Annotated in this window: 57 protein-coding genes and 1 tRNA gene (2 of these 58 cut by a window edge); 36 read left to right on the forward strand and 22 right to left on the reverse strand. The window is 52.0% G+C overall.

The genetic code is table 11. The annotated features are described in order from the left end of the window. Positions 1-382: the 3' portion of a TetR/AcrR family transcriptional regulator gene (locus RAHAQ2_RS09465; RefSeq protein ID WP_015697012.1), read on the forward strand. Its footprint begins 188 nt before the window's first position; 382 of the gene's 570 nt are visible here — the last part of the coding sequence; its start codon lies off the left edge, out of view; it ends in the stop codon at positions 380-382. Between the two features lie 16 nt (positions 383-398). Beyond that, the gene (locus RAHAQ2_RS09470) at positions 399-737 is read left to right on the forward strand and encodes a carboxymuconolactone decarboxylase family protein (protein WP_015697013.1); all 339 of its coding nucleotides are present in this window, start codon (positions 399-401) and stop codon (positions 735-737) included. Between the two features lie 30 nt (positions 738-767). On the opposite strand, the gene RAHAQ2_RS09475 is transcribed toward RAHAQ2_RS09470, so the two are convergent. Then, positions 768-1,097 carry a thioredoxin family protein gene (locus RAHAQ2_RS09475; RefSeq protein WP_015697014.1) on the reverse strand — a complete coding sequence of 110 codons (330 nt, stop codon included), beginning with the start codon at positions 1,095-1,097 and terminating at the stop codon, positions 768-770. A gap of 288 nt (positions 1,098-1,385) precedes the next feature. Between RAHAQ2_RS09475 and RAHAQ2_RS09480 the strand changes: the two genes are divergently transcribed. Next, entirely contained in the window at positions 1,386-2,231 is an 846-nt protein-coding gene (locus RAHAQ2_RS09480; protein WP_049796126.1) for a helix-turn-helix transcriptional regulator, read from the forward strand. Here the strand turns inward: RAHAQ2_RS09480 and RAHAQ2_RS09485 are convergent. Next, the gene (locus RAHAQ2_RS09485; RefSeq protein ID WP_015697016.1) at positions 2,215-2,778 is read right to left on the reverse strand and encodes a YbhB/YbcL family Raf kinase inhibitor-like protein; all 564 of its coding nucleotides are present in this window, start codon (positions 2,776-2,778) and stop codon (positions 2,215-2,217) included. The two genes, RAHAQ2_RS09480 and RAHAQ2_RS09485, sit on opposite strands and share 17 nt — an antisense overlap. Positions 2,779-3,146: 368 nt before the next feature. On the opposite strand from RAHAQ2_RS09485, the gene RAHAQ2_RS09490 reads away from it, so the two are divergent. From RAHAQ2_RS09490 to RAHAQ2_RS09505, 4 genes are all read left to right on the forward strand, one after another. After that, positions 3,147-4,253 carry an alkene reductase gene (locus RAHAQ2_RS09490; RefSeq protein WP_015697017.1) on the forward strand — a complete coding sequence of 369 codons (1,107 nt, stop codon included), beginning with the start codon at positions 3,147-3,149 and terminating at the stop codon, positions 4,251-4,253. 81 nt (positions 4,254-4,334) lie between these two features. After that, positions 4,335-5,036 (forward strand): DsbA family oxidoreductase, encoded by a 702-nt coding sequence (locus tag RAHAQ2_RS09495; protein WP_015697018.1) that lies wholly within the window; start codon positions 4,335-4,337, stop codon positions 5,034-5,036. Between the two features lie 62 nt (positions 5,037-5,098). Further along, positions 5,099-5,872, forward strand: a complete 774-nt coding sequence (locus tag RAHAQ2_RS09500; RefSeq protein WP_015697019.1) for an SDR family NAD(P)-dependent oxidoreductase — start codon at positions 5,099-5,101, stop codon at positions 5,870-5,872. 87 nt (positions 5,873-5,959) lie between these two features. Continuing rightward, positions 5,960-6,712 (forward strand): alpha/beta hydrolase family protein, encoded by a 753-nt coding sequence (locus tag RAHAQ2_RS09505; protein WP_007374395.1) that lies wholly within the window; start codon positions 5,960-5,962, stop codon positions 6,710-6,712. Between the two features lie 244 nt (positions 6,713-6,956). On the opposite strand, the gene RAHAQ2_RS09510 is transcribed toward RAHAQ2_RS09505, so the two are convergent. After that, the gene (locus RAHAQ2_RS09510) at positions 6,957-7,451 is read right to left on the reverse strand and encodes a thioredoxin family protein (protein ID WP_015697020.1); all 495 of its coding nucleotides are present in this window, start codon (positions 7,449-7,451) and stop codon (positions 6,957-6,959) included. Positions 7,452-7,638: 187 nt separating this feature from the next. On the opposite strand from RAHAQ2_RS09510, the gene RAHAQ2_RS09515 reads away from it, so the two are divergent. The 11 genes from RAHAQ2_RS09515 to hxlB all read left to right on the forward strand — a co-directional run bounded on the left by RAHAQ2_RS09515 (position 7,639) and on the right by hxlB (position 16,933). Then, on the forward strand, positions 7,639-8,487 hold the full coding sequence (locus tag RAHAQ2_RS09515; RefSeq protein WP_015697021.1) for a DMT family transporter: 849 nt from the start codon (positions 7,639-7,641) through the stop codon (positions 8,485-8,487). A gap of 130 nt (positions 8,488-8,617) precedes the next feature. Beyond that, positions 8,618-9,841, forward strand: coding sequence for a MalY/PatB family protein (locus RAHAQ2_RS09520; protein ID WP_015697022.1), 1,224 nt, complete (start codon positions 8,618-8,620; stop codon positions 9,839-9,841). A gap of 61 nt (positions 9,842-9,902) precedes the next feature. Then, the gene (gene dsbG, locus RAHAQ2_RS09525) at positions 9,903-10,664 is read left to right on the forward strand and encodes a thiol:disulfide interchange protein DsbG (RefSeq protein WP_015697023.1); all 762 of its coding nucleotides are present in this window, start codon (positions 9,903-9,905) and stop codon (positions 10,662-10,664) included. A gap of 224 nt (positions 10,665-10,888) precedes the next feature. Next, the gene (locus RAHAQ2_RS09530) at positions 10,889-11,200 is read left to right on the forward strand and encodes a hypothetical protein (protein WP_015697024.1); all 312 of its coding nucleotides are present in this window, start codon (positions 10,889-10,891) and stop codon (positions 11,198-11,200) included. Positions 11,201-11,398: 198 nt separating this feature from the next. After that, complete coding sequence (locus tag RAHAQ2_RS09535) at positions 11,399-12,367, forward strand: sugar-binding transcriptional regulator (RefSeq protein ID WP_015697025.1); 969 nt, start codon at positions 11,399-11,401, stop codon at positions 12,365-12,367. Between the two features lie 419 nt (positions 12,368-12,786). Continuing rightward, entirely contained in the window at positions 12,787-13,236 is a 450-nt protein-coding gene (gatA, locus tag RAHAQ2_RS09540) for a PTS galactitol transporter subunit IIA (protein WP_015697026.1), read from the forward strand. A gap of 18 nt (positions 13,237-13,254) precedes the next feature. Then, positions 13,255-13,548 carry a PTS sugar transporter subunit IIB gene (locus RAHAQ2_RS09545; protein ID WP_015697027.1) on the forward strand — a complete coding sequence of 98 codons (294 nt, stop codon included), beginning with the start codon at positions 13,255-13,257 and terminating at the stop codon, positions 13,546-13,548. A 24-nt stretch (positions 13,549-13,572) separates the two neighbouring features. After that, a complete protein-coding gene (locus RAHAQ2_RS09550) occupies positions 13,573-14,826 on the forward strand; it encodes a PTS transporter subunit IIC (RefSeq protein WP_015697028.1) in 1,254 nt (417 codons plus the stop codon). 24 nt (positions 14,827-14,850) lie between these two features. Beyond that, on the forward strand, positions 14,851-15,495 hold the full coding sequence (gene rpe, locus RAHAQ2_RS09555) for a ribulose-phosphate 3-epimerase (RefSeq protein WP_015697029.1): 645 nt from the start codon (positions 14,851-14,853) through the stop codon (positions 15,493-15,495). A gap of 109 nt (positions 15,496-15,604) precedes the next feature. Next, complete coding sequence (locus RAHAQ2_RS09560) at positions 15,605-16,357, forward strand: SDR family NAD(P)-dependent oxidoreductase (protein WP_015697030.1); 753 nt, start codon at positions 15,605-15,607, stop codon at positions 16,355-16,357. 15 nt (positions 16,358-16,372) lie between these two features. Continuing rightward, a complete protein-coding gene (gene hxlB, locus RAHAQ2_RS09565; protein WP_015697031.1) occupies positions 16,373-16,933 on the forward strand; it encodes a 6-phospho-3-hexuloisomerase in 561 nt (186 codons plus the stop codon). Positions 16,934-17,155: 222 nt separating this feature from the next. Here hxlB and RAHAQ2_RS09570 read toward each other — a convergent pair whose 3' ends face one another. The 5 genes from RAHAQ2_RS09570 to RAHAQ2_RS09590 form a co-directional block, all read right to left on the reverse strand. Further along, positions 17,156-18,664, reverse strand: a complete 1,509-nt coding sequence (locus tag RAHAQ2_RS09570; RefSeq protein ID WP_015697032.1) for a sugar ABC transporter ATP-binding protein — start codon at positions 18,662-18,664, stop codon at positions 17,156-17,158. Positions 18,665-18,686: 22 nt separating this feature from the next. Then, a complete protein-coding gene (locus tag RAHAQ2_RS09575; RefSeq protein WP_015697033.1) occupies positions 18,687-19,667 on the reverse strand; it encodes a substrate-binding domain-containing protein in 981 nt (326 codons plus the stop codon). A 41-nt stretch (positions 19,668-19,708) separates the two neighbouring features. Further along, positions 19,709-20,734 carry an ABC transporter permease gene (locus tag RAHAQ2_RS09580; RefSeq protein WP_015697034.1) on the reverse strand — a complete coding sequence of 342 codons (1,026 nt, stop codon included), beginning with the start codon at positions 20,732-20,734 and terminating at the stop codon, positions 19,709-19,711. Then, a complete protein-coding gene (xylB, locus tag RAHAQ2_RS09585) occupies positions 20,731-22,179 on the reverse strand; it encodes a xylulokinase (protein WP_015697035.1) in 1,449 nt (482 codons plus the stop codon). Before xylB ends, RAHAQ2_RS09580 begins: the two co-directional genes overlap by 4 nt. Positions 22,180-22,780: 601 nt before the next feature. Then, positions 22,781-23,701, reverse strand: coding sequence for a LysR family transcriptional regulator (locus RAHAQ2_RS09590; RefSeq protein ID WP_015697036.1), 921 nt, complete (start codon positions 23,699-23,701; stop codon positions 22,781-22,783). 141 nt (positions 23,702-23,842) lie between these two features. Between RAHAQ2_RS09590 and RAHAQ2_RS09595 the strand changes: the two genes are divergently transcribed. Together RAHAQ2_RS09595 and RAHAQ2_RS09600 are read left to right on the forward strand one after the other, a co-directional pair. Then, a complete protein-coding gene (locus RAHAQ2_RS09595; protein ID WP_015697037.1) occupies positions 23,843-24,232 on the forward strand; it encodes a RidA family protein in 390 nt (129 codons plus the stop codon). A 149-nt stretch (positions 24,233-24,381) separates the two neighbouring features. Beyond that, positions 24,382-25,341, forward strand: coding sequence for a quinone oxidoreductase family protein (locus RAHAQ2_RS09600; RefSeq protein ID WP_015697038.1), 960 nt, complete (start codon positions 24,382-24,384; stop codon positions 25,339-25,341). 174 nt (positions 25,342-25,515) lie between these two features. Here RAHAQ2_RS09600 and RAHAQ2_RS09605 read toward each other — a convergent pair whose 3' ends face one another. Further along, positions 25,516-26,418, reverse strand: coding sequence for a LysR family transcriptional regulator (locus RAHAQ2_RS09605; RefSeq protein WP_037039047.1), 903 nt, complete (start codon positions 26,416-26,418; stop codon positions 25,516-25,518). 137 nt (positions 26,419-26,555) lie between these two features. On the opposite strand from RAHAQ2_RS09605, the gene RAHAQ2_RS09610 reads away from it, so the two are divergent. Together RAHAQ2_RS09610 and RAHAQ2_RS09615 are read left to right on the forward strand one after the other, a co-directional pair. Further along, on the forward strand, positions 26,556-27,302 hold the full coding sequence (locus RAHAQ2_RS09610; RefSeq protein ID WP_015697040.1) for an SDR family oxidoreductase: 747 nt from the start codon (positions 26,556-26,558) through the stop codon (positions 27,300-27,302). Between the two features lie 237 nt (positions 27,303-27,539). Then, positions 27,540-28,055 (forward strand): glutathione S-transferase family protein, encoded by a 516-nt coding sequence (locus RAHAQ2_RS09615; RefSeq protein ID WP_238532065.1) that lies wholly within the window; start codon positions 27,540-27,542, stop codon positions 28,053-28,055. A gap of 399 nt (positions 28,056-28,454) precedes the next feature. On the opposite strand, the gene RAHAQ2_RS09620 is transcribed toward RAHAQ2_RS09615, so the two are convergent. Next, a complete protein-coding gene (locus RAHAQ2_RS09620) occupies positions 28,455-29,372 on the reverse strand; it encodes an AraC family transcriptional regulator (protein WP_013199736.1) in 918 nt (305 codons plus the stop codon). 98 nt (positions 29,373-29,470) lie between these two features. Between RAHAQ2_RS09620 and RAHAQ2_RS09625 the strand changes: the two genes are divergently transcribed. Beyond that, positions 29,471-30,538, forward strand: a complete 1,068-nt coding sequence (locus RAHAQ2_RS09625) for an aldo/keto reductase (RefSeq protein WP_013578385.1) — start codon at positions 29,471-29,473, stop codon at positions 30,536-30,538. Positions 30,539-30,762: 224 nt separating this feature from the next. On the opposite strand, the gene RAHAQ2_RS09630 is transcribed toward RAHAQ2_RS09625, so the two are convergent. The 3 genes from RAHAQ2_RS09630 to RAHAQ2_RS09640 all read right to left on the reverse strand — a co-directional run bounded on the left by RAHAQ2_RS09630 (position 30,763) and on the right by RAHAQ2_RS09640 (position 33,587). Continuing rightward, entirely contained in the window at positions 30,763-31,614 is an 852-nt protein-coding gene (locus tag RAHAQ2_RS09630; RefSeq protein ID WP_015697042.1) for an SMP-30/gluconolactonase/LRE family protein, read from the reverse strand. Between the two features lie 87 nt (positions 31,615-31,701). After that, complete coding sequence (locus tag RAHAQ2_RS09635) at positions 31,702-32,175, reverse strand: DMT family transporter (protein WP_015697043.1); 474 nt, start codon at positions 32,173-32,175, stop codon at positions 31,702-31,704. 14 nt (positions 32,176-32,189) lie between these two features. After that, the gene (locus tag RAHAQ2_RS09640; RefSeq protein WP_015697044.1) at positions 32,190-33,587 is read right to left on the reverse strand and encodes an amidohydrolase family protein; all 1,398 of its coding nucleotides are present in this window, start codon (positions 33,585-33,587) and stop codon (positions 32,190-32,192) included. Positions 33,588-33,717: 130 nt separating this feature from the next. Here RAHAQ2_RS09640 and RAHAQ2_RS09645 point away from each other — a divergent pair, with 130 nt between their 5' ends. After that, positions 33,718-34,635 (forward strand): LysR family transcriptional regulator, encoded by a 918-nt coding sequence (locus RAHAQ2_RS09645; protein WP_015697045.1) that lies wholly within the window; start codon positions 33,718-33,720, stop codon positions 34,633-34,635. Positions 34,636-34,728: 93 nt separating this feature from the next. Here the strand turns inward: RAHAQ2_RS09645 and RAHAQ2_RS09650 are convergent, their stop codons facing one another. Beyond that, positions 34,729-35,919 (reverse strand): MFS transporter, encoded by a 1,191-nt coding sequence (locus RAHAQ2_RS09650; protein ID WP_015697046.1) that lies wholly within the window; start codon positions 35,917-35,919, stop codon positions 34,729-34,731. Between the two features lie 87 nt (positions 35,920-36,006). On the opposite strand from RAHAQ2_RS09650, the gene RAHAQ2_RS09655 reads away from it, so the two are divergent. Then, entirely contained in the window at positions 36,007-36,801 is a 795-nt protein-coding gene (locus tag RAHAQ2_RS09655; RefSeq protein ID WP_015697047.1) for an AraC family transcriptional regulator, read from the forward strand. Positions 36,802-37,030: 229 nt separating this feature from the next. Here the strand turns inward: RAHAQ2_RS09655 and RAHAQ2_RS09660 are convergent, their stop codons facing one another. Then, positions 37,031-38,128 carry an alkene reductase gene (locus RAHAQ2_RS09660; RefSeq protein WP_015697048.1) on the reverse strand — a complete coding sequence of 366 codons (1,098 nt, stop codon included), beginning with the start codon at positions 38,126-38,128 and terminating at the stop codon, positions 37,031-37,033. A gap of 119 nt (positions 38,129-38,247) precedes the next feature. Here RAHAQ2_RS09660 and RAHAQ2_RS09665 point away from each other — a divergent pair, with 119 nt between their 5' ends. Beyond that, on the forward strand, positions 38,248-39,177 hold the full coding sequence (locus RAHAQ2_RS09665) for a LysR family transcriptional regulator (protein ID WP_015697049.1): 930 nt from the start codon (positions 38,248-38,250) through the stop codon (positions 39,175-39,177). 367 nt (positions 39,178-39,544) lie between these two features. Here RAHAQ2_RS09665 and RAHAQ2_RS09670 read toward each other — a convergent pair whose 3' ends face one another. Then, entirely contained in the window at positions 39,545-40,474 is a 930-nt protein-coding gene (locus tag RAHAQ2_RS09670; protein WP_015697051.1) for an alpha/beta hydrolase, read from the reverse strand. A 121-nt stretch (positions 40,475-40,595) separates the two neighbouring features. Between RAHAQ2_RS09670 and RAHAQ2_RS09675 the strand changes: the two genes are divergently transcribed. Beyond that, positions 40,596-41,504, forward strand: coding sequence for a LysR family transcriptional regulator (locus RAHAQ2_RS09675; RefSeq protein WP_015697052.1), 909 nt, complete (start codon positions 40,596-40,598; stop codon positions 41,502-41,504). A 279-nt stretch (positions 41,505-41,783) separates the two neighbouring features. Further along, on the forward strand, positions 41,784-42,404 hold the full coding sequence (locus RAHAQ2_RS09680; protein ID WP_015697053.1) for a histidine phosphatase family protein: 621 nt from the start codon (positions 41,784-41,786) through the stop codon (positions 42,402-42,404). A 265-nt stretch (positions 42,405-42,669) separates the two neighbouring features. On the opposite strand, the gene RAHAQ2_RS09685 is transcribed toward RAHAQ2_RS09680, so the two are convergent. After that, positions 42,670-43,938 (reverse strand): tyrosine-type recombinase/integrase, encoded by a 1,269-nt coding sequence (locus tag RAHAQ2_RS09685; protein ID WP_015697054.1) that lies wholly within the window; start codon positions 43,936-43,938, stop codon positions 42,670-42,672. 196 nt (positions 43,939-44,134) lie between these two features. Beyond that, positions 44,135-44,210: transfer RNA gene (locus RAHAQ2_RS09690), tRNA-Asn, on the reverse strand. Between the two features lie 394 nt (positions 44,211-44,604). Here RAHAQ2_RS09690 and RAHAQ2_RS09695 point away from each other — a divergent pair. From RAHAQ2_RS09695 to RAHAQ2_RS09725, 7 genes are all read left to right on the forward strand, one after another. Beyond that, positions 44,605-45,477 carry a MurR/RpiR family transcriptional regulator gene (locus RAHAQ2_RS09695; protein ID WP_015697055.1) on the forward strand — a complete coding sequence of 291 codons (873 nt, stop codon included), beginning with the start codon at positions 44,605-44,607 and terminating at the stop codon, positions 45,475-45,477. A 36-nt stretch (positions 45,478-45,513) separates the two neighbouring features. After that, on the forward strand, positions 45,514-46,101 hold the full coding sequence (ddpX, locus tag RAHAQ2_RS09700) for a D-alanyl-D-alanine dipeptidase (RefSeq protein WP_015697056.1): 588 nt from the start codon (positions 45,514-45,516) through the stop codon (positions 46,099-46,101). Positions 46,102-46,148: 47 nt separating this feature from the next. Next, positions 46,149-47,729: an ABC transporter substrate-binding protein gene (locus tag RAHAQ2_RS09705; protein ID WP_015697057.1), complete on the forward strand. Its 1,581-nt coding sequence runs from the start codon at positions 46,149-46,151 to the stop codon at positions 47,727-47,729. Positions 47,730-47,790: 61 nt separating this feature from the next. After that, complete coding sequence (locus RAHAQ2_RS09710) at positions 47,791-48,807, forward strand: ABC transporter permease (RefSeq protein WP_015697058.1); 1,017 nt, start codon at positions 47,791-47,793, stop codon at positions 48,805-48,807. Between the two features lie 4 nt (positions 48,808-48,811). Then, positions 48,812-49,723, forward strand: coding sequence for a D,D-dipeptide ABC transporter permease (gene ddpC, locus RAHAQ2_RS09715; protein WP_015697059.1), 912 nt, complete (start codon positions 48,812-48,814; stop codon positions 49,721-49,723). A 1-nt stretch (position 49,724) separates the two neighbouring features. Further along, entirely contained in the window at positions 49,725-50,753 is a 1,029-nt protein-coding gene (locus RAHAQ2_RS09720) for an ABC transporter ATP-binding protein (RefSeq protein ID WP_015697060.1), read from the forward strand. Next, positions 50,753-51,706 (forward strand): oligopeptide/dipeptide ABC transporter ATP-binding protein, encoded by a 954-nt coding sequence (locus RAHAQ2_RS09725; RefSeq protein WP_015697061.1) that lies wholly within the window; start codon positions 50,753-50,755, stop codon positions 51,704-51,706. The genes RAHAQ2_RS09720 and RAHAQ2_RS09725 overlap by 1 nt, the downstream gene beginning before the upstream one ends. Before the next feature lie 27 nt (positions 51,707-51,733). Here the strand turns inward: RAHAQ2_RS09725 and dapF are convergent, their stop codons facing one another. After that, the gene (dapF, locus tag RAHAQ2_RS09730) at positions 51,734-52,573 is read right to left on the reverse strand and encodes a diaminopimelate epimerase (RefSeq protein ID WP_015697062.1); all 840 of its coding nucleotides are present in this window, start codon (positions 52,571-52,573) and stop codon (positions 51,734-51,736) included. A 100-nt stretch (positions 52,574-52,673) separates the two neighbouring features. Here dapF and RAHAQ2_RS09735 point away from each other — a divergent pair, with 100 nt between their 5' ends. Then, complete coding sequence (locus tag RAHAQ2_RS09735) at positions 52,674-53,243, forward strand: GNAT family N-acetyltransferase (RefSeq protein ID WP_015697063.1); 570 nt, start codon at positions 52,674-52,676, stop codon at positions 53,241-53,243. Between the two features lie 68 nt (positions 53,244-53,311). Here the strand turns inward: RAHAQ2_RS09735 and RAHAQ2_RS09740 are convergent, their stop codons facing one another. The 3 genes in view from RAHAQ2_RS09740 to RAHAQ2_RS09750 are tightly spaced (each overlapping or abutting the next) and all read right to left on the reverse strand, a layout consistent with a single transcriptional unit that may run on beyond the window. Further along, the gene (locus RAHAQ2_RS09740) at positions 53,312-54,241 is read right to left on the reverse strand and encodes an ROK family protein (protein ID WP_015697064.1); all 930 of its coding nucleotides are present in this window, start codon (positions 54,239-54,241) and stop codon (positions 53,312-53,314) included. Beyond that, the gene (locus RAHAQ2_RS09745; protein WP_015697065.1) at positions 54,238-55,104 is read right to left on the reverse strand and encodes an ABC transporter permease; all 867 of its coding nucleotides are present in this window, start codon (positions 55,102-55,104) and stop codon (positions 54,238-54,240) included. The genes RAHAQ2_RS09740 and RAHAQ2_RS09745 overlap by 4 nt, the downstream gene beginning before the upstream one ends. After that, on the reverse strand, positions 55,104-55,458 hold the end of the coding sequence (locus RAHAQ2_RS09750) for an ABC transporter permease (protein ID WP_015697066.1). 566 nt of this gene lie beyond the right edge of the window; the window shows 355 of its 921 coding nt (coding positions 567-921); the start codon falls outside the window, past its right edge — the gene reads right to left on this strand; it ends in the stop codon at positions 55,104-55,106. The genes RAHAQ2_RS09745 and RAHAQ2_RS09750 overlap by 1 nt, the downstream gene beginning before the upstream one ends.

Consider the following 55,458-nt stretch of genomic DNA (forward strand, 5'->3'; position numbering starts at 1 on the left):
CAAAAACCGATTTGAACAGATTGAAGCGACGGAGAATACGGTTGCGCAGATGCTTACCGCCTACGTAGAGCTTTTCATCGAAAGCTATCGCACGTCGCGTATGCCGCTGTGCTGTGCTTTGTCTTCGGAAATGGCCAATCTGCCACCGAATATCAGAGTACAGGCGACCGAATATTTCGATATGCAGATTGCCTGGCTGACCAAGATTGTCAGCCGTGGCGTTGATGCAGGGGAGCTGACTGCTGACTTGCCGCCATCAAAAATGGCGCTGCTTATTTTGAATTTATGCGAAGGCGCTAGCGTTGTTTCCCGGGCAATTAACAAGCCTGAGCTTTTCAACGATACGCTTGAACAGATCCTAATGATTGTTAAAAGAAAATAATTCTGGAGATAACCCCATGTTAGATTGGAATGAATACCGCTCAGAAGTGATGCAACGTGTTGGTGACCTGGGTAAATTGGCCCCGGATACGTTAAAAGGCGTTATGGCTCTGGGCAACGCCGGCAATAAGACCAACCTTCTTGGCGCGAAAGTGCGTGAACTGATTGCACTGGCTTGTGCGGTGACGACTCGCTGTGATGGTTGCATTGCCGTTCATGCCGAAGCTGCCGTTAAAGCTGGCGCCACAGAAGAAGAAATTGCTGAAGCCCTGGGTGTGGCAATCAACCTGAATGCAGGTGCTGCCGTGGTCTATTCCGCACGTACGCTGGATGCGATTAAGCAACTGAAAGCGTAATAGTTATCGCGTTGAAAATATAAAAGGGCATTACTGCCCTTTTTTCAGCTCTGACAATGCTTGCTGATAAAACCCTGCCGATTTAACACCCGGTATACGCTGGACCAACTGCCCATCCTTGAACATCAGTACGGACGGCAGTCCCCAAATTTCATATTTGGTGGTCAGTACCGGTGCCAGATCCACATTCACTTTGCCGACTTTGACGTCGCTTTCAATCTGCTCGGCAAAATGGTTAAAAATGTCCTCGCTCATCTGACAAGGTGGGCACCAGGGGGCAGAGAAGCGCACCACCGCAACCCCTTCATGCCTCTCGATTTCTCTAAAATTATCTTCATTGTAAAGGGTTAATTCACGCATCATTCACTCCAGCAGGATGTAACTTGATAGTAATTCTACCTACCAGTTGGTAGAATTAATTGACATAAAAAGCTATCATCAATAGAAAGGTACTTAAGCGAAGACAATGCCATTTTTTATCAATGGTTAAGCGTCACGTTATGTGAACGGGGTGCTGCGGATTATGATAATTCACTCCATCTCACTGAGAAAACTGACGTATCGTAAGGTCGGGATAGCTTGATAAAAAAGCGAGCCCATTTATAAGGGGTCAGCCTACAGGGCAACCCCACTCCTTTACGGAAGGCGATGATGGAAAGAACCCTGTCCAGTCGTATCAATGTGGGCAGTACAGCGCATGTGCTGCATACACAACCCCTGATGATGCGTCATATCACTGTTGATGAACCCACAATCATCCTGGTCCGCCATGGCAGGAAAATAATCCGCTGGGCGCAAGAGGAGATAACGCTGGAAGCGGGGGACGCGGTGGTCATCGGTGAGGGGCACTCTTTTGATATCATCAATACACCATCACCTTTAACGGGTACTTACGAAGCATCATGGCTGAGTTTTTGTGCCGATTTCGTCCAAAACTACTGCTTCATGCATGCCCCACGTATGAGCATGCACGAAGCAAATAAAATGGCGAAGCCAGGCAACAGTTTTCGCCAGGCCTTTTATCACACCGCAGAGGCCATTACCGATACTGAAAACATACCTGAAAGTATCGTGGCCAGGCGTATGGAAGAGATGCTGAGTTGGCTGGATGAATACCGCATTTTCTTCGCGCTGAAACAGCATTCCGGACTGGCGATAAAAATCCGCAAACTCGTTGCAGCAGACATATCACAAGACTGGAATACTGCGCAGGTAGCGGCTGAATTGGGTATGTCGGCCACCACCCTGAGACGCCATCTGCATGCCGAAAATACGTCATTCACCCATCTGGTGACTGACATTCGCATGTGCCGCGCCCTGACACTTTTGCAGGTGACCGATCTTTCAGTCACCCGCATATCCCTGGAAGTCGGCTATGAAAATCCGTCTAAGTTCGCCGCCAGATTTCGAACCCGCTTCGGATTCAGCCCCAGCCTGGTCCGGGTTTCCGGCCAGGCTATCGGCAACCTGGCTGCGGTTAGCGGCCCTGCGTAATCTGAAGATGCGCTTCGCCCAGTGAGTTCGCTTTTGCCATAAAGCCGACCAGGGCGGGCGTCGAGTCCGCCGTTATTCCCGGAAGTTTGTCGACACGAAGTGCCGTCAGCGTGATCTCATAACGGTGCGTTTCACCCTTCGGCGGGCAAGGGCCGCCATAACCCGGGATACCGAAATCAGTCCGGGTCTGAAGAGCCCCTTGCGGGAGATTTTTGTTATCCGCCGTTATCCCGGCCGGTAACGAGTGAAGGGATGAGGGAATATTCACCACCTGCCAGTGGATCCAACCCAGACCTGTCGGCGCATCCCTGTCATAAATTTTGAGAGCGAAGCTTTGGGTTCCTGCCGGCGCGCCGCTCCAGTTAAAAGAGGGGGCAAGGTTTCCACCGCTGCACCCAAATCCATAAGGTGAACTCAGGGTCTGAGCTGCGGGGAAATGGTTTTTTTCAAGCTCATGGCTTGTCAGCGTAAAACTGGCTGAAAAAGCGACCTGGCTCGACAACGCCAGGCATAATGTACTGATAACAGTAAGGTGAAGTTTGGACATTTACTCTTCTCCATCGGGGTGATTAATATCCCAATGATAAGGGGAGAGAACGACTCCTCGCCGCCCTGAACCGGCCAGTCTTAGCTCCATAACGCCCAATAATGATATTGGTAATTCCCTGATTTCACAGGATGACGACCCTCTCGCCGACGGTAGATCACCTTACACAGCATTCCCTGTGCCTGTCTCCGGTGACTAAAGGACAGCATGATTTGTTCTTTTACCTGTTGACCAATCAACTAGTAGGTAGGTATAGTGCAGCCATACGCTTAACCGGCATCAGGAAGCGATCGTCAGCTCCCCGGCCCGCTAAGTATTAACTCCGGCCCCGGCGGGGCTTTTCTCTCTTTCGCCTTGCGAGGTATACGATGAGTAAGTTGTTCACCCCCTACAATCTGTCAGGCATGCAGTTAAAAAACCGTGTGGTCATGGCCCCGATGACCCGCACCCGCACAATGAACGACGTGCCGGATGACGTCGTTGCACTTTACTACGCCCAGCGCGCCTCTGCGGGGCTGCTTATCACCGAAGGCATGCCTGTTTCTGAAGAAGGGCGCGGCTATCTGTATACCCCGGGGATCTACAACGCTGCGCACGTTCAGGGCTGGCGCAAAGTGACCGATGCGGTACATGCGAAGGGCGGCCGTATTTTTGCTCAGTTGTGGCATGTGGGCCGGATGTCTCATACCTCAATTCAGCCGGGCAACATCGCGCCCGTTTCCGCCGGTACCGTACAAGCGGTTAACACCACCGTCTTTGCACTGACAGAGTCTGGCGAACCGGGGCCTGTCGTTCCAGGCCAGCCGCGTGCGCTTGAAACCGCAGAAGTTCGACGCGTTACCGCTGACTTTGTCCATTCAGCGCGTCTGGCAATGGAGGCCGGGTTTGACGGCGTGGAAATCATGGCGGCGAACGGCTTCATTTTCGACCAGTTCCTCAGCAGTGAACTGAACCCTCGCACTGATGAATACGGTGGATCTGTGGAAAACCGTCAGCGGTTCCTGCTGGAAACGGTTGATGCCATCTCTGCGGCTATTGGTAGCAATAAGGTGGGCTTGCGCATTTCACCGTTCGGGCGGCTTTACGACCTGGCTCCTTATGAAGGTGAAGAAGAGATTTGGGCCAGTATCGCTGCGGCCCTCGGCCAACGTGAGCTGGCTTATGTGCACCTCTATTATCAACCTGTTTATACCCAGGCACCGGTACCTGCCGGTTTCAAAGCCGCGTTCCGTAAAACTCTGGGGGGCACCGTTATTGCCGCCGGCGGCTTCACCCGCGAGATTGCCGAAACCGCACTTGAGGCAGACGAACTGGATCTTGTTGCGTTTGGCGTGCCGTACATCGCCAACCCTGATCTGGTCGAAAGAATGCAGAACGGCTGGCCGCTGGCTGAAAGCGATCGCACGACGTATTACGGCGTGACGGGGGCGCTGGAAAAAGGCTACACCGATTATCCCGCCTGGGAAGCCAACTAACGCCACGTAGCTGGTGGTATTTGCGGTGCCCACATAAAGAGGCACCGCCAGACGACATTAATGAGGTATTCAGGAGCCAATATGCAAACCCTTAAGTCGATTATTACGATAGATATCTGGTCAGATCTGGTCTGCCCCTGGTGCTGGATAGCCAAAAAGCGTTTCGAACAGGGCCTTGCCGCCTTTGAACACAAAGAACAGGTCGTGGTCCGCCACCACAGTTTCCGTATTTCCGGCGACCGGCCTGCCGTGCCGTTCCGCAAAGCCCTTTACAAGAAGTTTGGCGGGGAACATGGGGCGGAACTGATGATGAATCAGGTGGGCACGGCCGGGAAGGCAGAAGGGCTCCAGTATAACTTTGACACCATGCTCTTTGGCGATACCGAAGATGCCCATACGCTGCTCGCGGCTGCACGTCACGCCAATATGGGCGACGCCATGGCAGAACGGTTTTATCGGGCCAGTGTGACTGAGGGCCGTTCCATTTTCGATCCGCAGGAGCTCATTGCGTTAGCTACAGAAGTGGGCATGTCCAGAGCCGACGCTGAAAGTGCCCTTGCCAATGAGGCCTTCCGTGCATCGGTGGCTGAAGATGAAGCCCATGCCCGGTCGATCGGGGTCAGCGGTGTCCCGCTGTTTCTGCTCAATGAAAAATATGCCATCAGCGGCGCGCAATCTGCGGACAACTTCCTGAACGCGCTGAAGCAAGTCTGGGAAGAAAAAGCGGCTGAACTGGCAAAAACCGACGGCCAGACCTGCGGCGCTGACGGTTGCAGCATCTGAAACCTGAACGAGCCGGCTGCATGACTGCCGGCAAATCTACCCTGCAAATAACGGAGTTCAAAATGAGCGATGACTTTAAAGGCAAAAAACTGCTTGTCGTGGGTGGCACCAGCGGCATGGGTCTGGAAACGGCGCGTATGGTGCTGAAAGCCGGTGGCAGCGTGGTACTGACGGGCAATAAAAAAGACAAGGCAGAAGCGGTTCAGAAAGAGCTGAGCCCACTGGGTTCCGTGTCCGTGATTGCGGCAAACCTGATGACCGAAGAGGGCATGAACGCCATTCGTCAGGAGATTAATGCTAATCATCGCGATATTAGCCTGATGGTCAATGCGGCCGGGATCTTCATGCCGAAAGGCTTTACCGAGCATTTGGAAGCCGATTACGACATGTACCTGATGTTGAACCGGGCAACCTTCTTCATCACGCAGGACGTGGTGAAGAACATGCTGGCCGACGGCCGTGAAGGGGCGATTGTGAACGTGGGCTCCATTGGCGCGCAAGCCGCACTCGGCGACTCACCGGCTTCCGCGTACTCCATGGCCAAAGCCGGTCTCCATGCCTTGACACGCAACCTGGCCATTGAGCTGGCCAGTGCGGGTATCCGCGTGAACGCGGTCTCGCCAGGGATCGTGCATACCCCGATTTATGAAGGCTTCATGGCGAAAGAAGACATTGCCGGCGCAATGCAATCGCTGAACGCTTTCCATCCGCTGGGGCGTGTCGGCACGCCGGAAGATGTGGCCAATACCATCTTCTTCCTGTTGTCCGACAAAGCCTCTTGGGTGACTGGCGCCATCTGGGATGTCGATGCCGGTATCATGGCCGTTCGCAGATAAGTTCGTCGTAACCTCGCAAAGCCGCCCCATGATGGGGCGGCTGATAGGCATCTTGCTTGTAATTCAACCATTCTGAAAGTTAACATAATGAAAAAATTGAAATTTACCTTCAAAAATGCAGAAGGTGAGGAACTTGCCGGGTTGCTTGAATTGCCAGAAAATCCAAAAGCCTTTGCCCTGTTGGCGCACTGCTTTACCTGCGGGAAGGATCTGAAAGGAGCTGCACGCATTGCCAGGAAACTGACAGAAAATTCAATTGCGGTGCTTCGCTTTGATTTCACCGGGTTAGGCAACAGCGAAGGCGATTTTTCCAATACTAATTTTTCCTCGAATATTTCTGACCTGCTGTGCGCGGTCGATTATCTTCGTCGGGAATACGAGGCTCCTTCGCTGCTGATTGGTCACAGCCTTGGCGGTTCGGCAATCCTCTCTATTGCAGCCAAAGTGCCTGAAGCCAGAGCGGTCGTAACCATCGGTTCGCCAGGCGAATTGACGCATGTACAGCGGTTGTTCAAAGACAATATCGAAGATATCAGGAACCATGGCGCTTTCCCGGTAGAGCTTGCAGGCCGGGTATTCACGCTCAAAAAGCAAATGCTGGATAACATTCAGGAGCATAAAATAGCGGAGAAGGTATTTACCATGAATAAGCCGCTGCTGATTTTTCATGCTCCCAATGATGATACCGTGCTGATTGAACAGGCAGAGAAAATTTTTAAAGCCGCCAGACACCCCAAAAGCTTTATCTCACTGGGTGAAGCAGATCATCTTCTGACGCATCCTCAGGATGCGGAATATGTTGCCGGGATTATCGTTGCCTGGAGTTCTGCTTACATTTAAAGGGCGTGTAAAGCTTCGTGAAGCTGCAGGTGCTATCGTTGGCCACTGAATAAACGGGCGTAGCATTTTGGTTGCACATACAAGACTGCGTAGCATGCTTTCTTTACGCGAAAAAAGCCCTGCTTAGATGCAGGGCTAAGGGCATTGTTGCTATGGTTTATTTTTATTATTTCCCTGGCATTGCTCAACTTCCAGGTTTATTACCTTCAAGTTGAGATTCAATTAATTTAACTTTAACGCTCTCTTATTTTCCTGGAAAAATTGAAGTCACTTCGCGGGCGGTATCGACCAGAAGCTCACCGTTTTTGTACCTCTCGCTCACTTCTCCATTCTTGCCGGTAGCATTTTCAGGTCGTTCAATAAACTGCCCCAGCGGAGTCGCGTTCTCATCCAGTACCACGGCAAACGGAATTTTGACTTTATCGACACCAAAGTGTGCCTTAAAGACGGCTTCAGCCTTGTCGCGGGTGATAATACCCAGACGTATTGCTGGCGCTGACGCGGCAATGGCATGGATTACAGGCAAGTTTTTATGGCAGTCGGGGCACCACATTTCAGCAGCTACCAGAATGCTGTACGAACCCGGAAGTTGCGAGAGCTTACTAATGACATCGTCAGGTAATGCCTCGTTGGCAAGCCCCTCAAAATGCCGCAATGCGTTGCGGTCTTCTTCTGCTCCGCTGCCAACAAATTCGTTATAATCTGATGCTGCTTCGAGCAGTACGTTGAAATCTTGCATATGTTCTCCTTTGTTAGTAGCGGGTCTACGGCTTCACATAAATCTGGCAATGATAAAGGTCAATGCTCCAGGCATGACCTGAAAAGGGGTACCATTTTAGTGTCTGGCTACCATAAGTAGATATTGCCATCCTACCTACTAATTGATAGATTATCACGTAATTTATTAATTTTGAGGCGTCACGCTGATGGGGCGGTCTGTTGGATTCAAGATAGTGATAGCAATGATGGCATTCGCAGCCAATTCTGTGCTCTGTCGGATTGCGTTGAAAGGCGAACATATTGACCCGGTGACGTTCAGTGACCTTCGCCTGATGAGCGGGGCGGTGGTCTTGTTACCACTGTTGTTGAGACGTGAGGGGAAAAAGCAGGGCGTCTGGAGCTTGAAAAGCGGGTTCTTTCTTATGGCCTACGCCCTGTGTTTCTCCCTTGCCTATATCCATTTGGATACAGGAACAGGTGCTTTGCTCTTGTTTGGCGTTGTGCAACTGGCGATGGTGGCTCATGGCCTTTTCCATGGGGAAAGGCTGTCTTTTTCCAGAGCAACGGGGCTTGGGCTGGCTGTAGCCGGCATGGCTGCTCTTCTCTTACCTGGTGCCAAAACGCCCCCCTTGGGCAGCGCTGTTCTGATGGCGCTTTCAGGCCTTGCCTGGGCGGCTTATACCCTTTGCGGAAAGCGCTCTCCCAATGCAGCGCAGGCCACTGCGGCAAATTTCATCCTTGCTGTACCTTTTGCCCTGGTGTTGTCGCCGTTCATTAGCCAGGGAGCGCACTTCGACGGTATCGGAATTCTCCTGGCAGTGCTCTCTGGTGCGGGTGCTTCTGCAGGAGCCTATGTGCTGTGGTATTCACTTTTACCTCGTCTTGAGTCTGTTGCAGCCAGTACGGTTCAGTTGAGTGTGCCCTGTCTGGCGATGCTGGGAGGCGTAACATTTTTGGGCGAGTCATTGAGCCTCAGAATGGCATTTTCAACGCTGGCAGTCCTTGCGGGCATTCTGTTGGTGATCAAGGCACCGGGTCAGAAAATACGGCAGTGATATCAACGTGCCAGTCATGACTTGATCACTCTGCAAATGGTTTTTTAGGTTTTAAAGCAATGGAATATCTAATCGTTAGCAAAATCAGTGACGCTGTGACCTCTTTGGATAAACTAATCGGGTAACCTCTATGAAATACGATTTTGATGAAGCAGTGGACAGGGCAGGGACAGACAGCTTAACCATCGACGGCTGGCGTGAATATATGTTTGGTGCCCATGAAGGCCCCGCGCCGGAAGTACCGGCCAATGGTTTTATAAACCTCTGGGTAGCAGACATGGCTTTTTCCACCCCCGAGCCGGTGCTTGAAGCCATACGTTCCCGGTTAGATAAAAAAATTCTTGGCTACACCCGCATTTATGACAGGGATTACTATGAGATTTTTGGGGCCTGGTGTGAAAGGAATTACGGATACCGGTTTCAGGAAGAAAGCATTGTTTTCTCCCCGGGTATTATCCCTGCGCTTAACCGATTGGTGCCGTTACTGACCCACGAAGAAGACAGCATCCTCATCCTGACCCCTTCTTACGCACCGTTTAAAAAAGCCGGAGACTATAGCGGTCGTCGCGTCGTCGATTGCCCGCTTAGAAATAACGAAGGCCACTGGGCGGTAGATTTTGAGGCAATGGAACAAGCCCTGAGCGATGACCAGCAGCGAATTAAAGCCTTCTTTCTCTGTAACCCGCATAATCCCACCGGGCGAGTTTGGCGACGTGATGAGTTGCAGAAAATGATAGCGTTATGCCTTAAACATGATGTGTGGGTTATTTCTGATGAAATCCACTGTGATTTATCCCGCTCGGGCGTCACGCATATCCCCGCCGCGTCAATTTTTCCTGAAAATCATAAAATTATCACCTGCATGTCGACCAGCAAAACGTTCAACCTGGCGGGTAACCTGCTTGCAAACATCATGATCCCTGATGCCTCAGTGAGAGCCGAATGGCTTCGCCTGCATGATGATTTTATCTCTCCGCTGAGCCTGGTGGCTAACAAGGCCGCCTGGTCCGAGTGCGATGAGTGGTTGACTCAGGTCAGGCACTACATTGACGAGAACTTCCGTTTTCTGCAGGACTACCTGGGGACATATCATCCGCTGGCCCGTTTTATCATTCCGGAAGGGACTTATCTTGCCTGGATTGATATCTCTCGTCTGGTAGATGTCAGTAATCAGGAAGAAGTAACCCTCTTTTTTGCCAGACATGCGGGTGTATTGCTTGAAGGGGGGCAAATGTTTGTCAGTAACGGCGACGGGCACATCCGCCTTAATCTGGCTTGTCCACGCGCTATGCTTGCTGAGGGGCTCAACCGCATAAGCAAGGCATTGAGTGCCAGTTCTGGCGATGCTACCTGAATTTTGAAAGCAGCAGTACCTACAACGGTTCGTAACAGGGCCGTATTATATGGAGATAAGAATGAACAAATACATCCTCGCGTTATCTGCTGCACTTATCGGCTCGCAGGTTCAGGCAGCAACGCCCGCAGCGCTTCCCGCACCGATCAAGCAGTTGGAAAAACAAGGTATAGAAATAATCAAACCTTTCACGGCTCCCGGCGGGGTCCAGGGCTGGTTGGGAAAATATCAGGGAACGGGGGTGACAATTTATCTGACCCCCGATAAAAAACATGCCATATCAGGTTATATGTACGATGAGAATGGAAGTAACCTCAGCGAACAGGTCATAAAAGAGGAGATTTACATCCCTGCTGGCCGCGAGATGTGGAAAACACTCTCCAAAGCTGCCGGTATCACGGAAGGCAGTAATAATGCAAATTGCCAGATTATCGTGTTTGCCGATCCTTTCTGTCCTTACTGTACAAAATTCAGACAGGAAGTGCAGCCCTATATTAAGGACAATAAAATCGCTATGAAAACGCAGTTAGTGGGTGTCATGCAGCCCGACAGTGGCCGTTACGCGGCTGCGATATTGTCTTCTGAAAACCCCGCGAAGGTCTGGCAGGATTTCGAGTTGTCGGGTGGCAAAAACAAGCCTGCACTTTTGGAGAAAACGCCGCAGCCGATTTTCTCGCAGATCCAATACAACCAGAAATTGATGGAAGATGTGGGGGCAAGCGGTACTCCAGCAATTTATTATCTTAACCACGCCAACATGCTTCAACAGATCGTCGGTCTGCCGGACCAGGAACAGATGGCCAATCTTATAGCGTGTAAATAGTTTCTTAGTCACTGGCTACGAAATGGGTAAATTCACACATGGATGTGGGAATTTCATAAGTGCATCCCTTAAAATTCTATGTTTTATCTTGCACCTAAGTGGCTATCAGATCTTTTCGCTATGTGTTTTGTACTGATTTAGAATGGCGCAGCGCAAAGTGAACGGATTGAAATATAAATCAGCTACCCTAACTAACGAAACCCGATGCAACCTGGAGAAAAGACATGAACAGAGCTCAATTGTTTTCTTATCTTTTTTTAACGGGATTTTCCGTTATAGCGTTTGCCTGTCAGGGAGGTGAAGGCGGGAAAGGCGGAACTGGAGGAAAAGGGGGATCCGTGGTAATCGGTAATCAAAACGGTGGGGCTGGTCTTAATGGAAAAAACGGAAAATCTGGGATGAATGGTTGTCCCGGTGGAACTCAGGCCGCACCCGATGGGCATTTTTATCTGCGAGGAACACATGAGCAATGTAACCCGTTTCACGCCAAAAAACAGAAATCACAGGCCTCAGCGTCACTGATTGAGAGCACATAATGTAAAGCCTTGCCACCGTCTAAAAAACTCTGGTCTCTTCACCCATTATCATCAGCTGTGTCAGCTATCACACCGCCAAAAGATAAGACTCATTTGCTCATGTCAAAAGAGCAGGTAAAAGTGTACTCTTATGAGTAAATTGCAGGGGTAACAGTTTAACTCAGCTGATATTGTCTTTGGATGAAGATGGAATGCTCTATGCCTAAACGTATAAAAAACAGCCGCTGGTCAGGTTACGATCCCCGCTATATCTACTCTCTCGTCGTCCGACGTTACTTTGTTGAGATGAAGACCAAAACTGAGATTGCTGAAGAACTCGAGATTTCGAGATTTAAAGCGGCGCGTCTTATCGATGAGGCAATAAAGGAAGAGTATGTGAAGTTTCTCTTTCCAAAGCAGCAACTGCTTGACGAAGAGATCGCACTTAATCTCTGCGGAAAGTATGGTCTGCAGAAGGCAATCGTGCTTTCCGTGTCAGAATCCTGGTCCAATCAGGAAGAACTGAATGAGAAGCTGGGTGGTATCACTGCAAGTTATCTCAACAATAATCTCGCTGAGGGAATGAAGGTTGGTATTGCCTGGGGACGCGTTTTATCCAGCACAGTGAGTCAACTCACCAGCTTGCCGGCATTAGATGTTGTTCAGCTATCTGGCGTTCATCCCGGCATTGAATTTAGCCAGGGCCCGATCGACCTTATCCACAGACTGTCGACTATCTCTCAGGGCAAGGCTCATCCTATGTATGTGCCGATGTGGGTGGATGATGAAAGCCTGGCCCAAAAACTGGCCAGTGATCCGGCTGTGGTGGATACCCAACAATATTATTCTCAGCTGGATGTTGTCATCACCGGTATTGGCGCCTGGAAAACGGGCTCATCCAGTTTGTGTGATATTTTTCCCGAGTCGTGGCAAAAAAATCTGTTTGAGAAAGATATCGCTGCGGATGTCTGCATTACTCTCGTTAACAGTAAAGGCGAGATCCTTGATAGCCCGATGAGCCGTCTTGGGTTTGGTATTTCAACCGAACAATTGCGTAACACGAAAACCGTGATTGGTGTGGCGGGGGGAGAACAGAAGTATGAAGGCATCGTCGCTTCCCTGAAGTCAGGCCTTTTAGATGTGTTAATCACTGACTTCGATACTGCGGTGAAGCTTGTCAATTCCTGATTGAAATAGATCCCGGAACATCAGCAACAGGGGCGTAGCCCGCGCCCTTGATCACCTTCCTCTCAGGCATGCATTAGGCACTTCTATCAGTCATTCAGTAAACCCTCATGACTTAGATCAGAGCATGGCCAAATCCTCTGACATAGGTCAGTTCGCATATATAAACCTTCAAAAAATCTATTATCCGTCTGATTTATAAGAAAAACTTTACTTCCCCTCTCCGGTTGACTTGATTGATCTAAAAGATGAATTACTCGATGTTGCTCATGTGAGCAATTATTTGCGTGCACTTATGCATTTATTTTGTGATCAGCTTATAACTTTTGCATGTTTTCTGTTTGCGCGGAAAATTGGCATGCTATAACTGCTCATGTGATCGATAACAATTGCTCTAATGAGCAAAAAGGCGAGGTGAAAAGGTGAGTACAGTCACTATTAATGTTGCAGATGGTGCAGCATTCAAAAATTACGATGAGGTGCTGCAGCACATCCATGAAAAGCTGTATTCAGAAGGGATAGTGAAAAAGACCTATCTGGCAGCACTGCGTGAACGCGAAGCCCTGTATCCAACCGGTATTTTGCTTGATGGTTATTCTGTGGCGATCCCACATTGCGACAGCAACCAGGCCAACAGCCCGTCGATTTATATTATTCGCTTACCTGAACCGGTTCAGGTTGATCAGGCTGATGGCGACGATAAATTGTGGGTCAAACTCATTATCAATTTGGTCGTTACCGATCCGGCTAATCAGCTGCAACTGCTGAAGGCCCTTTTTAGTCATCTTCAAATGGAAGACTTTTATCAAAATTTACTTGAGCTTCCTTCCGAGAAAGCGCAGGCACTTTTTATTTCCACCGTCATGCAATAAGAGTTCAGGAGCATAATGATGATTAATATCCTCGTAGCCTGCGGGAGCGGTGTCGCAACGTCAACTATCGCTGCTGATGAAGTGAAATCCGTGTGTACAGAATATGGCATTACTCAGTTCAAAATAAATAAATGCAGCATGTCAGAACTTCCTTCTGAATTACAGAATGCTGATGTTGTGTTAACCACGAATAACTACAAAGGTGATATCGGAAAACCGCATATGAGTGTGGCCGGGTTTATCACCGGGATTAATGAAGCTGTGTTACGAAAAAAACTAGGGGATTTATTAACAGAGCTGGCTAAAAACTAATAAGAAAACACAGGGGATGACAAGATGGACATGTTAAAAAACATAATGCTAACGATAACAAGCATGGGGGCAACGGCAATCCTACCACTTGTCATCTTCATTTTGGGTTTGGTTTTCCGCATGAAAGTCGGTGCTGCCATTAAGTCTGGTATCACCGTGGGTATCGGTTTTATTGGTTTAGGTTTGGTTGTTAATCTGTTGAGTACATCCCTGCAACCGGCAATTGCCTACTATTCAAAACTGGGAAGCGGATTCACTGTGGCTGATATCGGATGGCCTGCGGTGGGAGCGGCCGCATGGGTGGCACCCTTTGCCGCTTTAGTTGTTCCAGTGGGTATTATTCTTAATTTGCTACTTGTTCGTCTTAAATTAACCAAAACGCTGAACGTTGATATCTGGAATTATATGCACTTCCTGGTTCCCGGCGCGCTGGCCTATTTCGTGTTTGACAGCTTCTTTATCGGTTTTGGCGTGGCAGTCGCACTTAGCGTTATCGCTCTGTTTATTGGCGATTTAATTGCTCCCCGTTGGCAGAAATATTATGGCCTGGAAGGGACGACCTGTACCACCATGATCCATATAGGCTGGACATTACCTTTTGCACTGCTGGTCAATAAAATTATCGACCTGATCCCCGGCCTGAACAAGCTCGATGTTGATTTGGAGAGCGTACAGAAACGTCTGGGTGTGTTTGGTGAACCCGCTATCATCGGTGTCATTGTAGGTTGTCTGCTTGGACTGCTGACGAAACAGCCTGTGACCACTATTGTCCCGATGGCAATGGGGGTGGCTGCGGTAATGGTGCTCCTGCCTAAAGTGGTGGGTGTCCTGATGGAAGGACTGTCTCCAATTGGGAAAAGTGCCAAAGATATTATGCAAAAGCAGATGGGTAAAGACGCCGAACTGAACATCGGTATGGACTGTGCCCTGGCATTGGGCGACCCAGCGACCATCACCGTCACCGTTATCACCATTCCGTTGACCATGCTTTGCGCACTGATTTTACCGGGCATCATGATTTTCCCAATCGGCGTTCTGATGTCAATCATCTATATGACAACCATGACCGTAATGGCCAGCAACGGAAACGTCATCCGCTCAATTATTTCAACCTTACTGTTCAGTATTGTCGTGATGTATTTAGGCGGGTATGTGGCTCCGGGTGCAACCCAATTCCTGCATGGCGCAGGCGTCGGCTTGCAGGGGCAGGGTACTGACTTTGTACTGACTGGCCCGTGGGAAGTATTGACGTATTGGTTGAGCACTGTATTCCATTGATTTTAAAAATGAGGTTTGCTTACCATGGCACAGATTTTACCATCAATTTTTGGCGCGAATATCTTAAGTCTGCAAGATGAGCTCCGCTTTTTAGAAGAAGAGAATACTGAAATATTGCATGTTGATTTAATGGATGGAACCTTTGTAAATAATATTGCCTTTGGGCCGAATCAAATTGCTGCAATGAAAAAAGCCAGCAAAATGACTTTCGACGTACACATGATGCTGGCTAATCCTGAAAGACATATTGATGATGTTATCAATACCGGCGCAGAAATGATCTCAGTGCATTATGAATCAACGTCGCATGTGCATTTTATTTTACAGAAAATAAAAAAGGCCGGGCGAAAAGCCGGTGTGGTCATCAATCCGGGTACGCCTGAAAGTGTTCTGGAATATTTGTTGGACGATATTGATTACATCCTGATTATGACCATTAACCCGGGGCAACCTGGGCAGACTTTCATCGAGAAAAGCCTCGAGAAAATTAAGAAAACCAAAGAAATGATTGCTGGCCGGCACATTCAAATTGAAGTCGACGGTGGCGTTAATCTGGAAATAGCGGAAAAAGTACAGGAGGCGGGTGCTGATTTAATTGTTGTCGGTGGCGCATTATTTAATGACAACCCTAAAGCAAGCTATCAGGCCTTAAAGTCTGTCATGCATTAAGTATCCAACATACATTCACGCGCTCTTAATTGAGCGCGTAATCATTATGTAGACCGCAGACGTGGGGGATTTCTCTCACGTTAAGTACAAAGATTCAGGAGAACAACCGATGAGTCATTTTGAAGGTAAAGTTGCGCTAATTACCGGTGGTGCGCATGGGATTGGTAAAGGAATTGCAAAACAATTCGCCGAACGCGGTGCGCATACCGTCATTGTCGATTATAACGAGGCTAATGGCATCAAAACTGCGCAAGAACTGACCTTTGGCAATGTTAAATCGCTCTTTGTCAAAACGGACGTCTCTGATCCGCAGGCACTGGCTGAAGTGCGCAGAAAAGTTATCGAAACTTATGGCCGTATCGACATTCTGGTTTTGAACGCAGGTGTCGCTTTTGCCAATAAAGTCAAAGACATTACTTTCGAAGAGTGGAACAAAACACTCTCAATCAACCTGACGGGTTTATTCAATACGGTCAAAGCATTCTACGATGACTTCTTAACTAACCAGGGTTCAATCGTTTACATCTCCTCCGGTTCTGCGCTGTCAGGTACTGGCGGGGGGGTGAGCTATCCGGCCAGTAAAGCGGGGGGGGAAGGCCTTATTCGTGGTCTGGCAAAGGAGTTGGGTCCAAAAGGTGTTAACGTCAACGCTATCGCGCCGCGTCTTATCGACACCGGCGAAATGATGCGTGTTAATTACCCGACGCAGGCAGATTTAGACGCAGTACTGGAGAAAATTCCGGTCCGTCGTCTGGGTACAATCGATGATGTCGCAAACCTGGCCATCTTCCTTGCTGATAAGTCAAATTCTTACATCCAGGGACAGACGATCCTCATGGATGGTGGCCGTACAATTGCCTGACCGGAGGAAAAAAAAATGGGTGTTCAAGAAAATACTGTTAGTATTCTCAGGGAACTAGAACAAAACGCGCTCAATATCGACAATGATCAGGCACAGCATTTTATCGGGAAGATCCGTAATGCGAAGCATATTTTCCTGCAAGGTGCAGGGCGCAGCGGTATTGCCATCCGCGCGTTCGCTAACCGTTTATTGCATTTAGGCTTCTCGGTCAGCGTAGTCGGGGAAATTTCATCACCTCATACGAAAGCGGGTGATTTGTTAATTATTGGTTCAGGCAGTGGCGAAACAGGCAGTCTCAAGAGCCTGGCGCAGAAAGCCGTTGAGTGTGGTGTCGACGTGGCGCTGGTTACCATGAAGAAAGACTCTGCGATTGGTCAGTTGGCCAACTGCGTGCTGGTATTACCGGGAACGGTCAAAACTGAAAACGATCGCACACCGGGCCAGTTTTCGCAGCCAATGGGTTCCTCTTTCGAGCAACTCTGCTTTATCACCTATGATGCCATCGTGCTGGAACTCATGGAACAACTGCGTGAAACCAGTGAAACCATGTTCAAACGACACGCTGATTTTGAGTAATGACACTGAGCGCTTCGCCGGAAGCGCTCATTCGCTTATAACATCGCATCATTAAAATTAACGTGCTGAATGTGTTGCCCTGCATTGTCTCTGCGCATACCCGAGATGTAAAAGTCTGCCATTTTTTTGCCCTCTCGCCGCTGGCACGTTAATTAAACGCTGAAACAAAAACGGCCAGCTTAGCTGGCCGTTGGATGCGTTCTGTTCCGGGGATTGAGTGCCCTAAGCCTGGGCTTCAGCATGCTCCCATGCGGCTTTGCGAAGATCTGCGGGTTTAAGGTCGCGTGCAGGAATAATCACACCATCGCATTTACCCTGTCGGAACACCGTAATGGTATCTGCCACGTCCAGCAATTCCTCTTCCTCACTCGATACCACGATGACGCAGCAGCCTTTATCCGCCAGCTGATGGATGATGCGATAAATATCCGCTTTTGCCCCAATGTCGACGCCTTTGGTCGGCTCATCCAGCAATACCAGATTGGCGTTTTGCGCAATGACCCTGGCGAGCAGAACTTTTTGCTGATTGCCGCCGGAAAGCGATTTAATCGGTCCGCTCAGCGTTCCCAGCGTATTCATCTTGCTCAGCAACTCAGCGGCGGCCTGCCGCGCCGCGCTGTGACTGACAAATCCGCCAGAACGGAATTTTTTCAGAACCGGCAGCATGGCGTTGGCATAGCTCGACATCTGAGGAATGAAGCCATCTTTTTTACGTTCTTCTGTCAGGTAAGCAATCCCCTTATCAATGGCTTTTGCCGGTGAAGAAGGATGGTATTCTTTGTGACCCAGCCGGATGTCACCACCGGTAACGGTTTCCAACCCAAACAGCGTCTGGCACAAGCGCGTTCGCCCTGCGCCGGCCAGCCCGTATATACCCAAAATTTCCCCGCGATATGCCTCAAGGTTGATGCCTTTCAGGCGATCAGTCTGCAGGTTGGTGACCGAGAGCCAGGGGTTGCCCATCGCGCCGCGTATCAGACTACGGCTGTTAGACGGCGCCTGATAGGCATTTGCATCGCCCACAATAGCGTCAATGATGGCGCTTTTGCTCAGCGTCTTTTTGCCTTCGTTGTAAATCACCCGGCCGCCGCACATGACGGTCGCTTCATCACAAACACCCAACACTTCGTCTAATTTATGAGAGACCAGCACTACGCCAATCTGCTTTTCGCGTGCGATACGTTGTACTGCCTGCAGCAGTTCTTCTGCCTGCGCACCTTCCAGCGCGGTTGTCGGTTCATCGAGGAAAAGAAAACGGGCGTCACGATCAAGGTTAGAAACCACCTCCAGCATCTGCTTTTCAGGATGTGACAAATTTTTGACCAGCGCGGTAGCGCTGAAACTCAGATGGTAATCATTCAGTACTTTCTCGGTATGCGCGATCATACTTGCATCATCTATAAAGCCACTGCCTTTACGACATTCACGTCCGAGAAAAAGGTTTTGCCAGACGCTCATGCCGGGAATGAGACGGAGTTCCTGATACACACAAGCAATGCCTTTGTTGAGTGCATCCCGTGGCGAAGCAAGGTGCACCGGCGTTTCGCCGATCATCAGCTCTCCACTATCCTGCGTGTTAACGCCCGCCAGGATTTTCAGTAGCGTTGATTTACCCGCTCCATTATGGCCAAAGAGGCCGTGGATCTCGCCAGGCTTTACGCTGAAATCCACACCGTGGAGAACCTGCACACCCGAAAAACCGATTTTGACCTGCTTCGCCACATAATTCATCATTCTTCGCCTTTCACTTAAGTCAGTATGCTGAACCCATTACCGATGCTGCGTTGTCTTTGGTGACCAGCAGCGGTGGGTTGTTGATCATGGCTGGAACCTGTTCACCGTTCAGACTCTTCCTGGCATTTTCAACCAGCAACTGAGCCAGTTTAACCGGCTCCTGAATCGCACCGGCTTTCAATATGCTGTTGTTCTGAACGGCTTTGACGCCTTCTTTATCCACAAACGCATACAGCTTCACTTTGTCACTGACACCCAGTTGCTGGATTGCCGCCAGTGACCCGAGCGCGGAAGGTTCGGTGTCTGAGTACACGACGTTAATTTCTGGCCTGCCCTGCAGCATTTCAGTGGTGACTTTCAGGGAGGTTGTTTCTTCTACTTTGCCATTGACCAGCGCGACGAACTTAATGTTTTTGTTGGATGCCACGGCTTCCCTGAAGCCTTCATCACGTGCATTTGCGGCAATGGAGGTTGGTTCTCCCACGATACCCACTGTCGCCGTGCCATTTTCACCAATGTCTTTCAACAACTGCTGGCCAATGAGCTTGCCGCCTTCACGCTGATCGGTCTGAACACCTTGAACCAGCGTGACGTTTTGCTGCTTCATCCCCTCGGTATCCGGCAGGATGTTGATGGCAAACGCCGGAATTTTTGCCTGATTAAGCTGGTTTATGATCGACACGCACGGGCCTGAGGAGACGCAGTTCACTGCGACAGCATCCACCTTCTGTTCAATGAAGTTCTGCACCTGCGAAAGTTGCTTGGCGTCGTCATTATCAGCAATCGAAATTTTTACGTTCAGGCCCTGTGCCGCTGCATTGTCTTCAAAGCTTTTTTTCATGGCAACGTAATAAGGGTTGGTGAGGTTCGGCAGCGTAACGCCCAATGTTTTTTTGCCGGCACCCACGGTGCTTTCAGTACCCTCACGGTTACAGCCGGCGAGCATGCAGGACAGTGCGACTATCGCTGCACCTAAGGTGATTGTGGTACGGAGTTTCATGTTTATCTCCTGGATATACGTAGGTCAGGGTTTAAGAAGCGTTATTGTTGTGTTTTGCGTGACTTCCTGACTTTAAGCCAGGGGATCACGATTTTTTTCGAGGTACGTAAGGTATCGAAAGTGACGCCGAACAGGATGATCAGGCCGATGACCAGCGGCTGCCAGTAGGCACTGACGTTCAGCACGTTCATCAGATTCGATATTGAGGCAATAAGCATGGCGCCAATCATCGCGCCGATAAGGCTGCCGGTGCCGCCAAACAGACTGACGCCACCGACCACCGCACCCGCGATTGAGAAGAACAGTTCGTCACCACGGCCCGCCGTCGGATAGCCTGTCATCAGACGCGATCCATAAATCAGGCCGCCGCATGCCGCACAAAGTCCGGAAATTGCATACACCAACAGGGTGATGCGTGGAATGCTGATCCCCGATAAGCGTGCAGCATCTGCGTTACCGCCGACCGCATAGATGTGAGTCCCGGTGATGGTGCGGCGCAGGAAGATGACACCAATAACAATGGCCAGCAGCAGCGCTATGACGGGGAACGGAATACCCAGCGGTTTTGACTGACCGATGAGGCTGTAACCAATTTGCGTCACGCGTATCGATTCGGCGCCGGTGATAATTTGTGGTATGGATGCCGCAACCCCCATCATCGCAAAGGTGACAATGAATGGCGGCACGCCAGTGCGTTCGATTATCAGACCATTTACCAGCCCACTCAGCGCACCCACCGCCAACACGATGGGTACGGCAAGCTGCCACGGAATGCCAAATTTCTCCATCAGCAACGCCGCAACCACGCAGGTCATCGCCACGATGGAGCCGCAGGAGAGGTCGATACCCCCGGTCAGCAGGACAAAGGATTGTCCCAGGCAAAGGAAGCCGATGACCGCGCCGTTCAGAAGCAACACCATCATGTTCGAAACAGTCAGGAAGTTAGGCGTGGCGATAAACCCGCCCAGCATGACCAGTAAGAAAACCACGGCGATGCCCGCTTCTGCAGGGACTTTGAGCGGCTGCTTAGGCGGTTTGATTTTGGCAGGGGTAGTTATTGAAATCATTGCAGCTCTCCTGATAATGCATTGGCATAGGTAACGTAAGCGTCCAGGACATGGCGCGCATCTTGTTGTGGCCCGGCCACTTTCTCAAGCGGCACACTCCAGCGATCGGCCATTTCAATATTTGTGCATCCCAGCACGGCAGCGGCAGCCTGAATGGCTGCACCCGCGGCTGCCGTTTCACCCACCGGAGAAATCCATACGGGCTTGCCCGTCAGGTCAGCCAGAATCTGACGATAGGCTCGTGACTTTGCGCCGCCGCCGGTGACAATAATGCGACCGTCGTCAGTGAAACCGTGTTGTTTCAGTACCAGACCGCCCGCCAGCAGGCCGCACAACACGCCTTCCACGGTGGCGCGTGCCATATCCTGCATCGTTGTGGTGGTACGTAATCCACGCATGTGTCCCGTGGCGTCAGGAAGGTTGGGCGTGCGCTCGCCGTCCAGCCACGGAACAAGCTGAAGACCGTTGGCGCCGGGTGGGGAACTCAGCGCGAGCTCGTCGAATTCGTCAGGGGTAACGCGCAGCATTTTGCGAAATGTATCGGTGACTTTGGCGGCGTTCAGCGTAGTAATCATGGGGATAAAGCGATCGGCCGCATCGGCATAACCGTTGATGGTGCCGGTGCTGTCGGTAATACCTTTGTTGGTGATGCCATATAACGTACCGCTGGTCCCGATAGAGATACCGGTATCACCGGTTTTCAGGTTCATCCCTAACGCGGCGGACATGTTATCGCCGGTCCCGACACCCACGATTGCCCCCGCCAGTCCAGCCAGTTCGGGCATTAACTTCACAACGCCAGCCGGTTGATGCGACGGGATGATAGTGGGCCAGCGGGAAATCCAGTCAATTTGACTGTTAACCACCGCTGCCAGCTGTGGTTCCCAGCTATTGGTGAAGGGGTTGAAGTAACCCGTACCGGATGCCCCGCCGCGCTCGCACACAAAGCTACCGCTCAGACGGTAAACCAGATAATCAAACGGCAGCATGATGCGGTGGGCTTTTTCCAGCAGCCCCGGATAATTTTGTTCTGTCCAGGCCAGTTTAGAAATGGTCATTGCCGGCCCCGGAACGGAACCCGTCAGGCGTGCCCATTCTTCCGGAGCAATCTTCTCGCACAATTCACGCGCCTGCGGTGCAGACTCCGTGTCATTCCACAGCTTCGCAGGACGCAACGGACGATCGTGATTATCAAGCATGACGAGGCCGTGCCCCTGGCCACCGACAGCCAGACCTGCAATACGTGGCCACCACTGTTTTAATTCAGTGAGCGCGGAGACTAAAGCATCCCACCAGGCTTGCGGATCCTGCTCGCTACACGGCGGCGTGGTCGGTGGGTGCAACTTACGCGCCTGTGCGATCACCTTGCCATTTTCAAGACTACGCAGCATGACGGTACAAGACTGGGTGGAGGAATCTATACCCGCTACAAGGTCCTGTTTCATTGAACTACCTCTGAACTATCGTTAAGAAATGACAGAGCTGAAAGCGATAACTGAATGACAAGCAAACTGGGTTATGGTTTTAGATACTCAGCTTTTTGCTCATATGATCAGTTTTGTTTGCTCGTTTGTAAGATATAGACAATACCCACGGCAAAACATTCGTCAATTGTCGTGTTAAGGGAACGTTACACAGCTCTCACTTTTAGTTTCACCTGACAGCTCTGACGGTTTGTTCATTTGATCAGTGGAAAAACCTTAATTTTTTGCAGTAGGGTAGAAATTAGCGCTGAGAGTCATCTTCTGTTCGGTGTTTAAGATTGTTTATTTTGGCGAGGGCAGTGATGTGAAGAGGTTTTATTTGCAAATAATCAGGTGAGATGAACGTGCCGGGGATGTGGTACAGAAAGCTCATAATAAATCGTCTCAATGTTGAAGAGACGGTTAATCTCGGAGACTTTAAAGGGTTTATCAGAAGGCCTGAGACTGCTCATTTATTTATCATCCGGAGACATTGGGTAGTCACGCCATCATCGAACCGCAAATGCCACCCGGTCTGAGCACCAATCGACGCTGATGAGCGAATCAGGGGGCTGGGATGTCATTACTTATTGTTGGAATGGGGGACATGCTGCTGCATCAATTCAACGATCCAATCAATAAAAACTCGCAGTCTGGCGCTGACATGGCGGTTTGGCGGAAATGCCAGGTACAGGGGCATTGGATTAATACGCCAATTTTCAAATAGCGGAATCAGGGAGCCACAAGCCTGATGTGCTGCCGCCATATAGACTGGCAGCGCAATCACGCCTAACCCGGCCAGCCCAGCTTCGAGGTAAGCATTGCCATCATCCACTGCAAGCACATAACTGCTCTTGATTTCAATATGTTCACTCTCACAGTGCAGTAACAGAGAATCAATCTTGCCGGTGCGTGAGGACAAGAATCCCACTATGCGATGGTCAGTGTTTTCCAGCTCTCGCGGATGCGCAGGGGCACCAAGGCGTTCCACATAACTGGGGGCGACGTAGACGCCGATTTGCAAATCGCCGACATGACGGGCGATCAGGGACTGGTCGTTGATTTCGCCACCGCGCAGGACGCAGTCCACATTGTCGCCGATCAGATCCACCACCCGGTCACTCACGCCCATGTCGAACTGGATATCAGGGTAGCGCGCGTGGAAAGCCGGTAGCGCCGGCACCAGCACAAGGCGGGCCAGCGGACTGGGCACATCCACCCGTAGCCGTCCTCCGGGCGTAATCGCCGTACTTGACAGGCTGTTTTCAGCATCATCCATGTCCGCCAGCAGGCGAAGGACGCGCTCGTAGTACGCCGCTCCATCAGGAGTGACACCAAGCTTGCGGGTGGTGCGATGGAGTAACCTGACGCGCAGCCGCGCTTCCAACTGCTGAATGAGTTGTGTCACCGTGGTTTTGCTCATATGAAGTGTTTGGGCAGCCTTTGTGAAGCTACCTGCTTCCACTACCCGAGCAAAGGCGCGCATCGCATCGAAACGATCCATTCCTTACCCTCTCTTTTCACCGATTGTTTGGATTTTACAAACAATGATGAACAAAGTCGCTTGTTTATCCACCCGATCTGGCACCTGTAAAGTGTCTTTATATTCATCGGGCAGATTTCGTCCCATTACAAAGGTACAAACATGACAACACGCGAAGCAGTTTTTCCCTTCGGGCGACAGGCGCTCTATGAGCGCAACCGGTATTCACCGGCCATCAAATCTAACGGTTTCTTGTTTGTTTCGGGGCAGGTGGGTAGCCGGGAGGACGGTTCGCCTGAACAGGATCTTAAAGAGCAGATCAGGCTGGCATTCGATAACCTTAATGCTGTTCTCACGGCTGCGGGCTGCACGTTCGGTGACGTGGTTGACGTTACCCTCTTTGTCGTCGATCCCGAGTCAAACCTCGACGCTATCTGGAGTATCCTGCCAGAATATTGGGGGGAAGCGCCTTACCCTACGTTGACCGGGATCGGCGTGACGTGGCTTTACGGATTCAAGTTTGAGATTAAGGTGATTGCCAGGCTACCCTGAGCGTTACGGGTCTTTCCGCCCGTCGAAAATTCAACAGGGCAGCCCGCGCTGCCTGTAAAGGCAACAGAGAGATTTCTGACGTGCTATAGGCCGGACCGGGATGGTTTGCCGGACGGGGCCGCATTGACTAATAAGACAGAGGAAAATTTATGAAAGCAGCGGTTTATGACGTGGAAGGCGCTCCCGGCGTCCTGAAATATGTCGATATCCCCGATCCGGTCACAGGGCCTGACGACATCCTGATTTCTGTCGAGGCTATCTCGATTGAAGGTGGGGATCTGATCAACCGCCGTTCAACTCCGCCGCCTCATCCTTTATGGATCGTCGGCTACGCGGCCGCGGGCACAGTTATTGCAGTCGGATCGAAAGTCAGTAGCCGTAAGGTTGGGGACAGAGTCGCCGCTTTTAACATACAGGGATCACATGCGGAACGTTGGGCTGTGCCTGCGGAACGAACCTGGCTGATACCCGACGGGGTGGATACGGCAGAAGCGGCGGTGTTACCGATTTCTTTTGGAACCGCGCATCATTGCCTTTTCACACGAGGCATGCTCCGGCACGGGGAAACCGTCCTTATTCAGGCAGCAGCGGGTGGCGTGGGGCTCGCGGCCGTTCAGCTTGCCTCACAAGCAGGCGCGACGGTCATCGCCGTGGCAAGCGGGACGCAGCGAAGAAGCCGGTTGCTTGAACTTGGTGCCCATCATGTCGTGGATCGTGCAGAGAATAACGTCGTGGACAGTGTCCGACAGTACACCCATGGCACCGGTGTTGACCTCGTCATCGATCCGGTGGGGACGACGTTGCCTGCTTCGCTTTCTGCACTCGCTCCGCAAGGACGTCTCGTCTTCGTCGGTAATGCGGGCGGTGGCAGCCTGACTGTCGACTTGTGGCCGCCAATGCAGTCTAACCAGACACTCATGGGGGTATTTATGGGACCCCTTTTTGAAAGGCCCGGAGTCCGGGCAAGTGTGGACGACATGTTGCAGGCTCTAGCCGCAGGGCGCATCAGGGTTGTCATTGACCGCATCTTCCCCCTGGCCAGCGCTGCCGAAGCCCACGAATTCGCCGAGACCGCGAAACCGCTTGGCCGCATCGTTATGAAGCCATGAGGTGCGTTTGACCAGTATGAGTGCGCTGGGCTAATTACTGGGTTCTGGTATCAAGGCTAAGTTCAGATGTCAGGGGTAGGGCAAAGCTGAAATGCCCGCTCTGTGCCAAAGCAGACATTGCTAGCTCTACACTGCATTAATTATTGGGGAACATGTCAGTTCGTTATCTCAGGCTCATTTCATTGAGTTCTGAACTTTGAAGCCGGGATTTTTTTCAAAAATCTCAGCAACAAAATCCATGAACACAATCGCCCGTTTTGGTAAAAGTCGATTAGCAACATAAACGGCTTGAATGGGAACGAGCGATGCAGTGTAATCAGTCAGTAATAATTGTAAATTGCCACTTTCCAGTCCCTCCTCGAACAACCATTCTGGGCCCTGTGCGATCCCAATCCCTGCATTGACAAATTTCTGTACTGCTTCGGGTGAATTGACCCTGAGCCGACCAGAAACAGGAACATTGATATCTTGAAATCTCCAGGTAGCTCCTGTTGTCAGCAAGGTATAAATCAAACAATCATGTTTTTTTAAATCCTCGGGGGTATTAGGGGTTCCACGTTTCGCTAAGTACTTGTTACTGGCAACACAGACTCGCTCAAACATGCCAAGTCTGCGGGCACGCATAGCACTGTCCTCCAGGTGTCCAATGCGGATTGCCAGCTCAGCCCCTTCATCAACGAGATTGATATAGCGGTCATTAATCTGTAGATCGAGTGTTATCTCAGGGTAGCGTTCTAAAAAATCTGAGATGTGCGGGACTAAGAATGTGTGAGCCAATGCTGTGGGGCAGGCAACGCGTAATAGCCCTGTGGGTGTAACATTTCCTCTGAAAGAAGACTCTGACTCTTCGACCGCTTCCAGAATACGCCTTGCTTCCAAATAATAACGTTCTCCTTCAGGAGTCAGGGAAAGCTTGCGGGTTGATCTGTGAAGTAATCTGGTCTGCAAATGCTCTTCGAGGGCTGCAATATGACGACTCACGTTCGGTTGCCCTAAGCCCAAATCCCTGCCGGCTGCGGAAAAGCTGCCTGTTTCAGCGGTACGGACAAAGCATGTCATCAACAGTAATCTATCCATCCTAAAACCCATTTATGCTTTTAATGCATGAAAGATATTTAAAAATACAATCTTATCACTATCTGAGCATGAGCATACAGTGGCTATCAAATCGGTCATTCGCCGGTCAGTAGTTAAAACTAACAGGAGATAGTTATATGGCTAGATTACAAGGTAAACGCGCACTGATCACGGGTGGAACAAGTGGTATTGGTCTTGAAACAGCGAAGCTGTTTGTTGCAGAAGGTGCACGCGTAATTGTTACGGGTGTTAACCCTGATTCTATCGCAAAGGCGAAAGTAGAACTGGGTAATGACGTGTTAGTCGTGAGTGCTGATTCCGCTGATGTGAACGCACAGAAAGCGCTGGCTCAGACAGTTCAGGAACACTTTGGACAACTGGATATCGCTTTTCTGAATGCGGGTATATCAATGTATATGCCAATTGAGGTATGGACAGAAGAGCAGTTCGACCGCATTTATGATATCAACGTTAAAGGTCCTTACTTCTTGATGCAGGCGCTGCTGCCAGTGTTCGCAAGCTCTGCATCAGTGGTCTTTAATACCTCTGTAAATGCTCACACGGGACCGGTGAACTCTTCAGTTTATGGCTCAACAAAAGCAGCATTACTGAACATGTCGAAAACACTTTCCAACGAGTTACTTTCTCGTGGGATCCGTATCAACGCAGTGAGCCCTGGCCCTGTTGATACACCGCTTTACGATAAGGCGGGGATCCCAGTGGAATATCATGATCAAGTGATGAAAGATATCGTTGCAACCATCCCTGCCGGTCGTTTTGGTAAGCCTCAGGAAGTAGCACAAGCGGTACTTTACTTCGCATCTGATGAGTCTGCCTGGACCGTGGGTTCAGAAATCATCATCGACGGCGGCGTTTCAATCTAAGCCACCAAAATAAGATTTACAATTCATCAAGCCCGCCACCTTTTATAGCGGCGGGCTATCTTTTTATCTGGAGTCTGAGATGTCTACCTGTGACCTGACACTTATTAGCCACCTACTGTGCCCCTTTGTGCAGCGTTCAGCGATCGTTCTTCTCGAGAAAAATGTGCTATTTGAACGCGTAAATGTAGACTTATCGGCAAACCTGACTGGTTTCTTGCTCTGTCACCCACTGGCAAGGTGCCGCTACTTAAAGTGTGTCAGGAAAATGGTGAAGGTGCTCTTATTTTCGAGAGCATGGTGATCTGCGAGTACCTTAATGAAACACAGGACGGTTATTCGATGTATGCTGACGATGCATTAGTAAGAGCCAGACAGCGCGCATGGATCGAGTTCTCTACATCAATGCTTGGAAATGCATGGCAATTTTTAAATGCGACTGATCAGGTCATTGCAGACAGCAAACGCGCGGTGTTCCGTGAGCAGCTTGAACGTATTGAATCTGAATTGAGCCTGGGACCTTATTTCTCTGGTGCCGAATTCAGTATGGTTGATGCGGTCTACGCTCCTGTTTTCCGTTACTTCTCCATCATCGATGCATCAGTCTCTGAGGCGATTTTTGAGGGGCTTCCACGTGCTTTAGCGTGGAAAGCTGCACTTGCGAAAAGGGAAAGTGTACAAGCCGCTGTATCATCAGATTATGCAGAACTTTTCCAAAATCATCTTCGTCAGCATTCCGCAATTCTCGCTGCCTGAAGATATTCGCTGGGAAACCGTGACCTGTTTCCCGCTGATTAAAACACTGCAATGTTAGTAATTCCTCCACCAACTGAGAGAACAATTTTGAACTTCTGCTTTTCGCTCAGGCTGTGTGAAAACCCTAGTCCAAAACTGATGTGAGCGTGTCTACGCAAAATCTGAAATTAATCGACCGGTTAGTAGAGCCGAATTTTACGTATGAGCGCGGTTTTCAGCTCTGTTTTTGGCAGTTTCAGCGGCCAAAAAAGTTTTCACACAGCCTGCGCTCTCAGCAGACCTTCAGCGTCACGTATTTGTCTGCTGTGTGCCAGAAGCGGACGTTGTATCTTTGCACGCTGCGATAACTTTTTGATAATTTTGCAAACGCATTAAAAAGACAATTATCAGAGTGGCCTCTTAAGTGTTCTTATGCAGATTGCGGTAGCCTCCTGGCGTTCTTCCGGTATGACGTTTGAATGCCAGCGAAAAAGAGGGAACAGATTTATATCCGGTTAATCTTGCTATCTCACTAATACTTAAGTGATGTTTCCTGAGTTCAGCGCATGCCAGCTCCATTCGCCATGACGTCAGATAATTCCCGGGCGTTGAACCGGTAAGCTGGTGAAACCGACTAGCGAACGCACTGCGGGACATGGCTGATTTAGCAGACAGACTTGCCAGCGTCCAGTCTGCAGATGGAGAAGAATGTATCAGTGACAGTGCGGTTCCTATTTTCCTGTCACCGAGCGCTTTCAGCCAGGATGTCCCTTTCTGATTACCCTCTAAGTATTCCCTCAGCATCTGCACCAGAACAAGTATTGCCATGCTACTGGCCACAATGTCGTGTCCGGGACGAAGCGCTGATGTTTCATGCGAAAGCAAAGTGATAAGGGCGGTGAGTGCAGGAGAAGAACTTTCCTCTCGTCGTGAAACCAGAACCGGAGGCAGATGTTTTAAAAGCAGCGGGCTGGAAGCCTCCTCAAATACGAATCTTCCCCCAATCCCCTCACTGATAAGTTCTCCCTGGCCGTAGCGGACCACGCCATCCGCTTCACGGTGAGAAGAGAATATCTGCCGTCCGTCACTCACCATCAATGCCGGACTTGAGCCACAGCAGTAAGCGTCACCCGAGGTCAGAAGATAGAAGTCCCCTTTTTCAAGCAGCAGAGGCTGCATTCCGACCATCCAGAGCCAGAAGTTCCCCTCAAGCACAGTGCCGAACTTAATGTGTTTATAAGAGGGAAACCGCATTGCCCAGGGGCCACGTGCTTCCATACGGGCCGTAAGAATGGCCTCTACCTTCAGGAGTGAAAGAATATCAGACAGCGGATCCATAACATCCTGGACGAATGAATAATAAAAAAGGGATTTCTATAATAAAAGAAAGCTTTTATCTGCGTCATTATCATTTGGAGCTTAACGGAGAAAACCAAATGAAATACGCAGAACTGGGTAAAACAGGGGTTTATGTTTCACGCATTTGTCTCGGGACGATGACATTTGGCGGGGCGGATAATGCCGCCGGTAATGCCATCGGCCGTCTGACGGGCAAAGAGGCGGATATTATCGTTGGTGAGGCGCTGGACGCCGGCATCAATTTTATTGATACCGCCGATGTCTATGGTTCGGGGGGCTCTGAAAGCGTGCTGGGCGAAGTGCTGGCGCAGCGCCGCGGTCAGGTTTTCCTTGCAACAAAAGCGCACAGCAGAATGAATGCGGGCCCAAATGATGCAGGCCAGTCGCGCTATCACTTGATGCAGGCGCTTGAAGCCAGCCTGCGGCGGCTTAAAACCGATCACATTGACTTATATCAGGTTCACAACTTTGATGCTGCAACGCCGCCTGAAGAGGTTTTACGGACACTGGATGATATGGTGCGACAGGGTAAGGTCAGGTATATCGGCTGTTCGAATTATGCGGGCTGGCAGCTTGCCAAAGCCCTGGGTGTCTCGGCTGAACATAAGCTTGAGAAATTTGTCAGCGTACAGTCTTTTTATTCGCTGGCCTGCCGCGACATTGAGCATGAACTCCTGCCGGCAATCAAGGACAGCCACAGCGGACTTCTGTGCTGGAGTCCACTGGCAGGCGGGCTGCTTTCAGGCAAGTTTGATCGCAGCGGCAATCATGACGCTTCGGGCAGGCGCGCGAAGATCGAATTTCCACCCGTCGACAAGAACCAGGCATGGGATATCGTGGATGTGCTCAGAGCAGTTTCTGAAAAACACAACACCACACCAGCCTGCATTGCGCTCGCCTGGCTGCTTTCGTCACCGCAGGTGACCAGCGTTATAGCGGGCGTGCGTAATGTGGAGCAACTCAGGGGCAACCTCTGCGCACTGTCTGTTGAGCTCAGTGAAGAAGAAAAAGGAATGCTCGATGAGGTCAGTCATCCAGGGATTCGTTATCCGGGCTGGATACAGTCATATAATGCCGCGAGTCGTTTCCCTGCGGGCTTTACCGATACCGGACCCAGTTGGGTGCTGGGCGAGTCACCCGTCTGAAATAAAATATATATGGGATGTCCGGTTCGTATTTAGGCCGAAAAGGGCTGGTACAAAATAAATGCCAGTAGAAGCTGAATATCTCAGTGTCAAAGATCCGCTGCTCGCTCGAAGCAGCCTGATGGGCTTCACCTACAGCAGTTTGGTGCCAGAAGCGGACATTACTGGCAGACTGAAGCAGATAAAGTCCTGCCCGCATGCGGCAATTAGAGCTCTCACATTGTTTATGCTGCAAACCGGCTTTCTGGTAAACCGGCAAAGACTGCAGATTCGGCCTTCAGTAAAGCACCGTCATAAATTGATGGCGCAGAAAGCCCCACAGAAGCAGTGGTGCAGTAGAGGTTGGTGAAGCCCTCACCGGCCAGTATCGGACAGGTGCTCTGGATACCAGGGGATGGCAGGATAGTGTCTGTGGTCCCATCCGGACTGTAACGAACAATACGATTCCCTCCCCATTCAGCATTCCATAAATAGCCCATCGCATCCACGCAGGAGCCGTCAGGTGCACCATTGCCTGCTGTTTCGGTGAACACGCGCGGGTTCTCCAGAGATGGATAATCGCAGCAGAATATTTTGCCCTGCATCGAGTCGCTGTAATAGATCGTGCAGCCATCGGGGCTGAAACAGATGCTGTTCGGGATGGCGACCTCGGGCAGCGCAAGCGTTTCAACAGTCAGCGTTGCAGCATTTAGTCGGTGAAACTTACCGATGACTTTTACGGGATAACCTTCATCCATAGTCCCAAAGACAAAATTACCGGCACGGTCGCACCGTCCGTCACCTGTGCGGGTGCCTGTTTCTCCCGGTGAGGCTGCCACCGTTGTAAGAATACCGGTGTTGAGATCATAGAAAGCCAGCCTGGACGCGAGTCCCATCAGCAGAATGTGACTCTTTTCGGTCAGGGCAAAGGATCCAAGGCGTTCTGGCAGCGACCAGCGCATCACAGCGTCATCGCCTTCTTCTAAGGCGAGTAGTTCACTGCATTCAATGTCAGTCCAATAGAGTCTGCATGTTCTTTCACACCACAGGGGGCACTCTCCCAGCGTATTCCTGACATCAGCTGCAATTGAAAACATGTTAATCCTCCGGATAAATAAAGGTCGTACTGCACATTGAGCGTGACTCACCCGCGTCTGCGCTGTGGTAAACGTGGGTAAACGCAGTTACTGCAGATAACGCGCAGAAAGTCGATCGCTGAAAAGCATGACGGCAAGTCCGATCAGCATAACCAGCATTCCCCCCAGCCTGAGTAACGAAACCGGACGCCGCACAGCGCCCAACAAGCCAAAATGATCAATCATCTGCGAGGAAAGTAACTGTCCGACAATCGCCAGCCCGAGCAGAGCTGAAAACCCAATTTTCGGCGCAAGCACGACATAGCTGAACAGTGCACATGCACCTATCATTCCGCCCGCCAGACTCCAGAGGGGTTGCGACGGGATCGCCGCTAGCGATGTCATCAACCCACCCCGCAGCAGCGCGTAAATCCCTAGACTGAACGCGCCCGCCGTAAATGAAAACAGCGCCGCAGTGACCGGGTCGCCGCCCAGTCCCTTTGCCAGCTGGCTGTTCAGGGTCGTCTGCAGGGTGATCCCCAGACCTGCGGCAAAAGCGATTACGTAATAGGTCATGCCCATGCTTTTCATCCTGGTCAGTCGGCCTGCACCAGCGGCAGGAAGGTGTCAGCAAAAATGTCAGGCTGGTAGCCAGAGGCTGCAAAAAGGTGCTCACGCGACTCATCAATCGCCGCACGTAGTCGCGCGCTGTCTACGCCCAGCACCTTACCGTTCTGTTTAACGATGCGTCCGCCGATCATGACGGTGTCGATGTTGCTGCGCTCGGCGGCATGAACCACCGTGCCAAAGGCATTGCCGGACGGGTAAAGATTGAGATCACTGACGCTAATCAGCACCAGGTCGGCTTGTTTGCCTGGCGTCAGGCTGCCAACTTTGTCCTGCAGCCCTGCACAGGCAGCGCCATCAAGAGTCGCGGCTTTAAGGAGTTGCGCCGCCGGAAGCGTTTTCAGCGCATGTTCAGAATCGCAGCACTGCTGCTGATGCATGCCCATCACGCGCTGCAGGTAAAAGGCGACGCGCATCTCCATAAACATATCGGTGCTGTACGACGTTTCATTGTCTACGCTCAGGCCAGGGTTGATGCCATGACGCTGCGCGGCCTCAATGGCGAACATCCCGCTTTCGATGCCATAGTGCGAATCTGAGCGCGGGCAGACGTTCACCCGGACACCGGCCTCCCGCAGAATTTCCCATCCCCTGTCGGGCAGCGCCGTGCAGTGATTGAAAATATTGTCCGGACCCAGAAGCCCCTGCTGATGCAGCGACTCAAGTTCAGACCCCATCTCAGCGCCAAAGAACTCAGTGACAATCGACAGTCCCAGCCGGCGGGCTTCGGCCCACAACTCCGGCTCCAGCTGGGCCATGACGGCGAGAGAGACCAGGCTTTCAGGGTTGTCGGTGAAATACTTATCCTGCAGACGCTGCCAGTTTCCCGGCCAGTGCGCTTTATCCCATTCGCCAGCTACCGGTGCGCCGGAAGCATGAATGGCACGAATGCCGGTATCAAGCAGGGCCTCGACGGCGGCATCGGAATGCGCTGCGGTTCGGCTGTTGTGCGAGTTATCGATCATTGTGGTGATGCCCGCGTCAATAGCGCCCAGCGCCGTCAGCAGGTTGCCAACATAGATATCGGCAGGACGGTAATATTTAGCGAAGGAGAAGTGCGTGGCGTTGCTGTAGTCGTCCAGGCAGGTGGCGTTTGGGTTAATGCGGCGCAACTGTCCTTCCCATGCGTGACGATGAGAATCGACCATTCCCGGCATGGCGATCATGTTGGTGGCATCAATGACATGCGCACCAGGCACATCCAGGTTCTGGCCCACGGCGGTAATAGTTGAGCCGTTGATGAGAATATCGCCGTGCTCAATGTTACCGACGCTCCCATCCATGCTCAGTATCGTGGCGCCACGAATCAACGTAGCCTGTGAAGTACTATTCTGATTATTAACAATATTTCGGATGTATTTGGTCATTAAACCTGCCTCTTTCCTGATTAATGGGGAAACGATACACCACGTTATTAGCCTGAATAAGATGCTTAAAGCGTTTTCATAATTCATAATTCGCGAATAATCAGACTCACTTTTACCCAGGAGCAGGACGATGGATCGGATTCAGGCTATGCAGGTTTTTATAAGGGTTGCTGAAGCCGGAAGCTTTGTGCGCGCGGCAGAGACACTGTCACTGCCAGCTTCCACCGTCACCAGCACGATTAAAAATCTGGAGAAATACCTGCAGGTACGTCTGCTTAACCGGACAACAAGACGGGTCAGCCTCACACCTGAAGGACTGCAGTATCTGGTGCAGTGCCGGGAGATCCTGTCGCTAATTGAACTTAGTGAATCCAGCCTGAGTGATTCCGTCAGGCGACCCCAGGGACGGCTGCGGGTTGATATGCCAGGGGGTATCGCCCACTTCGTCGTCATGCCCAATCTGAAAGAATTTTACCGGCTCTATCCGGATATTTACCTGATGATTGGCGTCAGCGACCGGCAGGTCGATCTTGTTCAGGAAGGGATAGATTGCGTGATCCGAACCGGAGAATTAACCGACTCCACGCTGGTTGCGCGGCCACTTGGCCGGTTTCGCTGGGTGACCTGCGCCTCGCCTGACTATCTCAGGCAATACGGTGTGCCTGAGACGCCGGAAGCGTTGTCGCTGCATCGGGCGATTCATTACTTTTCCGGTTCGGGAAGACGCACTAATGAACTGCGTTTCACACGAGGCACTGAGGCCTTCTCTGTGCCGGTTGAGGGGGATGCAGCCGTTAACGAAACGGGACTCTATATCAGACTGTGCCTTGAGGGTTTTGGGCTGGCGCAGCTTGCTGAGAATGTGATTTCGGAGAATCTGCGGCAAGGCAAACTGGTCGAGGTTCTGGCGGACTGGCAGCCACCTTCCGTGCCGGTGACGATGCTCTATCCGCATCAGCGTTTTCTCTCTCCCGCCGTGCGTGCTTTTGCTGACTGGGTCGGCGAACTTTTCAACGATGTCGCAGGTGAGAAACGGCCTTCCCGGTAAGAGATGGTCTTGAGAGCAAGAGTACGCTTCAGAACGATAATGGACAGCATCCACAGCAGAGGAACCGATCGTTCCCCTGTGGTGCCAGCCAATTCAGCCCGTCTGCTGTACAGGTTCCAGATGCGCATTTCGTCCGGCAGCCATTCCGGTGCAGGCACCTGCGACCGCGATTGCTGCGGTCATCAGTAATGGCAATGTCCAGCCTCCGGACAACTCCTGTACTTTGCCCAGCAGCAGCGGACCCATCGCCGCCATCAGATAACCGACGCTCTGCGCCATGCCTGACAGCGCGGCGGCGTCACCGGCATTTTTGGTACGAAGTCCGATGAAGGTCAGGCCCAGCATCATACTGGCACCCGAGCTGAAGTCGAGAAGAGCAGCCCACAGCATCGCCAGATTCGGCAGGTACATGATGCCGATAAAGGACGCAGCGGTTAACAGGCTGACGCCGGCAGCGGCTGCTTTCTGATCGTTGAGGCGACGCAGCGTGGCGGCCAGAATCAGGCCGGGAATGGCGGTGGTCAGCTGAAGAATGCCGTGTACTTCACCGGCCTGGGCTGAGGAGAGTCCACTGTCCGTTAGAATGGCGGGCAGCCAGCCGACAGCAACATAAAACGGCATCGCATTCAGGCCCATAAACAAGGTGACCTGCCATGCCAGAGGCGAGCGCCAGACCGCGACGGTCGCCGTTGTTTTCTCACCCGCTGCTGGCAACTGATGCTTCATCTTTAACTGGGGCAACCATAAAAGCAACGCAAGCAGCGGTGCAATAACCAACATGGCTAACGCGATGTTCCAGCCCCAGTTCTGCGTCAGAGGAATGACAACGGCTGAACCAATAGCACCAGCCGCGCCCATGGTGATGGAATATGCCCCCGTCACGGAAGCCACGTTGCCAGAAAAGTCGCGTTTGATAAGGCCAGGCAACAGGACATTGCCGAGGGCAATCCCGATACCTATCAATATGGTTCCGCCATAAAGCGCCCAGACACTGCCTGTGGAGCGAAGCAGGATGCCAGCTGAAATCACGGCCAGGGCACCAAAAAGGGTGCGTTCAAGACCGTACTTGTGTGAGATGGATGCGCTCAGCGGTGAAAAGGCGGCAAATGCCAGTAAAGGCAGCGAGTTAAGCAACCCAACGGCAGTAATACTTAGCCCAAAATCATGGCGAATAGACTCTAAAACGGGTGCGATAGCGGTAAAAGGAACACGCAGGTTGATAGCTATAAAAAGGATGCCGGTCACAAGTATGATTGAAGACCACTTGTTCGTAGTGTGGGACATAAATTTTGCTTTCTCTGGTAAAAAGAAAGACTTTAAAGGACGCATGAGTTACAGAATATAGATAACCTGACAACATATAACTAAATCATGCCACTTAATAAAAAACCGGTGACCTCACCGGATGAGTTTAATTCCGATGCTTTCAGTCAGGCTGCTATCGCGCTGCATGTATCATCGTCAGGCGAGTATGCAGGTCAGAGTCCGCACGCTCACCGTAAGGGACAACTTATTATCTCTTTGCGCGGTGCAGTGAGCTGTGAGGTTGAGGATGCGCTGTGGCTTGTTCCACCCGGACATGCTGTCTGGGTTCCGGGTGAAATCCCCCACAGTTGCCGGGTCACGAAGAATGCAGATACCTGCTTTCTGTTTATCGAACCCGGCGCGGCAGCGATGCCGGAAATCTGTTGTACCCTGGCGATGACTTCTCTGGTCCGCGAGCTTGTTCTGTATCTGGCAGAACAGGGACAGGCTTATTCTCCTGACAGTAAAACTGCCAGGCTCGCAGCGGTGCTGCTGGAGCATATTCCGGATGTGCCGGTTGAAGCGCTCCATCTTCCCGTATCCGATCATCCTAAAATCCGGAATATGGCGGAGGCACTTTTTAATGAGCCTGATGATCGGCGAACGTTAAAGCAGTGGGCTGCACATCTGGTCACCAGCGAACGATCGCTGGCCAGGCTGATAAAAGAGGCGACAGGAATGAGCTTTGGTCGCTGGCGTCAGCAACTGCATTTGATGATTGCCCTGAGCCATCTGGCTGAAGGTCAGTCCGTGCAGCGCGTAGCCGGAACGCTGGGATATGATTCGGTCAGCGCATTTATTACGATGTTCAGAAAAGCGCTGGGTAAATCACCGACGCAATATTTTTCGTCTCTAAACTAATGCAAAACAACACAAACCGAATTTTTATAAAGAACCCCAGCGTCCGCTGTTCACTCTCAGCAGACCTTCAGCGTCACGTGTTTGTCTGCTGGTCAGGAGCGGACGTCACCAACAATTGAGTGTGCTACTCATAAGGGAGCAGATCAGACGAACTCAAAAATAGTTGTCGGGACCCTTAGCGAGCATGCGGATAGGATGCATTTCAGATGCATTTCTGTTTCAGGGAAGCTTAATCCACGTGATACGTGGGATAATCTATATAACCTGCATCTCGCCCGGTATAGAACGTATCCTTATCAGGAATAGCTATCGGCCACCCATTTTTCATGCGTTTAACGAGATCAGGATTGGCTATGAAAGGACGCCCAAATGCGATTAAGTCGGCATAACCTTCTCTGAGTGCCAGTTCTGCACGCTCCTGTGTATAGCTGCCCGCGACGATGAGGGTACCTTCGTAGGCCTCGCGAAACTTTGTCAGAAAGCCAGCAGGAATGGCCTGAGCTCCCAGAGATTCCTGATCGCTCAAATGCACATATGCGAGATGTCGACGACGCAGTTCGATACCCAAAGATAACCAGGTATCCTGCTCATCATCAAAGCCATGCATATCCTGCAGGCGGCCAAAGGGTGCAATACGGATACCTGTCAGATGACTCCCGATGGCTGCAGAGACGGCATCCACCGTTTCCAGCGTAAACCGCAGGCGATTAGCAATATTACCGCCATAGCGGTCTGTCCTGTCGTTAAGTCCACCATTGATAAATTGCTCGAAGATGTAGCCGTTAGCCGCGTGGATCTCCACACCGTCAAAACCCGCCTCGATAGCATTTTTAGCCGCCCGAACGAAATCCTGTGTCACCCGCGGGACTTCATCCGTTGCTAATGCGCGGGGCTGGCTGTGAAATACGCGTACAGACTGACAGTTATCACCGGGAATGTGAGTGGTGCAGCCTTCTGCAACGCGTGAGACGGAGCTGACCGGTGCCTGCCCATCAGGCTGGTGAGCAATGTGAGAGGAACGACCTACGTGCCAAAGCTGGATGAATATTCTCCCACCTTGCGCATGTACTGCCTCAGTCACCTTTTTCCAGCCCTCTATCTGTTCGTCAGTGTAAATTCCCGGCGTGTAAGCCTGTCCACGGCCTTCCATTGAAACAGGTGAACCTTCGGAAACAATTAAACCTGCTGTTGCGCGCTGGCGATAGTAGGTGACCATACTGTCAGTGGGAACATGGTCATAGGCCCGCGATCGGGTCATTGGTGCCATAACGACACGATTATTAAGCTTTATTCCATTCATTGTATAGATATTCAGTAACTCGCTCATTCTGTCTCCTGAAGCCATTTCATGGTAAAAATCTGTTAGCAACGATCTTATCCTTATTTGAAGGCCATGATTACCTGGGCAAAAAGACCCTCAGTGTTGAGATAAAGGAACCAATATTTGTGACGGCACAACTCAATGGCGTACAGGAATTTACTGAAGTCGTCAGAAAAGGCAGTTTCGTTGCTGCAGCTGAGGGTTTAGGCGTGACGCGTTCTGCACTCAGCAAAAGCATCAAGCGTCTGGAAATTCGGCTGGGGGTTCGCTTACTCAACCGCAGTACGCGAAGCCTGTCGCTGACACCGGAAGGTGAGATCTATTTCAATCGCTGCACTGTTGCTCTGGATATGATTTCAGATGCCGAAAGCAGAATAGAGGCGGGGATAGTCGAGCCGTCTGGACTGATGCGGCTGACGGTTCCCGTGGCCTTTGGGCACCTTTTCATTATGCCCTTACTCAATATCATGGCGTTAAAATACCGGGCCCTGAATATCGAAGTTGATTTCAGCGATCGGGTTCGCGACCCCGCGACAGACGGCTTTGACCTTGCACTGAGGCTTGGCCCCCTGCCTGACTCAGGTGATTTGGTTGCCACCCGCCTGGGCGAGCAAAGGCTTATCATTTGTGCCTCAGCGGGCTATCTGGAACGAGCAGGCATCCCCATTGATCTTCGTGAGCTTTCATCACACAGATGCATTTCAGGGTTACCATCAGACGGGCAAACTTACTGGCTAATCCGGGGCAAAGAGGGGCACGTTGTAAGACATGTTGTTTCCTCAGCCTACCGTTTTAATAATGGTCAAGCCATGCTGGAAGCGGCTATCGCAGGATGTGGGGTGACGCAACTTCCGGACTGGTTATGCGGTGATGCCATCAAAAAGGGGCAGCTTCGTGCAATTCTACCCACCTTTCAGGCACCGCCCACCCCCATTTCTGCAATGTGGCCCAGGACTCACACGGTGCTTCCTAAAGTGAGAGCCTTGATTGAAGAACTGAAAAAAGAGTTGCCGGCACTGTTAACGAGCGCGCAGCGTTCATCTGTTACGAGATAATGAGATATCAGTGCCTGATACATCAGCGACCGCAAGCCTGCCAGAATTATATTCGCTCAAGCATATTGACCAATGATTGTGAGCGTCTGTTTCCATTCTTGCCCGGTAATGAGCACCGTAGATTTCGCCCCCCTGAGTCATACGTTTTCTCCTGGATAATCCGGCCTATTATCAGGAAGGCCGACTGGTTAACCTTCAAGCGGCATAATAATAAAGCCGAAGGTCAGGCGGCCCAGGCGGAATACGCGCTTATATGCGCTATGTGAGGCAAGATCCGGCGGATAAGTGAGTTGTATCTGTAAATGGGGGATTTTCACTCCTGACGGGCGCAGTCAGTCGCGCCCGTTATTTAGTTCATCATTGATGATTACTTCGCAGCATCCCGCAGGACCTGCTTCATAAAGGCGACGGAGCTCTCCAGAGCCTGCACTGCTTCTGGCTGCAGCGTGGAGAAGAAATGCCAGGCGTGGAACATACCCGGCCAAACCTCCAAATTTACGCGAACCCGGTTATCACCCAGATGAGTTGCGAGCCGCATCGCGTCGCTCAGCATCAGTTCATTCTCGCCAATCTGAACCAGCACCGGCGGCAGACCCGTCACATCCGCAAACACCGGTGATGCCATTGGGTGATTAGGTAACGCATCGCCCAGGAAGGTGCGTGCCAGGAAATCCAGGCCGGCCTTGGTGTTCAGAGGATCAAGACCTTCCCGGTTGGTCATGGAGACGCCCGTATGCTCAAGGTTGGCCCATGGGGAAATGGAAACACCGCCGGCCGGAAGTGGCAGGCCTTTATTACGTGCAGCTACCATAATGGTAACCACCATTGCTCCGCCCGCAGACTCGCCCGCCAGTAAGATTTTGCTGGCATCAAAGCCCTGTTCAATCAACCACTCATACGCACGAACGGTATCGGTAACGGGCGTGGGGAAAGGATACTCCGGCGCCAGACGGTAATCCGGCATGTAAACCCGTGCGCCCAGCATGCTGGCGTAGTTACCACCAATACCGTGATAGCCCGCCGGTTCGCCGACAATATAAGCCCCGCCGTGGATGTACATAACGATGGCATCAGTTTCAAGTTTGTCAGGCGTCACCAGCGTGCCCGGTACGCCCCCCATGTCGACTTCAGTAAAACTGATACCGGAAGGTGCAGGATTTTTAGCCAGCATACGGGTATAGGCGTCACGTACCTCACTCATAGGCGTTACGGTATCCTCACCCGTAAGGATTGGACCCAGGCCGGCCAGGCTTTCTGACCATTCTTTTACGGCTTGTTTGGTTTGTTGATTCAGCATTTTTATTCCTGTTTGTATTTGCGTTAAAAAATAACAGGAACCTATAGTATATAAACATTTAGGGAATGTGCTTCCCGTATCAGGGTACGTTAAAGCCCGTATTAAAGGAGATAAATAAAGCATGGAGATCAACAGCATTGGTGATATCGCCGCATTCGTCGCGGCTGTAAAAGCCGGGAGTTACACCCACGCAGCGGGTTCCCTCGGGCTCACTCGTTCTGCCATTGGCAAGAGTATTGTCAGGCTCGAAACGCGTATGGGTGTTCGTCTCCTTAACCGTACCACCCGGAGTCTGAGTCTGACTGATGAAGGGAGGGTCATGTTCGACCGTTGCCGACAGATACTGGATGACCTGGAAGAGGTCGATGCCGCCATGGCCATGCGCAGGGGGAAACCAACGGGGACTCTCCGGCTGAGTGCTCCGCTTTCTTTTGGGCAGCGCCATATCCTTCCCATTCTGGATGTTTATCTGAAAAAGTGGCCGGAACTTCGTGCGGAGGTGTCCTTTAGCGACAGGTTTGTTGATCTTATTGAAGAAGGCTTTGATATTGCCATTCGCATCGGTGAACCCCGCGATGACTCGCGCATTCTTACCCGAACGATTGCTTCGCAGCACATTGTCACTTGTGCATCTCCAGAATATTTGTCCTCACGGGGCGTTCCAGAAACGCCCGCAGACTTAACCGGGCATGACACTATTTTTCTTCTGAGTGCAGAAAAGAGACGCAGCTGGCGGTTTGCGACTCCGGAAGGTACTTTTGTGTATGAAGGACCCGGGCGGCTAAACCTCGACAGTTCGGAAGCCATGCGGGCATCGGCAATTTCCGGATTTGGTATCGTTCACTTACCGACCTATTTGCTAGGGGAGGATTTACGTAGTGGTAAGCTGATACCGGTGCTTGAGGAGTATCCTTTCCCTCCGGAACCTATTCGGCTCATTTATCCCAGTAAACGACATTTATCCCCGCGAATTCGGGCCTTTATTGACCTGCTTGTGGAAAGCTGGGAGCAAGGTTTACCTTGGGAATAAAGTATATCCAAACGCAGTTGTCCGGCTACATTTTCAGGCACAATGTCCGCTCCTCGCTCACAGCGGACCTTTCATAACCAGAGGTCCGCTCTGTGCCAAGAGCGGAAGTTAACTACGGATAAAATTCAGCGCCTCACCTCCAGAGCCGCTGCATAATGGCAATAAGCTACACTTGTTCATTATTTCCAAAACAGGAAAGCCTTCCGCTGCTTCAACGGTGTGTGTTTGACATCGCGCAGTTGGGACATTTTGATCAACAACGAGCATGGCCAGCTAACGATGAAATTGATACTTGTTCGACACGCAGAAACAGAGTGGAATTTGGAAGGAATTATTCAGGGGCACAGCGATAGCCCCTTGACCTGTCGGGGTTTGCGTGAAACATCCGTCCTACTAGCAGCGTTTAGTGCAAGTGAGTATCAAATAGAGCGTGTTTACGCTTCTCCGCTTGGGCGTGCCTGGCAAATGGGGCAAAGCCTGGCTGAACACTTTCATTGTTCACTGACGGCTGAACCGGCCCTTAAAGAGCAGGCCTTTGGTCAGTTTGAAGGTATGCCGTTAGAACTACTCAGACAAAAACATCCAAACTATGCAAATGAGTTATTCAGGCTTGATGCAGAGTATTGTCCACCTGGGGGGGAGTCACTGGCGCATGCTTCTCAGCGAGTTATGCGTTTTTTACAAAACCTGGAAGATACCTCATCACATCAACAAACAATATGTATTGTGTCTCACGGGCATGTCAGTCAGGGCACTCTGGCAATTCTTAAAGAAGGGACTGTCAATAGTTTCCCTCGCTATGCTCACCCCAATGCAAGTTATTCTGTTATCGACCTGATTAATGGAAAATGTATCGGCCTAAAGTGGGGGATTGCTACACATTTACGTCACCTGAATTAGTGGCTACCTTTCAAGCATTGAAAACCCATCCTGCCAGAGTCATCATTATTTAAGCACAATGTCCGCTTTTCGCTCATAACAGGCCTAATACGTTTCCGTGGATAGTTCTGTATGAGAAGCGGACTTCACACTTTCGATTCACGCTGGACAGTCTGGCTGACGATGCTCATAAACGGCTTAACAATTTATCCGAACTGAAACTAGAAAAATGCCGTACCAGTACAGACTGATACGGTTATTTTTGTGGTTTATTTTGTCAGAGTGGTTATCCCATTGTGCAACTGATTTCCTTCCCACAAATATAAGGTGGGGCATACGCTTTCCGGCACATATCCAGATAATCCGACCACCATTGCATCATCGCTTTACGGGCATCGAGATATTCTGCTTTATGGATGTAGGCTGCTCGAACGCTATTGCGTTCCTGGTGACTCATCTGCCGTTCAACCGCATCCTGTGCCCACAGGCCAGACTCCATCAGGGCACTACAGGCCATTGCCCGAAACCCGTGGCCGCAGATTTCATCTTTTGTGTCATAACCCATCAGGCGTAGCGCCTTATTGACCGTGTTTTCGCACATCGGTTTATACGGATTATGATCGCCGGGGAATACCAGTACCTGATGCCCGGATATTTCCCGTATCTGTTTCAGAATCGCAATGGACTGACGGGAGAGTGGAACGATATGTGGAGTGCGCATTTTTGCACCACGCCCGGAGTAGAGGACACCGGGGATGGCCTCGCGAGTGGCAGGAATGGTCCAGATTCTGTTCCTGAAATCGATCTCAGACCAACGGGCGAAACGCAGTTCGCTGGAACGGATGAATAGGTGCAGGGTGAGTGATACTGCCAGGCGGGTTAACTCTCGTCCTTGCTGGTAGTCCTTAATGCGAATCAACAGTTCCGGCAGTCGCTCCAGCGGAAGGGCGGGGTAGTGGCGTTTAACGGGAGGAGCGATGATACCCTCCAGATTTGCCGCCGGATTGTTCTCTATCAACTCCTGATGTACGGCATGACGCATGATGTTGCACATATGCTGCCGGGTACGTGCTGCGACTTCCAGCAGACCTTTTTTCTCAATCCTTTTCAGCAGGTCGATGAAATGGCGGGTGTTCAGTTCTGTGACCTGCAGGTGTCCAATTATCGGGAAGATATGGTTGTTCATGCTGGCAAGCAGGCGGGTTGCGTGGTTCTCTGACCATGTCCGGTTGCTGTTATGCCACTCCAGTGCCACATGTTTGAAGGTTTTTTCTGGTGTGGAAGGGGTTCTTTCAGCAGAGCGCTGTTGCGCTGGATTGATATTCTGCGCCAGCAGCTTGCGGATGCTGTCACGCTGTTGTCGGGCATAAGCCAGGGAAACATCGGGATAGGCCCCTAAACCGAGGCGGGATTCTTTTCTATCGATACGATATTTGAGATACCAGAGACGTGAACCGCCTGGATTGACCAAAAGGTAAAGACCGTGCGAGTCGGAGACTTTGAAGGGTTTTGCGGATGGTTTTAAGTTGCGGATTTTTGTGTCGTTAAGAGACATTTGGGGGGGCACTCCGTCATCGAACCAACTTGACCCCAAATCTGACCACCAAATTCTCCCGATGCGGAGGGGAAACTGAAAATGCATCGGGAAGACTATTTACATTCACTGATTGCATCAAAGCCACACAGGCCTGGGCACCGGGCATGAAAAGCAAAAAGCCCGCTTAAGTTTCCTTAAGCGGGCTTTTCTAATTTGGCTCCTCTGACTGGACTCGAACCAGTGACATACGGATTAACAGTCCGCCGTTCTACCGACTGAACTACAGAGGAATCGTTTGAACGGGGCGAATAATAGCGACTGCCTGTGGGCATGTCAAAGGGTTAACGAAAAAAGTTGTCTGACTGTTCTCTTAATATTCAACTTGTTGACTTTTAAGACAAAGTGATTAAAACCTCTGCCATTTTTTCGTGTGTTTTGCCTTTTCATCTCTGGATTGCACTAAAAGCACTCACAAGTTGCCTGATTGTTGTGCAGGCGTTATCGGTAAGTTCGATTCTGGCTGTTCTTTTGCAAGTCTTTTGCCATCTGCCCGCCATAAAAGCGTCATAAATTCTGATCTGGTGCACAAATTTCACTCATTTTTCGAAACTGGCACACCCCGTGCATTGTTATTTCACTAACAACAGCTAGTTTTTTGACAATGAAGCAACAGAGGATTAACTGATGCAGCCAGCGCAGGATGTGATTGAGCAAATCGAAGCCTCGTTCGCCGGACAGACACCTACGGGCAAACGCATTGCCAGCTATCTGCTGGCAAATCTTGCCCAGATCCCGTTTGAAACGGCGGACAGCATTGCGCGCAGCGCGGCGACCAGCGGCATTTCAGTCGGGCGCTATCTGCGCAGTCTGGGTTATCGCAATCTCGATCACTTCAAGCAAATGCTGCGCCTGCAAAGTGGCACCTCCTATCAGCCGTGGGTGGTGACCGATCGTCTGGGCGCTTATCGCGAGCGCAGCAAACAGCCGCAGCAGGAAAAGTTGCAACAGTCGCTGACGCTCGAGCTCGAAGCCATTAATCACGTGTATCAGCTGGCGCAAACCGACAGCTTTGCGCAGGTCAGCCGTCGTCTGGCCGATGCGGAAGCGGTATTTATTCTCGGCATTCAGTCAGTGCGCGGCATTGCCAATAACTTCTCCAGTTATCTCGAATACTTACGTCCGAAAGTGTATTTCGCCGACGGGCTTTCCGGCACCTATGTTGAATCCCTGAATTCGGAATTTGCGCAGCCTTATCTGGTGGTGACCGATACCCGCGCGTATTCGAAGATGGCGCAAACCTACTGCGAAGCTGCCTGCGAACGCGGTCTGAATGTGGCACTGATCACTGACATTTACTGCCCGTGGGCCCGCGATTATCCGGTAGATCTGTTGCAGGTGAAAACCGATACCGGCCAGTTCTGGGACTCGATGGCACCGCTCAGTTGCCTGTTCAATCTGCTGTGTTCGGCAGTGCTCGAACTGCGCGGTAACGCAGTAGAACAGCGCCTGGCGAATAACCGGATTTTGCAAAAACAGCTCGGACAATTTGAATCGTAAATTCACTGCCAAGACAGGAACGCAAAGACATTCACCATGACCATCAATCATAAAACACCTGACATCGCACTGACTGATCTGGCCGAAGTTCTGCCCGATGCCGTGATCGACCTGAAGTATGCCACCGCCGATAACCTGACCGGTCAGCCAATTTATCGCGAATCGCGCTGCCTGCTGCACCCTGATGCCGCCTCGGCTTTGGTTCGCTGCAATGAAGTGGCGAAGCTGGCGGGTTTTACCCTGAAAATCTATGACGCTTACCGGCCGCAGGCGGCGCAGGCCTGTTTGTGGGCGGCGTTTCCGAATCCGGATTATGTGGTGGATATCAGACTGGGTTCGCACCACAGCCGCGGGGTGGCGGTCGATCTGACCTTGCTGGATGAGCAGGGGGAAGTCGTGGATATGGGCGCGGGCTTCGATGAAATGACGGAAGTGTCGCATCCGTTTTATCCCGATTTACCGCCACACATCCAGCGTAACCGCTTGTTGCTCAACGCCGTGATGGCAGCGGGCGGCTTTAAAGGTATCGCCAGCGAGTGGTGGCACTTTGAATTACCGGATGCCAAAACGTATCCGTTGTTGGAAGAGCGGTTCGGCTGCTATCCGCCGGTTAATGCCGCGTAATCATTGCACGTCTCTTATCACTTTTTGACAGAGCCAGGAGTTCCCCGATGAGCAACACAGCAATCAACACGTTCCGCAGAAATACAAAAACACAGATCGCCGGTGCCCTTTTTCTTGCCTTGTCAGGCTTAAGTTTTGCCACACAGGCCGCCGTGCCGAAAGACATGCTGGTGATTGGTAAAGCAGCGGATCCGCAAACGCTGGATCCGGCAGTGACCATCGACAACAACGACTGGACGGTCACGTATCCGGCGTATCAGCGTCTGGTGCAGTATAAAACCGAAGGTGGTAAAGGCTCGACGCAGGTCGAAGGCGATCTGGCGGCAAGCTGGACGGCTTCACCGGATCAACTCGTCTGGACCTTCAAACTCAAGCCGGGCGCCAAATTTGATGACGGCACTGAAGTTAATGCCGATGCCGTGAAATGGTCATTCGAGCGCCTGATGAAAATCGGCCAGGGCCCGTCGGAAGCCTTCCCGAAAGACATGACAGTCTCGGTTGTGGATCCGCTGACGGTTACGTTCACGCTCAAAACGCCGTTCGCGCCATTCCTCTACACGCTGGCGAATGACGGTGCGGGGATCGTCAATCCGGCGATTGCTAAAGCCAATCCGGCCGATGAAGGCAAGGCATGGCTGGCTGGTCATACCGCCGGTTCCGGCCCTTATAAGCTGGATCGCTGGCAGAAAGGTCAGCAACTGGTGCTGGTGCCGAATCCGCATTACAGCGGCGCGAAGCCAGCTTTCAAACGCGTGACCGTGAAAATTATCGGTGAAAGCGCCACCCGTCGTCTGCAACTGTCGCGCGGGGATCTGGATATCGCCGATTCCCTGCCGATGGACCAGTTGGCTGCGCTGAAGAAAGAAGACAAAGTCGCCGTTGAAGAATTCCCGTCGCTGCGCGTGACCTATCTGTATCTCAACAACGCCAAAGCACCGCTCAGTCAGGTGGATTTACGCCGCGCGATTTCCTCTGCCGTGGATTATCAGGGCATGGTGAAAGGCATTCTCGGTGGTAACGCCAAACAGATGCGCGGGCCGATCCCGGACGGCATGTGGGGCTTCGATCCGACGGCGAAACAATACAGTCTGGATCTGACGCAGGCCAAAGCCGATATGGAAAAGGTCAAAGACAAACCACAGACGCTGGATTTCCTGTATTCCGATAACGATCCGAACTGGGAATCTATCGCGCTTTCCGTACAGGCCAGCCTGGGTCAGGCCGGGATTAACGTGAAACTGGAAAAGCTGGCTAACGCTACCATGCGCGACCGTATCGGGCAGGGCGATTACGACATCTCAATCGGTAACTGGAGCCCGGATTTTGCCGACCCGTACATGTTTATGAACTACTGGTTTGAGTCCGACAAGAAAGGTCTGCCGGGGAACCGTTCCTTCTATTCCAACCCGGAGGTTGATGCGTTGCTGAAAAAAGCAGTGTCGGTGACTGATCAGAAACAGCGCACGGACTATTACCAGCAGGCGCAGAAAATCGTTATCGACGAAGCGGCGTATGTGTATTTGTTCCAGAAAAACTATCAGGTGGCGATGAACAAGGACGTTAAAGGCTTTGTTTTCAACCCGATGCTCGAACAAGTGTTCAACGTTGGTCAAATGCATAAGCAGTAACCGCAATATCATTCACGAAAACCCCTTTCACGACCTGAAAGGGGTTTTACGGGGAAAAACTATGAATTTTTGGACTCTGATCCGCCAGCGCTGCTGGGGGCTGATACTGGTGATGGCGGGCGTTTGCGTCATTACTTTTATCATCTCGCATATGATCCCTGGTGATCCGGCGCGGTTGCTGGCGGGCGATCGCGCAAGCAATGAAATGGTTGAACATATCCGTGAGCAACTGGGGCTGAATCAGCCGCTGTATGTGCAGTTTTTCCGTTACGTCAGCGACTTGCTGCACGGCGATTTGGGCACTTCAATCCGTACCGGTCGTCCGGTACTGGAAGACCTGAAAGCTTTTTTCCCGGCGACATTAGAACTGGCGGTCAGCGCGCTGTTTCTGGCCATTGTGCTCGGTATTCCGCTGGGTGTGCTGTCGGCGGTTTACCGTAATAAATTCCCTGATCATCTGGTACGTCTGCTTTCGGTTCTGGGGATTTCCACGCCTGCCTTCTGGCTGGGATTAGGCGTCATCATCCTGTTCTACGGCCATCTGAACCTGCTGCCGGGCGGCGGAAGGTTAGATGACTGGATGGATCCGCCTGCCAATATCACCGGTTTCTATGTGCTCGATTCTCTGCTGACTGGCAACCGGGAGGCTTTCTGGAACAGCCTGCAACATCTGGCGATGCCAGCGCTGACGCTGGCGTTTGTGCATATGGGGATTGTGGCGCGTCAGATCCGCTCGGCGATGCTTGAGCAATTGAGTGAAGACTACATCCGGACGGCGCGGGCTAACGGGCTGTCACGCTGGCGGGTCATTCTCAGCCACGCCTTGCCGAACGCGCTGATCCCGTCCGTGACCGTGCTCGGGCTGGCAATGGGCGATTTACTCTATGGCGCGGTGCTGACGGAAACCGTTTTTGCCTGGCCGGGCATGGGCGCATACGTAGTGAATTCGATTCAGGCGCTGGATTTTCCGGCGGTGATGGGTTTTGCGGTGGTGGTGTCTTTCGCGTACGTCATTGTCAATTTATGTGTGGATTTACTGTATGTGTGGATCGATCCGCGCATCGGCCGTGAGGGGTGAGCCAATGTCTGTGATTGAACCGGGCGTCAATAATCATCGGGCCGATAGGGTTGCGCCGGATGTCAAACCGCGTTTCGCCAATGGGCGGCGCACCTTCTATTTGCTGAGCCGCAGTCCGCTGACGATGTTAGGGCTGGCGATCATGCTGATTGTGCTTTTCATCATGATCTTTTCGCCGTGGCTGGTGCCGTACGATCCGAACGCTATCAGCCTGACCGACCGCTTGCAGGCACCTTCTGCGCTGCACTGGTTCGGTACCGATGAAGTCGGGCGGGATCTGTTCAGCCGCGTGCTGACTGGCAGCCAGCAATCCGTCGCCGCCGGGCTGGCTGTGGTCATCATCGCGGGCACGATTGGCTCGCTGCTTGGCTGTTTTTCCGGCGTTGTCGGCGGTGTGGTGGATGCGCTGATTATGCGCTGCATGGACATCATGCTGTCGGTGCCGTCGCTGGTATTAACGATGGCGCTGGCGGCCGCGCTCGGGCCGAGTTTGTTTAATGCCATGCTGGCAATTGCCGTGGTGCGCATTCCGTTCTATGTGCGACTGGCGCGCGGGCAAACGCTGATGCTGCGTCATCAGGCTTATATGCAGGCGACGCGGACGTTCGGCGCATCGCGCTGGCATCTCATTACCTGGCATGTGTTGCGCAATGTGATGCCGCCGCTGGTGGTGCAGGCGTCGCTGGACATTGGCACGTCGATTCTGATGGCCGCGACCTTAGGTTTTATCGGCCTTGGCGCACAGCAACCGACCGCAGAATGGGGTGCGATGGTGTCCAATGGCCGCAACTATATTCTCGATCAGTGGTGGTATTCGGCATTTCCCGGTGTGGCAATTCTGATTACCGCCACCGGTTTTAACCTGTTCGGCGACGGTCTGCGCGACCTGCTGGACCCGAAAAGCAGAGGGCGCTGAGATGACTGAACAACGTCAGGCTCCGGTACTGGAAATCGACCATCTGCAACTGGTCTTTCCGGTTTACGGCGGTGAAGTGAAAGCGCTGAATCAGGTGTCACTGTCGGTCAGTGCCGGGGAAATCGTCGGCGTGGTGGGTGAATCCGGCTCAGGTAAATCCGTTACGGCGATGATGGCGATGCGTCTGCTGCCGCCCGACGGCTTTACTGTCACCGGCGGCACGTTACGGATGCTCGGTACCGATGTGGTTCACGCTACGGAAGAACAGATGCGCACCTTGCGCGGCGCGCGGGTGGCGATGATCTTTCAGGAACCGATGAATGCGCTGAATCCGACGCGCAAAATCGGGCGTCAGATGTGTGAAGTCATCTGTCTGCATCAGAAAATCAGCAAGGCTCAGGCGTGGCAAAAAGCCATCGGCCTGTTGCAGGACATGCAGATTGCCGATGCGGAACAGGTCATGTCGCGTTATCCGTTCGAACTCTCCGGCGGTATGCGCCAGCGGGTATTAATCGCGATGGCCTTTTCCTGCGAGCCGGAACTGATTATCGCCGACGAACCGACCACCGCGCTGGATGTGACCGTACAGCGCCAGGTGCTGCGGCTATTGCAGCGCAAGGCCCGCGCCAGCGGCACCGCCGTTCTGTTTATCACGCACGATATGGCCGTCGTGTCACAGCTTTGTGACCGGGTTTACGTGATGTACGCCGGCCATGTGATCGAAAGCGGCACGACAGCGGATGTGATCGACACCCCGTCGCACCCGTATTCCATCGGCTTATTGCAGGCCGCACCGGAAAACGGCGAGCCACGCAGTCTGCTCAAAGCCATTCCCGGTACGGTGCCGAATCTGGCAAAACTGCCGCAGGGCTGTGCGTTTCGCGGACGCTGCAATCACGCCGATGATCACTGCGCCGAGACACCGGCGCTGGCTTCACTGCCGCACTTCCCGCAGCAATCCGTGGCCTGCTGGCATCCGCAACGCCGTGCCGGTGACATCCACATCCAACGTATTGAGGAGCATTCCTGATGATTGCTGAGGCACTGGTTGAACTGCAGGACGTGCGCGTGCGATTCCCCGCAAGCTATAACTGGCGCGGCAAACCGACCGGTTATGTGCACGCGCTGAACGGGCTGGATCTCAATATTATCCGCGGCGAAACCTTAGGCATCGTCGGGGAATCCGGCTGCGGGAAAAGCACGCTGGCGCAGTTACTGATGGGGTTGCAAAAGCCCAGCAGCGGCGAAGTGCATCGGGCGCGTAATGACAACTCCTGGTTCGGCTCCGGTATGCAAATGGTGTTTCAGGATCCGCAATCGTCGCTGGATCCGCGCCTGCCGGTCTGGCGGATCATTACCGAACCGGTGTTTGTGCAAAAACACAACAGCAGCCGGGAACGCCGTGAACTGGCCGCCACGCTGGCGGAGCAGGTGGGTATCCGCAGGGAATATCTCGACCGTCTGCCGCATGAGTTTTCCGGCGGCCAGCGTCAGCGTATCTCCATTGCCCGTGCGCTGTCCTCAGAGCCGGACATCATCGTGCTGGATGAACCGACCTCGGCGCTGGATATTTCGGTGCAGGCGCAAATCCTCAATTTGCTGGTTGAACTGCAACGTCAGCGCAATCTGACGTATGTGCTGATTTCCCATAACGTTTCCGTTGTCCGTCACATGAGCGATCGTGTGGCGGTGATGTATCTCGGGCAAATCGTTGAACTGGGTAGCGCTGAAAAAGTCCTGTCCGTGCCACAGCATCCGTACACCCGATTGCTGCTCGATTCAGTTCCCCGCGCCGGGCGCAGGCTCGATGAAGGGTTTATCGATAAGAAAGGCGAATTACCCGGCAACCGCAATCTGCCGATGGGATGTTACTTTCGCGAACGTTGTCCGCTGGCAGGAGACGGCTGCCAGATGCCGCAGGATCTGGTGTGCGGGGAAAACGGCGTGGTGGCGAGGTGTCACCGGGTGATGCCCGGGCAGTAAGACCGGGAAGTTCAGCGGGTCAAAACGCTACCCCGGCATATCCCGGAAACAGTCATTATCAAGCGTGATGATGGCGATTTTCTGCACCGGACCACGCATGTTGACCTGAAAATCACCGCTGAAACGGATGGCGAGTTCGCCGCCCGGCATATGCACCGTGACAGGGTTATCGACCAGCCCGAGTTTGCGCATCGCGCTGGCTGCCGCGCAACTGCTGCTGCCGGAAGCCAGTGTATAACCTGCGCCACGTTCCCAGATGCCGATACTGAGATTGTTTCTGTCCAGCACTTCGGCGAACTGCACGTTGGTTCGTTTAGGAAAAATCGCCAGCGTTTCAATCTCTGAGCCGAGTCGTTTCACTAAGTCCAGATCCAGTTTTTCCACCCGGATTACGCAGTGCGGATTTCCCATGGATACCAGTGTCGCACTGAGGTTATGCCCGCCTGCGACGATTGGCAGCGCGAGAGCCTCATCACCTTCTACGCTGGCCGGTAAGGCCGCCGGAGAGAATTTTGCCTGCCCCATATCGACGCTCACCTGATGCGCGTCTTCGCTGACTTCGCAGCGCACCTGCCCGCCTGAGGTATTCACCAGAAAGCGTTCATGTCCCACGCGACCCATGTCAAACAGATAGCGGGCGTAAATGCGCAGTCCGTTGCCGCTTTTCTCGGCTTCAGAGCCGTCGGGATTAATAATGCGCAGGGAGGGAATGTCAGCCGTGTCATCGTCGATCAGCAAACCGTCGGAACCTATTCCGTAATGGCGGTCGCAGATGCGCCGGATTTGCTGATTGCTGAGCAGGGCGGCGACGCTGTGATGGCAGACCAGATAATCATTACCCAGTCCGTGATAACGGTGAAAAATCATATGGCAGCTCCGGAATTATTTATTATTGTTATAAATATCATTAACAGGAAATGCCAGAATTTACTTTTAATTCATACCTGCCATAAAAAAGGAGTTATTTATGGAGTCTTTTACCGTCCCCGTTGCATCGCCGCCGCTGGCCATCACCACATCGCGACTGATTTTGCGACAGTGGCAGGACAGTGATTTCGAGCCTTTCGCCGCCATGAACGCAGATCCGCAAGTGATGGAATTTTTCCCGTCAGTGCTGACCCGTGAAAAAAGTGACGAAATGGCGATCCGCTGTCGGGATTTGATCACAGAACGCGGTTGGGGCATCTGGGTGGTTGAGCTGTGTGAAACTGGCGAGTTCATCGGCTTCGTCGGGTTGCATACGCCAGGTTATGATTTGCCGTTTACGCCATGTATCGAAATCGGCTGGCGCCTGAGGGCGGATACATGGGGGCAAGGTTATTGCACTGAAGCCGCCCGCGCCGCGCTGGATGTCGGGTTTAACCAACTGGGGCTAAACGAAATTGTGGCCTTTACCGCGCTGCCGAATGTCCGTTCGCAGGCGGTGATGAAAAAGCTCGGTATGGCGTGTGATCCAAAAGAGAACTTCATGCATCCGGCGCTGGAGGAGGGACACGGGTTAAGGGAACATTGTTTGTATCGGCTAAAACGAGTCTGACTTCCTCCCCTGCGAAGGGGAGGGAGCAAAAGCAAAACCGCAGCCGTTTCAAGGAGAGGAGCCATGAACTAACGCCCTATCCTCCCCAGTACCGATGCCCCTACTAATCCGCCGTTGGACAGAAATTTCCCCGGTATCAGCAGCGGTTCAGCATAGGTGTGCAGAACACCGCCGCGTACTTTTGCATCCAGCGCGGCGATAAGTTCGGTTGCCGATGCCAGCCCGCCGCCTGCGACGATCCGTGAAGGGCCGAGGATATTGACCAGCAATGCCAGCGGTTCTGCGACCAGTTGCAGCCAGGCGTTAACCGTCAGAGAACAGCCGGGATTTCCCGCCAGCCAGCCGGTCACAATCTCCAGACTGGTCTTTTCCTGGCGGTGAAAATGCTGATGTAAACGTTCCATGCCGCGTGCACCGCCGAGCATATCGAGGCAGCCGGTCTGGCCGCAGCCACATTTCAGGCGCGGAACGGGGTAAATTTTGCCGTCAATCGACAGTTCCGTGCGGGTAATCGCGCCGTGTCCCCATTCACCGGTCACGCCACCGTGACCGCGTACCAGGTGACCGTTGATCACCAGCCCGCCGCCGACACCGGTGCCTAAAATAATGGCGGCCACCACGGACTGATGTTGTGCGTTACCGGCATGGGCTTCAGCAAGGGCGAAACAGTCGGCATCGTTGGCGGCGGTCACCGGGCGGTCAAGTGCAGCACTGAGATCTTTCGCCAGAGAATGGCCGGTGAAGGCCGGAATGTTTGTCGCCAGCATTTCGCCGGTTTGTGGTGAAACCAGTCCCGCGGTGGAAATCGCCAGCGGTGTGTCAGCAGGTAAATCAGCACCAAAGGTGTCAATCAGGTTTTGCATGGCGTTGACGAAATCATTCCATGAAGTGACCGGTGTCGGCACCTTGCCGCAATCTTCCACGTTGCCGGAAGAGCGTGAAACACCAAATTTAATAAATGAACCGCCAATATCGGCGCAAAAAATCGCAGAACTCATGAGCGTGTGTCCAGTAAATCTCGCAGCCCGTCGCCCAGTACGTTAAAACCCAGTACGGTCAGCATAATGGCCAGACCCGGGAACAGCGAAAGGTAAATATTAATGCCGAGGAAGTTCCGGCCATCGCTCATCATGGTACCCCATTCCGGCATCGGCGGCTGCACGCCAAGCCCCAGAAAGGACAGGCTGGCGGCGGCGAGAATGACCGTGCCTGCGGTCAGCGTCGATTGCACGATAATCGGCCCGATGGCATTGCGCAAAATGTAATGCACGATGATGCGGTAGTTGGATAAACCCAATGCCTGCGCGGCTTCAACATATTCCATCTGCTTTAAACCAAGCGTCAGGTTACGGCTGAGACGTGCATATACCGGGATGGCAAACAGCGAAATCGCGATCAGCAAGTTCACCAGTCCGCCGCCAAGAATACTGACCACCAGAATGGCCAGCACGATACCCGGAAAGGCAAACAGCATGTCCATAAACCACATGATGATCATGTCGGTATAACGGCCCGCCATACCGGCGATAATCCCCAGCGGAATGCCGATAATCATCGCCAGCCCGACGCTCAGTACCACTTCGATAATCGAGATCCGCGCGCCATAAATCACGCGGGAAAAGATATCGCGGCCGTAATCATCAGTGCCAAACCAGTGATCAGCACCCGGAGACAGCAGGGTATCAATCAGGTCTTGCGCGTAAGGATCATGACGGGTGATCAAGGGCGCGAACAAGCCCATCAGCACGATCAGGCTGACAATAAATCCGCCGAGGGTGACGGCAGGATGACGCCATAACCAGCGGAACAACCGCAGCGTGCGCGGTTTGCGACGGGGTAATTGCGTGATAATGGCAGACATTAATCAAACCTTATTTTTGGATTCAGGAAAGCAATCAGTAATTCACCGAGCAGGTTCATTACCACCACGCCGCAGACGGCGACCAGTGCCACGCCCTGGATGACCGGGTAATCGCGATACCGTACGGAATCCACCAGCAAACGGCCGATACCCGGCCAGTTAAAGACGGATTCGGTAACCACCGCGCCACCGATCAGGCTGCCGAAATTGAGCGCCACAATGGTGACAATCGGGATCAGCGCATTGCGGAACGCATGGCTGCAATACACGGTGGTGGCGGATAACCCTTTGGCGCGCGCGGTGCGGATATAATCTTCTGACAGCACGTCGAGCATGCTCGATCGCGTCATGCGC

Origin of the sequence: Rahnella aquatilis CIP 78.65 = ATCC 33071 (assembly GCF_000241955.1) — a bacterium.
In the GTDB taxonomy this organism is placed as follows: domain Bacteria; phylum Pseudomonadota; class Gammaproteobacteria; order Enterobacterales; family Enterobacteriaceae; genus Rahnella; species Rahnella aquatilis.

Excerpts from the sequence above, each read along its gene's own strand:
- RAHAQ2_RS09500 (WP_015697019.1), top strand. The coding sequence starts at position 5,099 with ATGAGCGATGACTTTAAAGGCAAAAAACTGCTTGTCGTGGGTGGCACC.
- RAHAQ2_RS09495 (WP_015697018.1), top strand. The coding sequence starts at position 4,335 with ATGCAAACCCTTAAGTCGATTATTACGATAGATATCTGGTCAGATCTG.
- dsbG (WP_015697023.1), top strand. The coding sequence starts at position 9,903 with ATGAACAAATACATCCTCGCGTTATCTGCTGCACTTATCGGCTCGCAG.
- RAHAQ2_RS09560 (WP_015697030.1), top strand. The coding sequence starts at position 15,605 with ATGAGTCATTTTGAAGGTAAAGTTGCGCTAATTACCGGTGGTGCGCAT.
- RAHAQ2_RS09655 (WP_015697047.1), top strand. The coding sequence starts at position 36,007 with ATGCCACTTAATAAAAAACCGGTGACCTCACCGGATGAGTTTAATTCC.
- RAHAQ2_RS09575 (WP_015697033.1), bottom strand. The coding sequence starts at position 19,667 with ATGAAACTCCGTACCACAATCACCTTAGGTGCAGCGATAGTCGCACTG.
- RAHAQ2_RS09490 (WP_015697017.1), top strand. The coding sequence starts at position 3,147 with ATGAGTAAGTTGTTCACCCCCTACAATCTGTCAGGCATGCAGTTAAAA.
- RAHAQ2_RS09640 (WP_015697044.1), bottom strand. The coding sequence starts at position 33,587 with ATGACCAAATACATCCGAAATATTGTTAATAATCAGAATAGTACTTCA.
- dapF (WP_015697062.1), bottom strand. The coding sequence starts at position 52,573 with ATGATTTTTCACCGTTATCACGGACTGGGTAATGATTATCTGGTCTGC.
- RAHAQ2_RS09685 (WP_015697054.1), bottom strand. The coding sequence starts at position 43,938 with ATGTCTCTTAACGACACAAAAATCCGCAACTTAAAACCATCCGCAAAA.
- RAHAQ2_RS09505 (WP_007374395.1), top strand. The coding sequence starts at position 5,960 with ATGAAAAAATTGAAATTTACCTTCAAAAATGCAGAAGGTGAGGAACTT.
- RAHAQ2_RS09605 (WP_037039047.1), bottom strand. The coding sequence starts at position 26,418 with ATGGATAGATTACTGTTGATGACATGCTTTGTCCGTACCGCTGAAACA.
- RAHAQ2_RS09680 (WP_015697053.1), top strand. The coding sequence starts at position 41,784 with ATGAAATTGATACTTGTTCGACACGCAGAAACAGAGTGGAATTTGGAA.
- RAHAQ2_RS09610 (WP_015697040.1), top strand. The coding sequence starts at position 26,556 with ATGGCTAGATTACAAGGTAAACGCGCACTGATCACGGGTGGAACAAGT.
- RAHAQ2_RS09520 (WP_015697022.1), top strand. The coding sequence starts at position 8,618 with ATGAAATACGATTTTGATGAAGCAGTGGACAGGGCAGGGACAGACAGC.
- RAHAQ2_RS09645 (WP_015697045.1), top strand. The coding sequence starts at position 33,718 with ATGGATCGGATTCAGGCTATGCAGGTTTTTATAAGGGTTGCTGAAGCC.
- RAHAQ2_RS09625 (WP_013578385.1), top strand. The coding sequence starts at position 29,471 with ATGAAATACGCAGAACTGGGTAAAACAGGGGTTTATGTTTCACGCATT.
- RAHAQ2_RS09740 (WP_015697064.1), bottom strand. The coding sequence starts at position 54,241 with ATGAGTTCTGCGATTTTTTGCGCCGATATTGGCGGTTCATTTATTAAA.
- RAHAQ2_RS09580 (WP_015697034.1), bottom strand. The coding sequence starts at position 20,734 with ATGATTTCAATAACTACCCCTGCCAAAATCAAACCGCCTAAGCAGCCG.
- RAHAQ2_RS09535 (WP_015697025.1), top strand. The coding sequence starts at position 11,399 with ATGCCTAAACGTATAAAAAACAGCCGCTGGTCAGGTTACGATCCCCGC.
- RAHAQ2_RS09590 (WP_015697036.1), bottom strand. The coding sequence starts at position 23,701 with ATGGATCGTTTCGATGCGATGCGCGCCTTTGCTCGGGTAGTGGAAGCA.
- hxlB (WP_015697031.1), top strand. The coding sequence starts at position 16,373 with ATGGGTGTTCAAGAAAATACTGTTAGTATTCTCAGGGAACTAGAACAA.
- RAHAQ2_RS09510 (WP_015697020.1), bottom strand. The coding sequence starts at position 7,451 with ATGCAAGATTTCAACGTACTGCTCGAAGCAGCATCAGATTATAACGAA.
- RAHAQ2_RS09485 (WP_015697016.1), bottom strand. The coding sequence starts at position 2,778 with ATGTCCAAACTTCACCTTACTGTTATCAGTACATTATGCCTGGCGTTG.
- RAHAQ2_RS09675 (WP_015697052.1), top strand. The coding sequence starts at position 40,596 with ATGGAGATCAACAGCATTGGTGATATCGCCGCATTCGTCGCGGCTGTA.
- RAHAQ2_RS09530 (WP_015697024.1), top strand. The coding sequence starts at position 10,889 with ATGAACAGAGCTCAATTGTTTTCTTATCTTTTTTTAACGGGATTTTCC.
- RAHAQ2_RS09720 (WP_015697060.1), top strand. The coding sequence starts at position 49,725 with ATGACTGAACAACGTCAGGCTCCGGTACTGGAAATCGACCATCTGCAA.
- RAHAQ2_RS09515 (WP_015697021.1), top strand. The coding sequence starts at position 7,639 with ATGGGGCGGTCTGTTGGATTCAAGATAGTGATAGCAATGATGGCATTC.
- RAHAQ2_RS09595 (WP_015697037.1), top strand. The coding sequence starts at position 23,843 with ATGACAACACGCGAAGCAGTTTTTCCCTTCGGGCGACAGGCGCTCTAT.
- rpe (WP_015697029.1), top strand. The coding sequence starts at position 14,851 with ATGGCACAGATTTTACCATCAATTTTTGGCGCGAATATCTTAAGTCTG.
- RAHAQ2_RS09635 (WP_015697043.1), bottom strand. The coding sequence starts at position 32,175 with ATGGGCATGACCTATTACGTAATCGCTTTTGCCGCAGGTCTGGGGATC.
- RAHAQ2_RS09705 (WP_015697057.1), top strand. The coding sequence starts at position 46,149 with ATGAGCAACACAGCAATCAACACGTTCCGCAGAAATACAAAAACACAG.
- RAHAQ2_RS09695 (WP_015697055.1), top strand. The coding sequence starts at position 44,605 with ATGCAGCCAGCGCAGGATGTGATTGAGCAAATCGAAGCCTCGTTCGCC.
- RAHAQ2_RS09710 (WP_015697058.1), top strand. The coding sequence starts at position 47,791 with ATGAATTTTTGGACTCTGATCCGCCAGCGCTGCTGGGGGCTGATACTG.
- RAHAQ2_RS09725 (WP_015697061.1), top strand. The coding sequence starts at position 50,753 with ATGATTGCTGAGGCACTGGTTGAACTGCAGGACGTGCGCGTGCGATTC.
- RAHAQ2_RS09735 (WP_015697063.1), top strand. The coding sequence starts at position 52,674 with ATGGAGTCTTTTACCGTCCCCGTTGCATCGCCGCCGCTGGCCATCACC.
- RAHAQ2_RS09470 (WP_015697013.1), top strand. The coding sequence starts at position 399 with ATGTTAGATTGGAATGAATACCGCTCAGAAGTGATGCAACGTGTTGGT.
- xylB (WP_015697035.1), bottom strand. The coding sequence starts at position 22,179 with ATGAAACAGGACCTTGTAGCGGGTATAGATTCCTCCACCCAGTCTTGT.
- RAHAQ2_RS09620 (WP_013199736.1), bottom strand. The coding sequence starts at position 29,372 with ATGGATCCGCTGTCTGATATTCTTTCACTCCTGAAGGTAGAGGCCATT.
- ddpX (WP_015697056.1), top strand. The coding sequence starts at position 45,514 with ATGACCATCAATCATAAAACACCTGACATCGCACTGACTGATCTGGCC.
- RAHAQ2_RS09745 (WP_015697065.1), bottom strand. The coding sequence starts at position 55,104 with ATGTCTGCCATTATCACGCAATTACCCCGTCGCAAACCGCGCACGCTG.
- RAHAQ2_RS09545 (WP_015697027.1), top strand. The coding sequence starts at position 13,255 with ATGATTAATATCCTCGTAGCCTGCGGGAGCGGTGTCGCAACGTCAACT.
- RAHAQ2_RS09570 (WP_015697032.1), bottom strand. The coding sequence starts at position 18,664 with ATGAATTATGTGGCGAAGCAGGTCAAAATCGGTTTTTCGGGTGTGCAG.
- RAHAQ2_RS09475 (WP_015697014.1), bottom strand. The coding sequence starts at position 1,097 with ATGCGTGAATTAACCCTTTACAATGAAGATAATTTTAGAGAAATCGAG.
- RAHAQ2_RS09480 (WP_049796126.1), top strand. The coding sequence starts at position 1,386 with ATGATGGAAAGAACCCTGTCCAGTCGTATCAATGTGGGCAGTACAGCG.
- RAHAQ2_RS09660 (WP_015697048.1), bottom strand. The coding sequence starts at position 38,128 with ATGAGCGAGTTACTGAATATCTATACAATGAATGGAATAAAGCTTAAT.
- RAHAQ2_RS09550 (WP_015697028.1), top strand. The coding sequence starts at position 13,573 with ATGGACATGTTAAAAAACATAATGCTAACGATAACAAGCATGGGGGCA.
- RAHAQ2_RS09670 (WP_015697051.1), bottom strand. The coding sequence starts at position 40,474 with ATGCTGAATCAACAAACCAAACAAGCCGTAAAAGAATGGTCAGAAAGC.
- RAHAQ2_RS09600 (WP_015697038.1), top strand. The coding sequence starts at position 24,382 with ATGAAAGCAGCGGTTTATGACGTGGAAGGCGCTCCCGGCGTCCTGAAA.
- RAHAQ2_RS09650 (WP_015697046.1), bottom strand. The coding sequence starts at position 35,919 with ATGTCCCACACTACGAACAAGTGGTCTTCAATCATACTTGTGACCGGC.
- ddpC (WP_015697059.1), top strand. The coding sequence starts at position 48,812 with ATGTCTGTGATTGAACCGGGCGTCAATAATCATCGGGCCGATAGGGTT.
- RAHAQ2_RS09630 (WP_015697042.1), bottom strand. The coding sequence starts at position 31,614 with ATGTTTTCAATTGCAGCTGATGTCAGGAATACGCTGGGAGAGTGCCCC.